This is a genomic window from Paraburkholderia sp. RL17-368-BIF-A, assembly GCF_046054045.1.
GTDB lineage: Bacteria > Pseudomonadota > Gammaproteobacteria > Burkholderiales > Burkholderiaceae > Paraburkholderia > Paraburkholderia graminis.
In genome coordinates, this window is sequence record NZ_JARESN010000003.1 from 288,356 (window position 1) to 346,026 (window position 57,671).

The window sequence follows — 57,671 nt, forward strand, 5'->3', positions numbered from 1 at the left end:
CCCGCGCTGACATCGCCACGGCCGACACGCGCGGCAATCAGCACGCCGCCCAGCGAAGCAATCGCGCCCGACACGACATACGCGGCGATCCGGTAGCGCGCAGTCGGTGCGCCAGCCAGACGCGCCGCCGTCTCGTTGCCGCCGATTGCGTAAATGACGCGGCCCCAGCGCGTGCTTTCCATCAACACGCAAGCCACCACCGTCAACACGGCAAGCACGATCACCGGCAACGGCACGACGTCGAATAGACGCAGACGTCCGAGCGCCAGGAACGCATCGGGGAATACGCCGGTCGTTTCCGTGCCGTCGGGCAGGATCGTACCCGTGGCGAGCGAACGGCCACCTGTGGGTATCAATTGCAAGCCGGCGAGCAGAAATAGCGTGCCGAGCGTGGCAAGCTGATCCGGCACGCGCAGGCGCGTAATCAACAGGCCGTTGAAAAGACCCGCCAGCACGCCGAGGACGAGGCATGCGGCGACTGCCGCGAGCGTATTGCCGTGCCAGACGATCAACACATAGCTTGCCGCCATCTGCGCCGATGCGGCCACGCTGCCCACCGACAGATCGAAACCGCCCGCCGCAAGCGTCACGGTCACGCCGATTCCGAGCAGCGCCACAATCGACACCGACTGCAAAATGCTGAACAGGTTGTCGATATTCAGAAACGCCGGCTGGTTGAGCGCAAAGACGACGATCAGTAGCGCGAGCACGAGGAGCATGCCGGTTCGTTCGAGGTGGCCTCGCAGGCTGCGCAATGCGCCGCTTTTGCGCGCGACCGGGGTTCGTGCGGCGTGCGCGTTTTGATCGACGGCCTCGGATGCAATCGAAGAGCTGGTTTTCATGAGTGAGCGTGGAGAGTGAAGTCGGAATGGGCGGCAGGGTCGAGCGTGGCCCGATCGAAACGGACGACGCGATCGGCGATCTCGAGCGCCTCTTCGAGATCGCTGACGAAAACGAGCGTGGCGCGTTGGCCGGCGTGACGCCGCAACGTATCGACGATATCGGCGCGTGCGCCCGCATCGACGCCCTGAAACGGTTCGTCGAGCAGCAGCAAACGCGCGGGTTGCGCATGCCAGCGCGCGAGCACGACTTTCTGCTGATTGCCGCCTGATAGACGCGTGAGCCGGTCATCCGGACCCGTGCAGCGAATCCCGAAGTTGTCGATTGCGTCGGCCGCCGCGCGCTGTTCGCGGCCGCGCTTGACCACGCCCCGCCTGAACCAGCGCGTGAGAAACGGAAAGCTGAGCGTGCCCGCGATCGACGCGAACGGTACGCTGTCCGGAAATAGCGATGTACGCCAACGGTCTTCGCCCGCGAGGAAGACACCGGCGCGGATTGCGTCGGCAGGTGAGCGCGGACGCCACGGCTTGCCGTCGAGCGTCATCGTGCCGGACGCTGTGCGGATCGCGCCAAAAATGGCCCGTGCAAAACGCGACTTGCCCCCGCCGACCGGCCCGGCGATCGCGACGATTTCGCCTTGCTGCACGTCCAGATCGAAAGGGACGCTGCCGGGCGTCAATTGCAGATCGCGCACGCTGAAGCAGGGCTTCTGAGCGGAAAGAGCAGCTTGAGTGGACACAGCCGCGTTGCGATCGCTGCGCAGTTTGCGGCCGATCATCGTTTCCACTGCGGCGTTGAAATCGATCGGCGCGCGTAAGTCGGAGACGATGCGGCCGTCGCGCACAATCGTCACGCGCTGCGCAATACGACGCAGGTCGCCGAGCCGATGCGATACCAGCAGAATCGCAACACCTTCATCGCGCAAGCGCTCGAGCAACGCAAAGAGACGCTCGGCCTCCGGCTCGGACAGACTGGCCGTGGGTTCATCGAGAATCAGCAGCGCCGGTCGCGTAGCCAAAGCACGCGCCAGCGTCACGAGCTGCTGCGCGGCGAGCGACAGCGACGCCAAGGGCGCAGCCAGATCGGCGTCCAGCCCTACCCGCGCGGCCAACGGCGCCGCGTCGCGAATGCGCGCTGCCGGCGGCGCGCGCCACGGCGAGGCCGGATCGCACAGGCGGTCGAGCAACAGGTTGTCCGCTATGGAAAGCGCCGGCACCACCGCATCCGCAATGGACTGGTGGACGGTGGCAATGCCGAGCTGTTTCGCGTGATGCGGCGACGCGGGCTGGAACGGCTCGCCACGCAAGCTCAGATTGCCGCCGTCGGGGCGATAAACCCCACTCAAGATTTTGACCAGTGTGGATTTGCCCGCGCCGTTGGCGCCCATCAGCGCGACGACTTCACCGGCGCTGATCGAGAAGTCGACGGAATCGAGCGCCAGCGTGGGGCCGAAGCGTTTGGAAACGGCGGCGACGGTCAGAATGGGAACGGCCATCGAAGAGCGCGCAGCGTGACTGCGCTCGTAGCGAATGACCGACCATCGTAGCTAGCGGATATCAGCCGGCCAACGAAGCGTTGCTCATATCGATAGTGTGACCGCTTTCTCTTCCCTGGCCCGATATCGGCCCGGAGACAGAACCGCAAGCAACGGGCGACTAGCCTCCACCCAAATGCCAAACGCGCATAACCTTCGATGAATCGCTTATTGGAGCAACGCGCGCTCTTCTTTCTATACTCGATTCCGGTCAGCACTCACCAACGACGAGTGCCAAAACTCACACGCGGATATCGAACCATGAGCCTACGTCCTTTGCATGACCGCCTGATCGTCAAGCGTCTCGACCAGGAAACCAAAACCGCTTCGGGCATCGTGATCCCTGAAAGCGCTGCCGAAAAACCCGATCAGGGCGAAGTTATCGCCATTGGTCCGGGCAAGCGCGATAGCGACGGCAAGCGCGTCGAACCTGACCTCAAGGTCGGCGAGCGCGTGCTGTTCGGCAAATATGCGGGACAGTCGGTCAAAGTCGACGGCAACGAACTGCTCGTGCTGCGCGAAGAAGATGTTGTGGCAGTGGTCACTCAATAACGAACGGAGCGTCAAATCATGGCAGCAAAAGAAATCATCTTCAGCGACGTCGCCCGCTCGAAACTCGTCGAAGGCGTCAACATTCTGGCCAATGCGGTCAAGGTCACGCTCGGTCCGAAGGGCCGCAATGTTGTGCTCGAACGCAGCTTCGGTTCGCCCATCGTGACCAAGGACGGCGTCTCGGTCGCCAAGGAAATCGAATTGCCGGACCGCGTGCAGAACATCGGCGCGCAGCTCGTGAAGGAAGTCGCCTCGCGCACCAGCGACGCCGCCGGCGACGGCACCACTACCGCGACCGTGCTCGCGCAAGCCATCGTCCGTGAAGGACAGAAGTATGTAGCGGCGGGCCTCAATCCGCTGGACCTGAAGCGCGGCATCGACAAGGCCGTGATCGCCGCGATCGACGAGCTCAAGAAGATCAGCAGGCCGACCACGACCAGCAAGGAAATCGCTCAGGTCGCGACGATCTCGGCCAACGGCGAAGAGTCGATCGGCCAGCGGATTGCCGAAGCGATCGACCGTGTCGGCAAGGAAGGCGTGATCACAGTGGAAGACGGCAAGTCGCTCGACGATGAGCTCGACGTGGTGGAAGGTCTGCAATTCGATCGTGGCTACCTGTCGCCGTATTTCATCAACGATCAGGACAAACAGGTTGCCGTGCTCGATAACCCGTTCGTGCTGCTGCACGACAAGAAGGTATCGAACATTCGCGATCTGCTGCCGGTTCTCGAACAGGTCGCGAAAGCCGGCCGCCCGCTTCTGATCATCGCGGAAGATGTCGAAGGCGAAGCGCTGGCTACACTCGTGGTCAACAACATTCGCGGCATTCTGAAGACGGTTGCTGTGAAGGCGCCGGGCTTCGGCGATCGCCGCAAGGCGCTGCTCGAAGACATCGCGATTCTGACCGGCGGCCAGGTGATCGCCGAAGAAACGGGACTGTCGCTCGAAAAAGCGACGCTCGCGGAACTCGGTCAGGCCAAGCGGATCGAGGTCGGCAAGGAAAACACCACCGTCATCGACGGCGCGGGCGACAGCAAGAACATCGAAGCGCGCGTGAAGCAGATTCGCACGCAGATCGAGGAAGCCAGTTCGGACTACGACCGCGAGAAACTGCAGGAACGGGTCGCGAAACTGGCGGGCGGCGTGGCGGTCATCAAGGTGGGCGGCGCGACCGAGATCGAGGTCAAGGAAAAGAAAGACCGTGTCGACGACGCGCTGCATGCAACGCGTGCCGCTGTCGAGGAAGGCATCGTGCCGGGCGGCGGCGTCGCGCTGATTCGCGTGAAGCAGGCTATCAGTGCGCTCAAGGGCGTGAATGCCGATCAGGATGCGGGCATCAAGATCGTGCTGCGCGCGCTAGAAGAACCGCTGCGGCAGATCGTGACGAATGCCGGCGAAGAGGCCAGCGTGGTCGTCGCGAAAGTGGCGGAAGGCACGGGCAATTTCGGCTACAACGCACAGACCGGCGAGTATGGCGACCTGGTGGAATCGGGCGTGCTCGATCCGACCAAGGTGACGCGCACGGCGTTGCAAAACGCGGCATCGGTCGCGGGTCTGCTGCTCACCACCGACGCGACCGTCCATGAAGCGCCGAAAGATGCGCCGGCAGCGGGACAGCCGGGCGGTCCCGGCGCGGGCGGGCCGGGACTCGATTTCTAAGTACCCGTACCGTCTGCCGCGAGGCATCGCGCGCTTGCACTGCGCGCGGTTAAACGCAAGGGACACGGACCGGTATTCGCTTTGTCGCGAGCCGGCCCGTGTCTGTGCTGCTATCGCCTGCTCTCCGCTCACGGCCCGTAGCCGATGCGCAAACTCATCGCATCAACGCACCGCCACGCCGTGTTGTTCATCGCGCACCGTACCGCTTTCGGTTTCCGTTTCCGTTTCTGTTGCCGCATCGATGCGCGTGGCGTGAACCGCCCGTTCCCGCAACAACACCCGAGACGCGATCCACTGCAGCGCGGAGCACAAAACCAGATACACGATCCCGACGAATACGAAAATCTGCGCGGGATAAATCATCAGACGGCTGTTGACCTGATTGGCGAGAAACGTGAATTCTGGCACGCCGACGATATACGCGAGCGACGTGTCCTTGACGAGCGACACCCACTGATTCACGAATGACGGCAGCATGATGCGCACAGCCTGCGGCAGCACCACATGACGCAATGCCTGCCAACGCGTGAGCCCGAGCGACAGCGCCGCCTGCTGCTGGCCCGCGCCGACCGACACGATCCCCGCATGCACCGCATGCGACAGATACGCGCCGCCGATCAGCGACAGCGCGCAGACCACCGCGACGAGACCCGGCACGTCGATATGCAGCAGCATCGGCATCAGGAAGAAGGTCCAGAAGATCAGCATCAGCACCGGAATTGCGCGGAAAAACGCGACGATTCCGAGCAGCACCACGTATGCGCCGCCGCGTGTCAGCGCGAGCGCCACGCCGCCCGCCAACCCCACGACGGCGGACAGCAACGCCGACACCACCGAGAGCACGACCGTCAGCGCCGCGCCGCCCAGCGGCCCGTTGGGAAACGCGCCGAGCAGCAGATAGCGCAGCGTCGGCAGCCACTCGAGCGCGGTCATGCTCGCCCCCGTTGCAGCGCGCGTACGCCCGTGTGCTGCCAGATCACGAGAGCCGTTTCGATTAGCGCGATGGTGCCGACATACAGCACGGTTGCCGTGCCGAACGCCTGAAAAGTCCGGAAGCTTTCCGTGTCGACCTGGCGGGACGCATAAGACAACTCGGCGACGCCGATCGCCATCGTCAGCGACGAGTTCTTCACGATATTCATGTATTGCCCCGCGAGCGGCGGCGTGGCGATCCGCACCGCTTGCGGCAGAACCACGTGCCGCAACGTCGCGTAACGCGTCATGCCCAATGCCGCGCTCGCCTGATATTGCGCGATGCCCACGCCGCGGATTCCGGCGCGAAACTCCTCGGCGATAAAGGCCGTGCTGTAGCACGTCAGCCCGAGCCAGCCGGCGAACAGTTCGAAGCTCGGCCAGTGCAGCGCAAACGGCCCGGCGCTCAGGACATGCGGCGTGTTCAGCCACGTCATCCACGCGGAAGGCAGCAGCGTGGCCGCGCCGAAGTACCAGAACAGCAATTGGACCAGCAACGGAGAATTGCGAAACACGAGTACGTAGAGCTTCGCCGCCGTGGCGACCGCACGATGTTGCGCGATGCGGGCCATTGCCAGCCCGAATCCAAGCAGCGTCGCGCACACGCTCACGCACGCCGACAGGATCAGCGTGATCAGAAAGCCGTGCGCGAGCCAGCCGAGATAGCGTGGCTCCAGCCAGAAGTTCATCAAATGCATTTGGAGAAAACGCAGTCCTGTATCAGCAAGAAGGCCCGGTCACGCGTTTCGTGACCGGGCCATGTCGAGACGGCTGTCAAGCGACGGGCGTTCAGCTCTTCTGCGGATCGCCGATCCTGAACAGACGCGGCAGCGGCGCGGCGCTCTTCGGGCCGAACCAGGTATCGTAGATCGTGCCGGCCGTGCCCTTGGCTTCGAGATCCTTCAGCGTGTCGTTGACGACATTCAGCAGGCGCGTCTCGCCCTTCGGCACGCCCACGCCTTCGTAGTCGTTGGAGATCGTGAACGGCGGGATCTCGTAGTTCGCCTTGTCCGGCACCTTCGCCAGCAACGCGACGAGCTTCGGTCCGTCCTGCGTGATCGCCTGCACGTTGCCCGTGCGAAGCGCGGCGAAGGCGAACGGCGTGTCGTCGTAAGCGATGATCGTCGCGCTCGGGAATTGCGCGCGCACCTGCTGCTCATTGGTCGTGCCTTTGTCGGCGCCGATCCGCAAACCGTTCAACTGCTGCGGCGAAGTAAGCGTGCCCTTCTTCGCGATGAATTGCGTGCCCGACGCAAAATACGGCGTGCTGAAATCGACTTCCTTCTTGCGGTCGTCGGTAATCGTGAAGTTGGCGAACACGAGATCCACCTTGCCCGACTTCAGGAACGCGATGCGGTTCGCCGGATTGGTCGGCTGGATCTCGAGCTTGACGCCGAGGCGCGTGGCGAGCGCTCGCGCATAATCGACGTCGAGCCCGACGATCTGATTGCTCTTCGGATCGACGAAGCCGAACGGCGGATTGCTGTCGAACGCGGCCACGCGCAATACGCCCGCCTTCTTGATGTCGTCAAGGCGATCCGCGTGCGCGGCAGCGGACATGACAAACAGACTTCCGGCGATCACTGCGCCAAGCACTCTGAGATTCATAGCGGTGGTTTCCTGTTGTTTTGATGGGCCGCGCGCGAGGTCGAATAGCGCGTGCCTTAGCGTGAGAAGTGGACTCTAGCAACGCTCGCGGACAGCACAAACCAAGCAATTTTCAGGTGCTAAGCAGCGTTTCTGATAATGGGTGGGGCGCGGCGGGGTCCCTGGTTCGCGCCCGTCGAGTACCAGCACGCGGTCGGACAGACGCATCACGAGATCGAGCTTGTGCTCGATCAGCAAAATGGTGAGTCCGTCGCGTTTCTTCGCTCGACGCGCTTCGCCATGCCGGACTCGACGATACGCAGACTCTCGATCTGAGCCACGCGATCGCGATCTTCGCGTGGGCAAACCGGCTGATGCTGAGTTTGGGGGAGCCGGTGTTTCCCGCGTAGAAAGGCTAGACTTCGCGCGTGTAAGGGCGCAAATCAACAAGTACAGCTTCCTTGCACGTTAGCCGGATATCAAGGCCAATGTTTGGTGTGAGGTCAAGCTGAATCAAGCCTTCCGGCGTTTCAGCAAGCGTCATTTCCGTAATCGTTGCTTCTTCTACCATACCGTTCACGTCGATATCCGACGCTCGAATATCCAGAAAGTCTAGTGTGGCGATGTAATCGGGTTTCCCTGGGACGGGCGGCGCACCATACCGGTTGTGAAGCACTTCCAGCCGAAGGTCTAGCATCTCGCGCGTGCGATTCCCCGGCAAAGGAAGACCGCTGACGCCTTCGTGCGTTCGCCGGATTCTCTGCAAACAGAATGAGCGTATAGCTGAATCGTGGAAAGACGAATATCCACCAAGAACCAATTCAAGCCGTTCACCATCCCTGGCAAGATGCCAACCCCATGTCCTGTTTGCCTTGCTCATGACAGTCCTCTATTCGGCGCGCGCCTAGTCAAAGTTGATTGGTGACATTGGAAGATGACTATTGTCCCGCACGCCGTCTGAAAAATTATGTCCGTGCGGGTCGCCGTGGCTTCCATGATATTGAGCCGAAAGATTGCCGTCTGAATCGAAATAATCGACGTCCTGTCCGTTGGGGTTGATTGCAAAGCCCCCAGGCTCGTTCCCTGTCATACGGACGCCCCGCGCCGCGACTTCTTCCTCATCGCCGTCCAGGATATCGGGCTGATAATCGAACGGCTGCGCATCGCCCAGCGGCGCAGCGGTTTCCGTGAGATCGCTCGCGGCGTCGGCCAGTGACGAAGGGGCCGCGTTCGCATTGCGGGCTGGACCCGCATTAATCCGGTCCACCATGTCGTTATAGCGGTCAATATAAGCCGTCGCCGCATCGTAGGACATTCCGCAATCGTTCATTAACGAACTGCGGAAGCTGGGGAGCCCCTGGGGCGCGGGCGGCGGATTGCCACCCAAGCCGCCTGTGCGCGATTGCTCGGCAATGAGAACAACACTCTCGCCGCGGATCATGGACTGCAATGTCTCTATGACCTCGAGGTCAGCGCCATTCTTTGCCAGCCGCTCGTGCCAATAGAAATTCGTCCCGAGAAAAGCGCGGACCCGCCCAACAAGAGCGGCATCCTTAGCCCATATATCGGCGTATGCACGTTGGGAGAACTTCTTGCCTTCTTCAACCGCCTGTTTTTGCTCTGTAGAGAGAAAGATGCGCCCGCTCGCGTAGGCATCCTTACTGTACATCACCCAGCGTTGAAACGAATCTGTCTTCAGTTCGGTTCCACCCATCGCCAGCCTCGTCGCTTATGACGGCGTAACGCTAGCAGATTGCCGGAGACCTATGTTTTTGGGATATTCGCCGATTTTTTTGCGGAGGGATCGGTCTGTCGGCACGCGCGCATCGGCGACAAACCCGACCGTCGCGGGTCGGCCTTCATGCCGGCGTCGACAGACAGATAGCCGTTTGCGTGACTAACTAAATGCTCGGGTCATCCAAAGGGTGCTCGTGGGCGACGGCTCGGCCATTGCCGACAACCTAGCCGACCGACGTCACATATCCGCCATCGGGCGCGTCGTGCGGAAGGGACCAGCCGAAATAAACCTCTGCCTCGACGATCTTGCCGCCGCGGACGGTCAGCCGCTCCGTATTGCGGAATCGTCGACTGCCAAGAGTCGTTGCTTCGTAAACGACGAAGACCTGTTCGCCATGAACAACGACATCGACGAACTGAAAGTCGGTAATCGTCTCGCTGTTGGGCCAACAACGCGTGAAGTAAGTGCTGCGATCCAGGCGGTTATCCAGAGGGCTGGTGAAATGGAAGTCTTCGCCGATCAGAGCCTCGATGGCGGCGCGGTCCTTATGTACATAGGCGAGATAGCTCGCACGGGCGATGTCGGCAGGATCTTGCTGCATATACGTCGTCTCCATTGAATGTTTCAGGAAAGCGCCTCAACGGCCTGTTCCCGCAGGTGGACCTGCGGAAAACTCAGGTGCATCGCAGGCTCCTGGCCATTGTCGACCCGACCGGCGCCGCCTTCTTTGCCCCTCATGCGTCCACGATCACTTCAAACCCGCCGTAGATCAGCCGCTTGCCGTCGAACGGCATCGGATTCGTGTCAGGCTGCAGCCGTGGGTCGGCCATCACCGCTTTCATGCCGTCGTCTCGTGCCTGACGCGAAGGCCAGACGACCCAGGAGAACACCACCGCCTCGTCATGCTGCCGTTTGACCGCCATCGGAAAAGACGTCAGCTTCCCTTCCGGTACGTCGTCTCCCCAGCACTCGACCACCTTCAATGCGCCGTGCTCCTTGAAGACGGCCGCTGCCGATTCGGCATGCTTCCTGTACGTTTCGCGATTGGCCGTGGGCACCGCGGCGACAAACCCATCTATGTAAGTCATGAACGATCTCCGGTTTGCATGAGTCATGAATAAGGGCGCAAAAGCGACATCGGGACCGCATTGCCGCAATCTTGCCGCCCTATACACACGACGAACCACGCTTGAGGAAATCGACAAAGCTCACGATAAATTTCGTCCGCGGGCGCGCGCACTGGAAGATCAGGACTGACTCGAGCCGCCAGCGACAGGCACCTGAATCCTCGCAACGGAAGCCCGCGAAATAATCAGACTAACAGCGGAAAGTGCGAGGAAGCCCAACGAGGTGCAGATGACACCCGCAAAACCGAACACCGGATAGACATGCCCCGCCACTGCCGAACCAAAGCCGATTCCGCAAAACACGAACGACGCAGTCAACGCTAATGCAGTCCCGCGCCGGTCCGGCACCATCTCGACGATCCGGCGCTGCTGGGAAGGCCACAGCAGGTCCGTGGCGAATGCCCAGCCAGCAAGCGCAACGAAGAACCATTGCAGATGGGGTGGCGTCATCCAAAGCAACGCGAGGTCGACGGCGAGCAGCGCGAGCCCAGCGGTCAACATCGCTTCCGCGCTATAGCGCCTCGCGGCACGCGTCACGAAAAGGTTGCCTGCGACGCCGGCAACGCCCAGCACGACAAGCGCGGCCGATACAGCGCTGGAACCGGCATGGAACGTGTCGCGAACAATCGGCGCAATAAACGAGTACGTCGAATAGACGCCTGCCGCGATGAAAAACACGACGAGAAACGCGCTGAGGGTCTCGGTACGGCTTAGCAGCGATGTAACGGTTCTGAACTCGACATGCTCGCCCTCGCTGGAATCGGGCACGACCGCCACGATAAGCGCCGCTGTTGCCGCGCCCGCGCACGCAATCGCAACGAATAACGCCCGCGCCCCCCACACGTGAGCGACCCATGCCGAAAGCGGCATCCCGACGAGACCCGCGATACTCAGTCCGAGCAGAACGATGGCGATCGCGCTGCCCTGATGCCTGGGTTCAACGAGGCTCGATCCCAATGCGCCAAGCACAGGACCAATAAATCCCGCGCCCAATCCCATCAGCACGCGCGACAGAACGAGGACGGAGTAGTTTGGTGCGGCCGCGAACAGCAATGCGGCGGCACTGAAGAGCGAGAGCCCGATGAGCACCTGGCGACGCCGTCGCAAATGTCCGAAGCCGACTTGCAGAAAAGGCGCGGCAAACGCGAAGGTCACGCCAAAAAAAGATATCAGGTAGACGCTTTGCGCGTCGGCAAGACCCCATTCACGCGAAATCGCATTGAGACTGCCGACGACCGATAACGCGCCTGTCGCTTGCACGAAGTACGCAAAACTGAGCGCGCGAAGCGCACGCGTGGTTTTCGCAGGGATAGCTGGGGTCATGAGCGAGTACTGGAGTTGAGCGATTCCGGCGCCGGACGGCGGACGGCGGACAAGCGGCCGGACCGCGCAAGCGGCGCCGAGCGCCGCTTTGTCGCGATCGCCGTTCCGGTACGTCAGGCTACTGGAATGGGGTTATCTTTCAACGAGAGGTTGAACTGGTCGACGAACGCGTACTCGTTAGGTCCGACGTTGTCGCGCAGCGGCTGAGCAGCGCTGACCACCACTTCCTGCGTCGCGGTAGCGAGCTTGTCCAAGGTCTCCGCGATGAACGCATCGAGCGGCATTGCACGCGGATCGCCACTCCTGTGGACGAGATCCGTGTCGACCCACGGCGGCGCGATTTCGAGCACGCGCACGCTGGTGTCGCGCAGCATGAATCGCTGCGACATGGTGTACGAGTGGACTGCTGCCTTGGTTGCGGAATACAGCGCGGTAGCAGCCAACGGTACATAGGCCAGCACGGAACTGTTGTTGATGATCGTCGACTCCGGCTGCTGCTTGAGATGTTCGACAAGCGCCGCACTCATCCGCACTGGACCGAGCAGGTTCGTATTGATCAGATGCACCGCCTGCGCATCGTCGAGCGCACTGCCCGCGTTGTCGAACGGCATGATGCCCGCGTTGTTGATCAAGACGTTCAGCGTGGGATAGCGCCCGATCAATTGCCTTGCCACCTGTTGAATCTGCGCGCCGTCTGCAATGTCGAGTTCGATGACATCGATGCCCGGGTTCCCCTTTGCGACCTCGTCGAGTAACGCTTTGCGCCGCCCGGCGATGATCACCTTGTTGCCGCGTTGATGGAACGCTTCGGCGAGCGCGCGTCCGATACCCGACGTGCCGCCCGTAATGAATATCGTGTTGCCTGAAAGTTTCATGATCACCGCTTCCTTAATGTAGATGTGTATCGGCAACCAATGTCAGTGAGTGGTCGTGTAGCGCGGTGCCGGAACGTTGGTCGACAACAGCGGCGACATTGCACGCCTCGCGCTTTCGTATTCTTCCCATTTGGCCACGTCGTGCAGCGAAGGAATCGTCACGAGTTCGCCCCGCTCGAACCCGACCAGCGCCGCATCGACCATGTTTTCCGCGGACATCACGATCGACTTGTCCAGGTTTTCGAGGGGTAGCCCTCCCGTTTGCCAGAAATCGGTAGCCGTTGCGCCCGGCAAGACGGCCTGGATCCGAATTCCTTTGCCGGCAAGCTCGTGGTGCAGCGACTGGCTGAATGCGAGCACGAAGGCCTTGCTTCCACCGTAGACACCATTGAGCGCTTCCGGCGCAATCGCGACGATCGACGAAATATTGATGACAGCGCCTTTGCCGCGCGACACAAAGCCGGGCACGGCGGCGTAGGTAAGACGCATCACGCTCGTCACGTTGAGATCGATCATGCGCGACATCGCATCGACGTCACTGTCCTCGAGAGGCGTATGCGTACCGACGCCCGCGTTATTGACCAGCAGGGTGATCGTCGCATCCTGTTTCAGCTTTGTTTCGACGATCGAAAGGCCAGCCCGAGTCCCGAGGTCGGCGTCGAGAATCTCGACACTGCGTTGAGTTTGCGTCGTGATACGGCTGGCTAGCGCGGCGAGGCGCTCACGGTTGCGGGCAACGAGTATGAGTTCGTAACCGCGTCGCGCGAGGCGCTCGGCATACACCGCACCCATACCGGACGATGCGCCCGTAATCAGTGCTGTGCCCAAATGTGCTTGCGTCATCATGTCACTCCGGTTGAAGACAGTTGTGCCGGAGTGAATTGTGGTGCCGAAGGCCACCAACTCAAATGACGTTAAAGGTCATGTTTTAGGACATTCCAGATAGAAGGGATGACCGACTGGCAGCCCGTCGAATTTCTAGCGGCACTAAAGCCGTCTCTTTCTATTCGTCGATCGGGTGATCGTCGCCGGTCACATTCCGCGACTCTCTTCTCAACGACTGCGGAGTCATTTGATAGGCTCGCGTGAACACTTCCCGGAGATGACGCCTGTCACGAAATCCTGTTTCGCGCGCAATTGTTTCAAGTGAATGACGGCCACGTTCAATCAGGTTTCTCGCCTCTTCCAGACGCAGACGTTCGATTGCCTTCGCGGGAGATATGCCGGTCTCGGAAAGAAAAATGCGCGTAAATTGCCGGCTGCTCAGATGCGCCGCCTTCGCTAGATCGTCCACGCGCAAGGGTTTGGACAAATTGAGGCGTGCATGTTCGAGCGCCTTCTGGACCCGGTCCGACTTTGGCGCGAGCGCCAGCATTTCAGAGTGCTGCGACTGCCCGCCCGAGCGCCGATGCGTCATGACCATCGCACGCGCCACCCTGGTCGCGAAGTCCGCACCCATGTCCTTTTCCACCAGGCCAAGCGCCAGGTCCATCGCCGCCGTCAAACCCGCTGACGTCCATATCGGGCCATCGACGATAAAGATGCGGTCGGCTTCGACCTGAACGAGCGGCCAGCGCGCCTGCAAAGCGTCTGCGAACGCCCAATGCGTGGTCGCGCGTTTACCGTTTAGAAGCCCGGCTTCAGCGAGAACGAACGCACCCGTACAGAGGCCCGCGGTGCGCCGTGAGCGCGCGGCCGCCTCGCTGATGAATCGGAGTTCTTCGGCGGTTGTGGTGCGGCCGGTTGGGTTGGCGACGCCGCTGATCATCCAGGTGTCTGCCGTCGCATTCGAATCGGCCGGCCTGGTCATGACAGAGACGCCGAGCGACGAGCGGATTTCTCCGCCCTGCAGCGAGTAATTCGTCACATGATAAATAGGCTCGCGCGCAACGACGTTGGCGATTTCAAATACGGTCTGGGTCCCAATGGCCATGACCTGGAAGTCGTCCGTCAAGAAGTAGCCAATCCGATGCATTAATACGCCAGCCGTGGTGTCCGAAAACGTGAGTATAAATGTCGTTGTAAAAAACTGTCTGCGGCATGGATGATAAGCATCCTATCCGCCAAAACCGTGCCGCTCGTCCGGCATAACAGCGCGCTGTGTCGATGTCTGTGTCGATGTAATAGCCGGCTCAATCAGGCGCGTGGAACTTCCCATCGCGCACGCAACCGCAGGAACGCAAATGAGCAGCTCCACATGGTTAGCGCCAGCTACCGACCGTCATGAACAGAAGTATCCGCAACTGACCGAGGCCGAATTAGCACGACTGCGTCAATACGGCGTTGTTCGTTCGTGGACATCGGAACGGATCTTCGAAGTCGGCGCGCCAGGGTTCGGGATGTGCGTGGTATTGCGCGGGATGATTCGCGTGACCAGCCGCGACGCGTTCGGGCGTCATGCCGTCGTTAGCGAAAACGGTCCGGGACACTTCGTTGCGGAAGTCGGACAGCTATCCGGCGGTCGATGCATAGTGGACGGCGATGCGGTCGGCGATGTATCGGCCATTCACATCCTCCCCGACAGACTGCGGGCGCTCCTGATCGCCGAAGCGGAGCTGGGTGAGCGCATTATGCGGGCGCTTATTCTCAGGCGGGTTGCGCTTATTGAGCGAGGCAATGGGATCGTTATAGTCAGTCAACCGCATAACGCCCGCCTCCACGCATTGCAAAGTTTTCTGCGACGTAACAATGTTCCTCATGCGGTCATCGGCGCGTCGTCAGAAGACGACGACACAGCCCGTTACGTAGCGAAGTGGGTACGCGATGACTCCGACTACCCGCTCGTGCTGCATCCAGACGGGACCATCTTGCGAGCACCCGATGAGGCCGAGCTTGCCAACGCGCTGGGCTGGCTCCCTGATTTCGATCCGGAGCATGTCTACGACGTCGCAATCGTCGGAGCGGGTCCGGCGGGTTTGGCGACAGCCGTCTATGCCGCGTCCGAGGGGCTGAGAGTCATCGTACTCGATCATAGTGCGCCAGGCGGACAGGCCGGTGCCAGCGCCCGCATTGAAAACTTCTTCGGATTCCCAACAGGCATCTCCGGCCATGCGCTCACCGCCCGCGCGTACGTACAGGCACAGAAATTCGGAGCCGACGTAGCCATTCCCGCTCAGGCGGAAAGCCTCGATTGCGGCATAACGCCGTTCGCGCTGCGCTTGTCCTCCGCCGTGACCATCCGGTCCCGAACGATCGTTATCGCTTCGGGCGCGGCTTATCGCAGACCCGACATTCAGGGCCTGGAACGCTTCGAGGGACGAGGAACATACTATTGGGCTTCGCCGGTCGAGGCGAAGCTTTGCGCGGGACAAGACGTATTGCTGGTCGGCGGCGGAAACTCCGCGGGACAGGCCGCCGTGTACCTCGCGTCGCGCGCGCGGCGAGTTCGCATGCTGGTACGTGGACAAAGCCTGAAGGCCAGTATGTCGCAATATCTCATCGACCGTATCGCTGCTCTGGACAATGTCGATGTGACGTACGGCACTCAGATCACCGCGCTGAGAGGCACCAGGACGCTCGAGGAAGTAGAGCTTTTGAGCGGGACGCAACGGTCGGTTGTATCCGCGGAACACGTGTTCCTGTTTACCGGTGCATCTCCCAACACGTCGTGGCTTGACGGATGCGGCGTCGCCGTCGACAAAAACGGCTTCGTGCTTACGGGCGAAGGCGCCGGACCTGGGTCGCAAGAGCATGAAACAAGCGTGCGCGGCGTGTTCTGTGCGGGGGACGTCCGCTCGACTTCGACCAAACGTGTTGCCGCGGCGGTGGGAGACGGTGCTGCCGTCGTCGCGCAGATTCATCGTCAACTGGAGCGGACGGTCGCTCAGGCATAAGCGCCGTCGTGATGGATTGGCGTGCAGCACACAGCACGATGCTAGTGCTGATTTTCAAGGTACCGCCGATGTCGGGCGATGATAGTTGACGGGCAAAAAGGAACTCCGCGATGACAACGATCGAGCACTTCGAATATGTATTTCTTGGCGGCGGCAAGGGTGGCAAGACACTGGCGATGGAACTCGCGCAGGCGGGCCGCAAGGTTGCCGTGATCGAACGAGGCATGATCGGCGGATCGTGCATCAACGTGGCATGCATACCGACCAAGACGCTGATCCAGACCGCGCGCACCGAATACATACTGCATCGACAGGATGGCAAGGCCGCGGACATGGCCAAGGTGTCGCAGCGCGTGAAAGCCGTGGTCGACGGTATGGTGGAAATCAATCGCAACGCGTTGCGTGACTCCGGCCTCGAACTCGTGCTGGGCACGGGCCGCTTTGTCGGACCGCGCCGGCTCGAAGTGAAAACCAATGACGGCGGTCTGCGAATGATCGAAGGCGAACATGCTTTTATCAACACGGGCACGACGGCGGCGATTCCCGACGTGCCAGGATTGAAGGCCGCCGAGCCGCTGACGCACGTCGAAGCGCTGGTGCTGACGACGTTACCCGAAAGCCTGATCGTTCTCGGCGGTGGATATATCGGGCTCGAAATGGCGCAGGCATTCCGTAGACTGGGCAGCAAGGTCACGCTGATACAGGACGCGCCGCGCGTGGCGATGCGTGAAGACGAGGACGTCACCGAGGCGATCGAGGCGGCGCTGAAAGAGGAAGGCATCGATATCAGAACCGGCGCGAGACCCGCCAGCGTGACGGGCAAGTCGGGAGAGTTGGTGACAGTGGTACTGCAGAATGGCAGCACGGTGAGCGGGAGTCATCTTCTGGTCGCGGCGGGCCGCACCCCTGGCACGTCCGGTATCGGCCTCGACGCCGCCGGGGTCGAAGTCGACGCGCGCGGCTTCATCAGAACGGACGAACGTCTCGCGACGACAGCAGAGCGCACATGGGCCATCGGCGAGGTCGCAGGCACACCGATGTTCACGCACGCATCGTTCGACGATTACCGCGTGTTGCGCTCGCAACTCGCTGGGGAAAATGCGAAAACCACGCGCGACAGAATCATTCCGTATGCGCTCTTTATCGAGCCGGAACTCGGTCGTATCGGTCTCAGCGAAGCCGACGCGAAGGCGCGCGGCATCGCGGTACGTGTTGCAAAGCTGCCGATGGCGGCGGTGCCGCGGGCGCGGACGAACGGCGCGACGAAGGGCTTCATGAAAATGCTGATCGACGCGGACTCAGACGCTATCCTTGGCTTTGCGATGCTGGGCACCAATGCCGGCGAGGTAGTGACCGCGGTGCAGATGGCGATGCTCGGCGGATTACCTTATACGGCCGTGCGCGATGCAATCATTGCGCATCCGCTGATCTCCGAGGGCCTCAATATCCTGCTTGCGAAGGTGCCGCAGCGTGCGCCCTAATGAGGAGCCGCGATAGAGACGTCCAGCGATGAACCTCCTTGCTTGTCTGCGATTACCCAGGCCGGTCCAACCGGCGGCATGCAGCCCGCGCACGGCGTGCGCGAAACCATGTCGAACGACACTGCTTTTGTCCGGGGAGTTTGCAAGAATCGCGTGACGTTGGCGGCCCGCTCTCTCACCCAGCGAAACGCGGCTCCGGCAAACCGCGCACACCCAGCCCCGTCACCGCGAACAACCCGCCCTTCTCGCGTTCTTTCTGCGGAATGCCCCACATCGGGCGGCCCATCGTCGTCACGTAGAGCGTGTCGAGATTCGGGCCGCCGAACATCACGCTCGTCAGATTGCGCACGGGGAATTCGACGACGCGGTCGAGCTTGCCGTCCGGCGCGAAGCGCAGGATGCGCCCGCCGAACACCAGCGCGGACCAGACGTAGCCTTCCTCATCGACGGTTGCGCCGTCGAAAGTGCCAGCCATGTCGCGCGCCGATGCGAACAGGCGGCGGTTGCCGGCGGCGCCGGTTTCGATGTCGTAGTCGTACGCGTACATCTCCCTGCTATACGTGTCCGTGAAGTACAGCGTGCGATTGTCGGGGCTCCAGCAAGGTCCGTTCGAACAGCTGATGCCCGAGTCCAGCCGCGCCAGCGTGCCGTCGATATCCAGGCGGTACAGACCGCCGCTGCGCGTTGAGCGCTGGCCGCGATCCGCGTCGTAGCGGTCGAAATCGTAGGACATCGTGCCCGCGATGAAGCGGCCGCGCCGGTCCACCTTGCCGTCGTTGAAGCGGGTCTCGGGATCGTCGCTTTCCGGATCGGCGATGAACTGCACCGTCTGCGCATCGAAGTCGTAAAAATGCAGGCCGTTGGCAAGCGCCACGACCGCGCCGCCCTGCTCGCGCAGCGCCATCGAACCGATATGACGCGGCACGAAAAAGCGCTTTACCTCGCTGCCGTCCGCGCGGCAGCTATAGATTTCCGCGGCTGTACTGTCGATCCAGTACAGCCGTTCCTCCTTGACATCCCATAGCGGGCCTTCACCAAGATGATTGTTCGCATCCACGAGCAAGCGTACTTCAGGCATCGTCGTCTCCTTGTTGGCACGATGTTGGCGCTTCGGTTCACTCCTTGTCCTTGAGCGCGCGCCGATGAGCGAGCAGCGCCATCAGACGCCGATCCCGCCAGCGGCTGCGCTCCTCGATACGCTCGCGCGGCAGCGCGGCACGCCGCTCGGCATCGAGGCGGTCCAGCGTGGCGGCGGCCCAGTCAAAAGGCACGCGCGTTTCGGCGATGCTGCGGTATGTGCCGCCGTAGCGCTGTGCATAGTCGGCCACGCCGCCCGGCGCGTTCAGATCGATCGTCTCGAACGGACCCATGAAGGACCAGCGCATCGCGAGACCGTCACGCATCACCGTGTCCAGATCGGCGGCGCTCGCATAGCCCTGCTCGTAGAGGCTCAACGCCTCGTCGAGCACCGCGCCTTGCAGGCGGTTAAGCAGAAAACCCGAGATTTCGCGATTCACCGTGACCGGCTTCTGTCCAGCCAGCTCATAGAAAACGCGAGCACGTTCGAGCGTGTCCTGCGATGTCCAGGGCGCCCCGCACAACTCGACGAGCGGCACGAGCGACGGCGGGTTCACCGGATGCGCGACGAGACAGCGCGCGCGGCCTTCCAACGCTTCGGTGAACGTGGATGCAGGCAGACCGGAGGTCGAACTGGCAAGCAGCGCGTCGGGCTTCGTCAGACGGTCTAGCTGCGCAAAGAGCGTGCGCTTCACGTCGACGATTTCGGCAATGTTCTCCTGCACGAGATCCGCCTCTGCGACCGCTTCGGCAAGGGTCTCGCATGTTGTGATGCGCGCGACGAGCGCATCCACCGGCTCGTCGATCAGATCGAACGACGCGAGGTCCTCCACGCTTTCGCGAATGGCCGGGACAGCGTCCCTCAGCATGTCTTGCGAGGCGTCGTGCAACTTCACGTCGAAGCCGCTGCGCGCGAACACAATCGCCCACGCGCGCCCGATGCGCCCCGAACCGATTACCGCTGTCGTCTTCGTCTGCATGAATGTGTCCCGATGTTATGCGCGCCGGTCGCGCAGCGTGATGACGGCCGCCAGCACGACGAGCCCATTGATGATGTCGCGCACGGCGGGCGGCACGGTCGTGCCCGCGAGCAGCGTGCCGAGAGCGGTCAGCAGCAGCGCGCCGCCGAACACGCCGAGATAATGCCCGCGCCCGCCGGTGATCAGCGCGCCGCCCACGACGACCACCGCGATGGACGGCAGCAGATACGGATCGCCCATACCGAGGAACGCCTGTGAGCTGAAGCCCGCGAGCAGCAAACCGACGAGCGCCGAGCACAATCCCGAGAGGCAGTACACGGCGATCAGCGTGGTGCCGACACGCACACCGGAGAGCTTCGCCGCGACCTGGGAATTGCCGACCGCATACACGCGCCGCCCGAACGGCGTGCGATGCAGCAGCAACAGCGCAAGCGCGAGAAACACCGGCACGCTCCATGCGGCGAACGACAAGGGCCCGAGTTTGCCGTTGGTGAATTCGCTGATCGCGGACGGCGACCAGCCTTGCGGCGAGCCATTGCAGTAGATCAGCGTGAGACCTTGCAGCAGGCCGTTGGCGGCAAGCGTCACGACGATTGGCGGAAGGCCCAGCATCACGACGCCCACGCCGTTGAATGCGCCGACGAGCAGGCCGACGCCGAGCACGGCCGGGACCGCCCACGCCGCCGCGGCGTTCGCGCCGTGCGTGAGGCCCGTGAGAAGAACGCCGGCCAGCGTGATGAGCCAGGGCATCGAGAGATCAAGTCCGCCGGTCAGGATCACGGCGCCCTGTCCGAGGCCGAGAATCGCGAGGAACAATGTCAGCGTCAGCAGGCTGCTGTAGAAGTTCGCGCTGGTCAGCACCGCTGGGCCATACACGAAGCCGGTGATCACCACTACCGCGAAAAACAGCAGGTACGCCGGCACGACATACTTGACCCACTCGCGGTTGCGCTCGATCCAGTCCGCAATCGCGCGGCCCTTCAGCTCCGTGTTGGCGATCGGCTGAAAACCGCTCACTTCGAAGGACACGCGCCGCGCGTGAGCGTCGTTCTTCACTCGCGTGCCGGTTCGCATCGCCCTCAGCCATTGCGCCGCGTGACGCGCGCATTCATGCGCGGCCGACTGCTTGCCGATCGACGAACCGAGTACCGCGAGAATCAGGATCACCGCTTCCGCGATGGTCGTGAAGAACGCCGACACGTTCAGCACCAGCAGGATATTCACGGTGACCATCAGCGTCATGGCGGCGAACACCGTGCCGACGCAGCCGCCCCGCCCGCCGCCGAGCAGCGTTCCGCCGAGCACCACGGCGGTAAACATCGACAGCAGCAGCGGACGGCCGACGAGCGGATCGGCAGAGCCCGTCTGCGCCGACACGTACAGGCCCGCCGCCGCGTAGAACATGCCTGCGAGCGCGTAGGTCATGATGCGATAGCGCGTGACGGGCATGCCGTTGGCGTACGCGCTGTCCGCGTCGCTGCCGAGCGCGTACAGACCGACGCCGAAGCGCGTGCGCCGGATAAACGCCCAGATCAGCAGCGCGGCGATCAGCACGCCGGCCGACATCGGCAGTTTCCCGTCAATCAGATCGGATGTGATGAACGCGCCGAACTCGTCGCCGACGCTGCCGCCGGGCTTGTTCTGGATCAGCAGCGTCACGCCCTGAACCATGAACATGGTCGCGAGCGTGACCACGATGGATTGCAGGCGGAACCACGCGATCAGCGCGCCATTGATCAACCCGATGCCGCCGCCTGTCGCGAGAATCAGCGCCGCACCCGCCCATTGTTGAAGCGGCGTGCCATGCACGAAGCGCACCGCGAGCACGTTGGCGAGCGACACGACTGCCGACGCGGACAGATCGAAGCCGCCCGACAGCACGACGATGGTCTGTCCGAGCGCGGCGAGCGCGAGCGTCGTCGCGCTCGAAATGACGGAGCCGATGTCGTACGCGCCCACCGGCGTGGCCGACAGCGCGCCCCACGCAACGAGCATCGCGACGAGCGCGCCGATCGCGATGATCAGTCCGCGATGATGATCGACTCGCGCGGCCCAGGCAGCGCCCGCGCCTCGACGCACGATCCCGCTGTCGGGCGACGCAATAGCTATTTTCATGGCCAACCTCTCAGCTGGAAAGCATGTTGCGCATCACGGCTTCTTCCGTGAGCGCATCGCCGGACAATTCTCCGACGTTGCGGCCGCGATACATCACCGACACGCGGTCGCACACATTGACGAGTTCGGGAACATCGGTCGAATAGAACAGCACGGCGCCGCCTGCCGCGGCGAACGCGCGCATCAGCACGAAAATCTGATGCTTGGTGCCCACGTCGATGCCGCGCGTCGGATCGAACATGAGCCAGACGCGGCTTTGCGTGAGCATCCACTTGGCCATTGCGATCTTTTGCTGGTTGCCGCCCGAGAACGACAGGCACGGCTTGTAGAGCGCGCGCGGATTCACTTCCATCTGCGCAAGCGACCTCGCGATCGCGGCCTGCTCGCGCTTGCGGTCGATCAGTCCAAAGCGCGCATAACGTCCGATCACCGGCAGCGACACGTTCTCTCCGCCGGGCAGACGCAGAAACAGCCCTTCGGTCTTGCGGTCTTCAGGCAGAAAACTGGTCGACACACCGGCCTTCAGCGAATCGGCGGTCGAGGTCAGCGTGACCGGCTTGCCGTCGATACGGATTTCGCCGTCGTCGATATAGGTCGCGCCGAACAGCGCCTCGAACAGTTCGCGCTGGCCCATACCCTGCAACGCCGCGATGCCGTGCACTTCGCCGGCGACAAGCGTCAGGTCGAAGTCGCTCACCATGCCGTCCACGCGGATGCGGCGCGCCTGCATGGCGGGCGGCCGGGTTTGGCCCTGCGCCAGCGCCGGCGGCGCGACCTTCGGCGGATATTTCGCTTCCATGGAGCGGCCGATGACGAGGCGGATTACCTCGTCGTCCGAAATGTCGGGCGTGTCGAACGAGCCGACATCGCGGCCATTGCGATACACGGTGAGGCTGTCGCAGAACTCGCGCACTTCCTGCATGCGGTGCGAGATGAACACGAACGTGACGCCCTTTGCCTTTAACGCGTCGATCCGGCGCGAGAGCCACGCCACGTCCGCGCCCGACAGCGACGAAGTCGGCTCGTCGAGCAGCAGTACTTGCGGGCCACGCAGGATCGCCTTCGCAATCTCGATCTTTTGCCGCACCGGCAAGGACAGATCGCGAACATACGCACCGGGGCGCACGTCCGGCAGATCGAGCTCTTCGAGCCACTGCGCCGCCATGCGCTGCGCCTCGCGCATTCTGATGCGGCCGAAGAGCCCGGTTGGCTCGTACGACAGAAGCAGGTTCTGCGCGACCGTGAGATCGCGCACCAGCGTCATCTCCTGAAACGCCGTCTGCACGCCGGCGCGATGCGCGTCCTGCGGGCCGCGCATCGTCAGGTCGCGGCCCATCACGCGGATGGTGCCCGCGTCGGGCTGCATCAACCCGGACAGCAGCTTGACGGTGGTGGACTTGCCTGCGCCGTTCTCGCCGAGCAACGCGTGCACGGCACCGCGCTTGACGCGAAACGACGCGCCGTCGAGCGCGACCGTCGCGCCGAAGCGCTTGGTCACGTTCGACAGGTCGATGGCGAGAGATGCGTCGCTCATGACAAGGTCCTCAGTCCTGGTTGCCCGTGAGCGCCGCGTTGAAGCCGACCTCTCTGGTTTCCTCGGAATAGATGTCCGCGAACCAGCCCGGCGGCACCTTGTCCGGCATGAAGGCCGTGCACCCCGCCTTCAGTTCGTCGATGCTGCCGGTCTTGCACAGCCTGGACTGCGGCGTTTCGACGAGCGGCAGCTTGAGCGTGATGCGCTGCGGGAAGTCCTTGCCGTCCAGCTTCTGCACGGCCATCTTGAGCGCCATTGCACCCGAATACGGCGGCGCGCCATACGAAATCGAACGGTAGCCGATCGAGCGATAGGCGCCCTGCCCTTTCACCTCGCCAGGCGGCAGCATCTGCACGCGATGACCGTTCGACGACTCACCCGCGCAGGGCTTGATCTTGTCGTCGGCGATGCCGGCATCGAGCTGCATCGACGCGGCGGTGAAGCAGCCGACCTGCATCCACAGCCCGTCGATCTTGTCCCAGCTATTGGTCGCGAGAATCTTCGACAGCTCGGTCTTGGCCGTGGCCTGACTCCACATGCCCGTGCCTTCCGCCACGACCTTGATGCCCGGATACTTCGCGAACACGGCCTTGGCGGCTTCGGTGCGGGCGCGATCCACCGACGTGCCCGGAACGCCGTTGATCAGCACGATGTTGCCCTTGCCGTTTAGCGTCTTCGCGAGCCATTCCGCCGTGACGGTGCCGGCCTGGTGCTGGTCGATCGTCACGTTGTGGGCGCACGGTTCGGTCACTTCGCCGTCGTAGGCCGCGACGACCACGCCCTTCGAGCAGGCGTTCTTGATTGCGCGGTTCAGCGCCGTGGGCGAGATCGGATAGATGATGATCGCCTTCGCGCCCGCCTGCACCATCGAGTTGATCTGCTGGATCTGCTTCTGCGCGTCGGTGCCCGCGACCTGCACCTCGAGATCGACCTTGTCCTTCAGCGCGGGCGTGTTCGCCATCGCCTTGACCATGTTCGCGGCCTCGGTCTGCCAGTCGTTGCCGACATAGCTCATCGACAGGAACACCTTGTACTTGCCCGCCGCATGCGCCTCGCCGGAGACAGCGAGCGCCGCAGCGAAGCCGATACCCATACCGATACCGAGCGCCGTCAGTCCCGCACGACGAATAGATTGCGTCCATGCTTTCATGTCATCCTCCAATGTTCGTTTTTGTGTCGAACTACGCTTCAGCCAGAAACCGGTACATGCGGCAAGCGCGCACTGGCCGGCAATGCGATACCCGCGCTGCCCGGCACGACGTTGGGATCGTGGCCGGGGATCACGTAATCGGCGATCTGGCGAATGCGCGTGAGCGAGCCCATTTCCGCAAGCGTCTCGTGCACGATGCCCACCGGCACCAGATCGACGATGTTTTCCATGCAGTTCGCGCAATCCCCCGCGATCAGCACCACGCCGTCTTCCGTATCCACCGCAACCGATTGATGGCCGGGCGTATGTCCTGGTGTCGGCACGACGCGCACGCCCGGCACGATATCGGCGACGCCATGCACGAACTGCCAGCGGAAATACGCGAGCGGCTCGCGGCCGATCAGAAACTCCTGGTAGTACGTGGCCTGCGTCGGCAGAGGCTGGCCCGCGTATTCCCACTCTTTCGCCTGCACGATAAAGCGCGCGTTTTTGAACAGCGTATTGCCGCCCGAATGGTCGTAATGCAGATGCGTGTTGATGACAATGTCGACCTCGTCCGCGCTCCAGCCGACGTATTGTTTGAGTGCGCGTTCCAGCTTCTCTTCCGGCGCCTGGTCGCAAGGACACACGAAGTCCGACACCCACCCCGGATCGTGAATGCCCGTATCCACCACGATCTTTTTCTGCGCGCCGACAATCGCCGTCGACCACACCGGCACCTTGATCGACTGCCCGAAATAGCGGCCGTACACCTGTGACGAGCGATCGACGGTGAGCCAGCCCGTCGGCATCGCGACTACTTTCAATCTGGCGTTCACGCTGCGCTCTCCGCTATCAGAAGTTGGTGTTGGCCGCGCCCTTGAGTTGAAGCATCTCGCGCGCTTCGGCGGGCGTCGCGATATCGAGCGACAGGCCTTCGATCACCTGGCGTATCTTGCGTACCTGTGCCGCGCTCGATTCCGCGAGCTTGCCCGGCTCGATCCACAACGAATCTTCAAGGCCGACGCGTGCGTTCGAGCCTTGCGCCACGCCGATCGAAGCGAGCGGAATCTGATTGCGTCCCGCGCCGAGAATCGACCACACGTAGTCCTTGCCGAACAGGCGATCCGCCGTGCGGCGCATATGCGCGAGGTCTTCCGGATGCGCGCCGATGCCGCCGAGCAGACCGAATACGCTTTGCACGAAGAACGGCGGCTTCGCGAGCCCACGGTCGACAAAATGCGCGAGGTTGTACAGATGCGAGATGTCGTAGCACTCGAACTCGAAACGCGTGCCGTTCGCCCCGCAAGACGTCAGGATGTATTCGATATCCGCGAACGTGTTCTTGAACACCAGATCGCGGCTGTTCTCCAGATGCTTGCGTTCCCAGTCGTACTTGAGTTCCTTGAAGCGCTCGAGCATCGGATACAGGCCGAAGTTCATCGAGCCCATGTTGAGCGACGCCACTTCCGGCTGAAAATGATGGGCGGGCTTCAGGCGTTCCGCGACCGTCATATGCGGGCTGCCGCCCGTGGTGAGGTTGATGACTGCATCGCATTCGGCCTTGATGCGCGGCAAGAACTCCTGGAACACGGCGGGGTCCTGGGTCGGATGACCGTCGTCCGGATCGCGCGCATGCAGATGGATGATCGCCGCGCCTTCTTTCGCCGCGGCAAGCGCGGCATCGCCGATCTGTTGAGGAGTGACCGGCAGATACGGCGACATCGACGGTGTATGGATCGCGCCCGTCGGCGCGCACGTGATGATGACCTTGCGTTTCGTTGCCATGTGAGCCTCGTGCGGTTAGAGGAATTCGACGTTGCCGCAGACGGATATCGCTTGTCCCGAGATGCCGCTGCCGGCGGGCGAACACAGAAAGAGCGCGGTGGCGGCCACTTCTTCCGGCGTGGTCATACGGCGCAGCGAGATTTTGGCGAGATACTGCTTCTCCATCTCTTCGTAGGAAAGTTTGAGCTGCTTCGCGCGCGCCGCAATCACCCGCTCGATGCGCGGGCCTTTCACAATGCCGGGCTGTATCGCGTTGACACGGATATTCGAAGGCCCGAGTTCGATGGCAAGGCTCTTGGTCATGCCGACCACCGCCCATTTGGTCGCGGCATAAGGCGTGCGGAACGCATAACCAAGACGCCCGGCCACCGACGACAGCGCGATGATGGTGCCGCCGTCGCGCGCCTGCCTGAGAAGCGGCACCGCGCGGCGCGCGAAATAAAACTGCGCGTTGAGATTCACGTCGACCGTGTTGTTCCATTCCTGCTCGTCGAGCTCGTCGACGCCGCCGGTCGGCCCGGCAATGCCTGCGTTGTTGACCAGCACGTCGAGACCGCCGAGCTTCGCCTGCACATCGACGAAAACGCGCTCCACGGCCGCGCGATCCGCCACGTCGGCGAGCGTCGCCGTGATGCGGTTCAGTTCCACACTTTCCTGGGCTTTTTGAAGCGCGTCGATCGCCTGCTGGCTCGCATCGCAAACATGCACGCGAGCACCTGCTTCGATGAACGCCTGGGCCATCACGAGGCCGATGCCCGATGCGCCGCCCGTGATAAGCACGCGCAAGCCCGCGTGCGGCTTCAGCATCTGAAGAACCGTCATTGTCTGTCTCCGTTGTCCGTGTTTTTACAACTCAGGCGCGTGCCTGTTCGCCGGGGTCTTCGCCGTCCTGTATCGCGCTTTGCAAGCGCTCCTTCAGATCGGCGGCGGCTTCGCCGATGTCCTGCTCGATGCCCGCGCGCGCGCCCTCGCCGTCGCTGCGCCACAGGGCCTCGACGATATGGCGGTGTGCATCCATCGACCTGCGCATGTGCGGAATGTCGGGGGCCACGAGATTCAGAAACGGGCCGATGCGCATCCACAGGTTCTGAATCGTGGACAGCGTGATATCGCTCGCTCCGTGCGCATAGATCGCGATGTGAAATTCGAAGTTGCTGCGCAGATAGGCCGGCACATCGCCCGCTTCGACGTGCGCGTTCATGGTGTCGAATACCTGTTGCAACACAGCGAGATCTTCGCGGCTCATGCGAGTCGCAGCCCGCTTTGCGACGGCGCCTTCGAGCGCGATACGCACGTCGCGCAGTTCTTCGAGGAGTTCGACTGTCATGGGAGGGACGATGAGCGCGCGGCCCGGTCCGTCGATCAGCGCGCCCTCGGCTTGCAGGCGTGTGAGCGCCGCACGCACCGGCATGGTGGACGAGCCGACCGCGTCCGCCACGCTGCGCAGGCTCAGCAATTGTCCTGGCGCGAAGCGTCCGGTCATGATCGCTTCCTTGAGTTGCGCATAGACGCGACCGGCCATCGTTTCACGCGCCACGAGCTGAAGCTCGGGCAGGTCTGAACTCGTGCGTGGCGCCACTAATGCCTCCGTGGATTCGCTGCGATGTGAGATTCCGGCGCAAGTGTGACCTGTGATCACACTTGCGTTGAAAGAAGTTTGGCCTTTGCTCGAGCCCGAGTCAACCGTGGATTGCTAGGGGAAAACGCGGAAGGCTTTCCATCGCGTTGGGCCCCAAACAGGCTTCAACCGATGCGGCGGCCGCAGTACAAAAACGCTCGGCTTAAATGAAACAGCCTGAACGCTCATGATCTCGAGTCGAGACGTCGCTGGTGCCGCGCTTACGTTTTGCCGATGCCGTCGAAGAAGAGATCAATCAGGTGGGTGACGCGGGATCTGGTTGTGCCGCCTTGCTCGACGGCGAGAGCGATCGCCGTCACGACACACACGAGATCGCCGATGGAGACGTCCTTTCGAACCGCCCCCGCCTTCTGGGCCCGCTCGAGCAGCCGGCGTCCTTCTTCACTGCCGGCGCGGCAGCCAGGCGTCCCTTCCTGTAATACCGTTCCGAGCAACGCAGCGAGCCCGCGATAGTGGTTCGCGTGGTTCACGAGCTCCTTGACGAAGGCGCGTAGGGACGCGATCGGTTCGAGCTTGTCATCGCGTGCGCGGCTTGCTTTGGCAAGCGACAGCAGGCGCTCATCACTCGCCGCGGCAAGCAGCGCGTCGCGCGTCGGGAAACGACGGTAGAGCGTGCCGATACCAACGTTGGCGCGCCTCGCGATATCGTCAAGCGAAACCTCAGCGCCGCGTTCGAGAAACAGCGCTTCCGCCGCTTCGAGAATGCGTTCCCGGTTGCGGGCTGCATCGGCGCGCAGCGGTGCTTCGTCGGTCGTCGAACACTTTCTGTTCATCGTTGCCTTGATTTCTGTTGATAAGTGGATGATGCCTCCATATACTAAGTGGAGCAATACTCCACTTAACGAGGAACGCATATGGCAAAGCGATTCGGGAACAAGGTCGTGGCAATCACCGGCGGCAGCGAGGGCATCGGCCTTGCGAGCGCCAGGCTTTTCGCGGAAGAAGGCGCGCGGGTCTACATCATGGGGCGCAGGCAAGCTCGACTGGACGAGGCGATACAGGAAATCGGCAACGGTGCGGTGGGCGTTCGGGGGGACGCGAGCAACCTCGGCGACCTTGATCGACTGTATGAGCGCATCCAGCGCGACCACGGCAGGCTCGACGTGGTTTTCGCAAATGCAGGCGTTGCCGAAGTGGAGCCGCGTCCGCTGGGCACCATCGACGAGGAGGGTTTCGACAGGCTTTTCGGCCTCAACGTGCGCGGCATGCTCTTCACTGTGCAGAAGGCCTTGCCGCTACTTTCGTCGGGTAGCGTTGTCGTCCTCAATGGCTCGGTGGCTGGCAGCAAAGGCTTTCCTGGCCAGTCGCTCTACAACGCAAGCAAGGCGGCTGTGCGGTCGTTTGCGCGAAGCTGGACGACCGACCTGAAAGAGCGAGGCATTCGCGTGAACGTGGTCTCGCCGGGCGGGACCGAGACAAGCCCGATGCGAAGCTACCTCGATGCGCGGCCCGGAGTCGAAGATATGCTGAACCAGCTCGTGCCGCTGGGGCGTCTGGGCCAGCCGGATGAAGTCGCGCGCGCCGTGCTCTTTCTGGCGTCGAGCGAGAGCAGCTATATCGCGGGCGTTGAACTGTTCGTGGACGGCGGGTCCATTGCCGTTTGAGCCCTCGATGTCGCTGTCGCGCCGCTTATCGCGAAAGATCTCCAACTTACGCCCGCGGAACTGGGCATCGTGTTCTTCGTCGGGTATTCGCTGTTCTGCTTCGTCGGCGGCTATGCGGCCGACAGGTTCGGCGCGAAGCGCGTGCTCGTTGCGGGCATGTCGCTGGCGACCTTCTATCGTATCTCGTCCGCTCGTATATCGGCTTGAAGCGCTTCGGCCTGTTCTATGGGATCGCGTTTTCGGGCTACGCCTTTGGCGCAGCGTCTGGACCGGTCGCGGTCGGAAGGTATTTCGACTTGCGGCACAACTATGGACTACCGCTGCAAGTCGCCCCGCTTCTGCCGCTTGCGGCCGGCGTTCTGCTGCTGTCGCTTGGCAGTTGTGTGAATGCGGGAGCCCTGCATACCGCAGGGCGTTGATACCTGCCGCTACAAACCTGACGGCTCGGACCGGCTGCAACGCCGTCGGAAAATGACCGTTGGCAGTTAGCTGCGTTCAGTTGACGCTATTCGAAATCGAAATGCATGCGGCATTCGAATAGCGTTCAACGGGGGCCGCCGCGTCAGGCAATCCATCCACCGTCGACTGTCAGGCTTTCGCCGGTCGTGTAGCCTGCTTCGGGGCTGGCGAGATATGCGACGGCCGCCGCGATTTCTGCGGGTTTGCCGAAACGGCCGACGCTCGCGAGCTTTACCATCGTCGCGTGATCTTCCGTGCCGGGCTGCGGAGCAAGTTCTGTATCGATCGGGCCGGGCTGGACAGCATTCACGGTCACGCCGTATTTGCCGAGTTCACGCGACAGCCCGCGCGTGAAGCCTCTGAGAGCGAACTTCGACGCGATGTAGAGCGTCACGCCAGGCAGTGGCGCGGCTTCGCCAAAGGCCGAGCCTACGTTAATGATGCGCCCCCAGCCAGCCGCGACCATGCGCGCCGCCGCGTCTTTTGCCAGTTCGATCGGCGCACGAACATTCAAGTTGAAGTGCGTGTCGTACGAGCTCTCCGAAGAATCGAGAAATGGTCCGTACTCGACTGTGCCCGCGTTGTTGACAAGGATGTCGAGCCGCCCCTCGAAACGGCCGCCGAACGCGCCGTTCAGCGAGTCGACGAGGCTTCTGACGCCTTCCGGTTTCGACAGGTCCGCGCCCACGGCTTCAGCCTCGCCGCCGGCATCGCGAATCTCGTTGACGACTGCTTGGGCGCGCTCCGCACTCGACGCATAGTGAACGATGACGGATGCACCATCGCGCGCAAGACGTGCCGCAATGGCTGCACCGATTCCGCGCGAAGCGCCGGTAACGAGGGCGAGTTTGCCTTTCAGAGCTTGAGTCATGGTTTTCCTCAACGGGTAGGTTTTGAATCGGTTCTCCGGCTTGAACTGCAGGAGAGACCGCTGCATCAGAGCCAATCTGTGATGCATTGGTTGATGCGTATCCTCCGCTCAGGCGGCGTCGTACGGTAGTCGTGGCCGAGGAATAGCTCCTATTCCTGCGGCAAGGGAACAGGTCGGGGCGAATCGAACCGGGCTGCACTGCGGCTAGGCAATCGGGTCGTCGCTGGATTTGTGCTCACTGAGAATGTGCTCGACGAACGCGACGAACGCGCGCGCTTTCGCTGTCGTCATACGCCCGGCCGGAAAAACTGCCCACAGGTCGATGGTGGGCAAGGTCCAGTCAGTCAGGACGGCCTGCACCGTGCCGTCCGCGAGTTCAGGCGCGAACATCCATTCCGATGCGACAGCAAGGCCCATGTGAGCGAGCACTGCCGTGCGCATGCCTTCAGCCGCGTTCACGCTGATTCGGCCGGACAGGGTCACGGTTGAATCAGATCCATCATCGCGGCTGAACAACCATGATTCACCGCCGCCTCGCACGGAATAGACGACCGCCTGATGCCGGCCGAGGTCGACAGGTGTTTGCGGAACTCCGGCTTCCGCGAAATATGACGGCGTGCCGACTACGAATCTCCGCCCGCTCGCGATGCGACGCGCAGTCATGGACGAGTCGTCCAGCGTGCCCATACGCAAAGCGACATCGACGCCCTCTTCCAGTAAATCGACAGACCGGTCGTCAAGCACGATGTCGATGCTCAGATTGGGGTGTTGATAAAGGAAAGACTTTAGCGCCGGCAAAACGTGCAGCCGGGCGAAGGTGACGGCCGCGCCTATGCGCAGTTGCCCCGACAGACCATCGGAAGACTCGCGCACTGCCTGTTCGGCTTGATCTGCCTCATGGATGGCCCTGAGCGCGTGCTCATAGAACCGCTGCCCGGCCGCCGTCGGCGCCAAGCCACGAGTCGATCGTAATAGCAAACGGGCGCCCAGACGTTCCTCCAGTTGGGCGACCGCCTTTGAGACAGCTGGCTGACCTAGCTTCAACCGACGGGCGGCGGCAGAGAATGAACCCGCATCGACAACCGTCACAAAGGTTTCCATCGTCACCATGCGGTCCATGCGCATCCTCCTGGCAAGTTTGTCGGCGAAAATGCGCAGTGTAGCGAAACGGCGAGCGGCTCAGGAGGACATGTCAGTACCGTTTCCGATACCGACAGTTCCATCAGGTAATCAGGTATAGCCCAGACCGTGCAGCCCCATGCCGGACAATGGTGTGAGGACGCAATTTCGCAGGCGCCCCCGACGGGCTGCCGCCTATCGCGCTGTCACGAGATCAAAGGCACGTAATGGAGCGGTCCGATCGTCGAGGCGAACTTTTCGGGGACATCAGTTCGGCCATTGCCGGAACTCAGGTGACGATGTCCGTGAGGCAGTTGTAGATCGGGCCCCTGCCGTTCGCGTATCAATTGGCCCAATGCAGGGTCCGGATGTCAGCGAACGCGTGCTTTCGGTCCCGAAGCGGTCGTCGGGCCCGTCCTTACTCGAAGGGCGCTTTCAAGCTATAACGGCCATTCTGACGGTCATTTTGGTCGGCGGGTCATCGGGGTCGTTGCAGCCGTTCGAGTGTCGGCCACTGTTAGCGACCTCGACTCTTATGTCAGCCTTTCCCCGTTGTCGCCGCGGCGCTCACACGCACCCGCAGCGAGAGGCCGCCGTGGCGATCGATATCAATGGTCGGGCGATGCAAGAAGACCGATCCGCCCGACCTGGTCGAAGGGGATGTCTGCGCATTCCGCCTCGGTTCTCCTTTTCGCTACGCACCGGAGGGTCCCAGGGTGATCGGAATCACTGAGCCTGGAAATCCACAAGCCGACGCCAATACTCATCCTGTCGCCCCTCGGGACTTCCTTCCTGCTGCCACAGAACGTAGGCGCGCTCCCGAAGATGCTGGTCGAGAGCGCGATGCCAGTATTCTTCCGCACGCCCTTCAGGGCGCCCGTCTTTCTCCCAGAGCAGATAGGCGCGTTCCCGAACAGCCTGCTCCAGGCCCGATTTCGTTTCCGAGTCCCTCAAGAAGTCATCGCCGTAGGGAGCCATCTGACCGCCCCGGCTCGTGTGCATCCTGGCCGTCAGGGTACCGAGTTCAGCGTCCGGCACAAGCCGGCTGTGCGCTGCTGCTTCCAGCGCCTTGGCCAGGTATTCGGAGTCGTCGGCGTTGCCCGACTCGCCCAGCGTAATCGGGTATGTGTGCAGCACAGTGCCGCTGCGGTCTATTACGTCAACCAGTCGCTCGATCATGATCGTCTTCCAGGTGTTTTCGTTGGGATGGAGGGGCCAGCCCACTGCTGGCCCCGGACCTGCACCGCTTGGGACGCCAATAGCGGCCCGCACAACTTGAACGCGTATCATGCCTGGCGGTAGGCCCGCACAAGGCCATTGGGACGAACCTCCGTCAGCGCGCTGCATTCAAACGCTATGACAAATTGCACACGGACCGGGGAAGTTTCTGAAGAACAGCCTTTTCAGCTTCTCGTCGCAGGTAACAGGAAGTGCGCAATTTTCGTGCTGGACCCGGACGGTTTCATCAGAACGTGGAATGCCGGCGCCAACGCTTCACGGGCGATGCTGCCAGTGAAATCATCGGCCTGCACTTTTCGTTTTTTTGGGAGCATGACCGCGCTACCAACCGCTGAGCAGCCGGTCAATACGAACGGTATCGACTGGCGCTCTCAGTCCGAGCGAATTTTTCTATGCGGACCTGCATAACGTTTCGGAAAACTGAACTCCAGGGATGCAGGTAAATAAAGACGTCGATGCCAGCCAAAGGGTATACAGTGGGTAGACCGGTCGTCCATGAGCGACCTCCAGCTTAGGAGCCCCATCATGCGATCGCAATTCAAGCCCGCTTCTGCTGCAATTGGCAGGGAGAGCGAGTACGCCGCCGAATGCAGGACGCGTGCTCATATACTCGACGCAGCGGATGCTCTGAGAGCAGAGAAAAGACGCGCCAGTTACGCCACGATCGACTCCAACGCCACTAAGTGGCGCTACTCGGCCGTGTACGAGAAAGACTGATCGCGGTGCTTAAATTTCCCAATCCCAGCCGTAGCTACGATGCCGCCCGACATTGCGTGTGTTTCTGGGGGTACGACGATTCGCGCGAGATCACCTTCATGATCGACGACGCAATGCTCAGAAATCTGCAACCTGGCGTTGGGTCCGACGAGCGTTCGCTGCTTGGTGCCTTTGACGAGTTTCGTGAAAAGGTTCTCGAAATCGCAAACAGGCAGTATGTCGGCGGCCCGCAGAACCGGTATTCGATTTCATGATCTACAGCCCTGTCACGAGAATGTTTCCTGATCTGTGAACACCGGCTTCGTGCAGGAAGCGCGCATGGTTTCGACGCCATAGTTCGCCAACCTCCCGCCTGGAATAAGACCCGTACCAAGATATGCGCCGGCCGGAACTGCAGCGCCCGGGCATGTGCCGGCTCGCCCCCTCTCCGATTTATTTCTGACGCACAGCGGTTCATCCCGGCGACCGTCGGGCGGTGGCCTTGCCTGATATCAATGCGCGCTCGACTTCATTGAATACGTTAAGCAGTCGGGTTACGCGCCTGGTGCCGTCAGGAAGCAGACTCTGCTGCTGCGATAGCGACGAAACTCGACGCTGCCAGTACGCTAGCGCCAGGGGATTTCCGTGCACAAGTAACGGAATGATCCGTTCGAGATGCGCCAGATCTCCTTCGAATTGGTAGCGCGACATCAGGATCCTTGCAAAGGTAATTCGGTGTCGCGGATCAGCTCTTTATGGGCCGCGCGCTCTGCGCGCTCCCGTACCAGCGTGTGAGGCGTCCCGAACGTCTCACACGAGCCATTGATGGCTTTACGCGCATGGCTTCAAGTCGAAATCAAGGTCGCATAAAGCCGCCTCCAGCACCCAGCAATTTCCTTGCGTGCCGGATCCACTGCTTCGGCCCTCTGTATTGAGTGCCGTCGACAACCCGCTTTTCATCTTCGGGGCCCACGGGCATACCATCATCCGTCGCATTCGCCGCGGCCTCTCTCTGTTTCCTGCTTTCTGCCAGTTCTTCGGCATTTACCTGGTCATCGATCATGATGCACTCCTGCTATGGAAAAAACTGGTTCGCCATCAGGTGGTCGGCGTCGCCCCGATAGCGGGACGACGCGACCCATCGCAAGGTCGGGTTTTGAATGCTGACGCGGTCGTGGCGCGCGATGGAAGCCGTCCGCGAACACCCACCGTAAAACCGGCATCTAGGACAATTGCCCTTCGTCCCGGTTTCCAAGTTCGTGCACGGCAGCCAGCGTAAAGAACATGGAGCGCGTCGAGTGTCGCCCTTTTGCTGCAGCATCCACTCGCTGCAGCAGACTCTCGGGCAGACTGAATTGAACGCTCACAGCTTTCGAGGTAACCCGCGTCAGGTTGATCTCGACGAACATCCAGATCCCTTGCCCATCGTCCATGTCGAGCGATTGCAATTCGGATGTACTGCAGGTTGGAGCGGGTATGAGTTGCTCGCTGCGGTCATACATCAGTTCGACAACCTCTTGCGCGTTGCGTCTCAGCTTATCGAACGAATGGCCGCTCGCAACTGCTCGGGGAAGATCGGGAAAACTGGCGCGAAAGCCGGCAGTTCCGTCACGGTGCACATAAAGCGGATATTGCATGACCTGCTCCACTCAGCTGCGTGCTGACTCGCATGCGGTACGTCATAGCGTACGAACGACGGGAACTGCCTGGGTCCTTTGGCATACGGATCACGATGCAGAAGGAATGCGTGGTGAGAGTACGTACATAGCTCGTACTCTCTGTATTCGATAGTGGAGATGGTCATGATCGCGCGCTCCTTAAGCGATACTGACCGTCATGAACCGATACCTGTCCGGATGCGAAAAAGGGCCGTCAGGTACATCTGGATCTTCACCATGCGCTCATGGCCGTCGAAAAGCAAACTAAATCGTGACAGTGTGAAAGGAAAGCGTGCGTCGCGCCTGCATCGCCGGGACGGCCTGCTCATGCAGGTCCAGAAAGCCCGATTATCAATGACGGACAATCGGCTAGCATGCTTCGAAGCGCTGCCATTTGAATGATTCGCTCAACACGTGCACTACCATGCCATCAACCGGCATTGAGTCAACCGAGCCGCACCACGCGGCAGGATACGCCTGCTGCAATTTCCCAACGGCATACAAGGCCGCCCAGACTTCGTGGGTCATCTGTGCTTTTCGCCGCAGCACTTCGCCGGCGTACAGGCGTTTAACATCGCATCCATACCGCACGAGCCCGCCGCTCGCCACGTAAGTCTCACGCATCGTCAGACGGCGCACCGATTGCCCAGTCTCATGGCACTCGTCGCCGGCGGTTTGCTCCCAATGCTGATTACGCGAAAACCACAGTACAGGCGTCCCGGTGGGCTCGGCCCCGATGCCGCCGGGGATGAGCATCCCGCTTGCGCTGATCTGCCGGAACTTTTGTCCCGTGGTGTAGTGCCATGCCAACATCGTTTGCTCCGGTCGGATTTGCCTGTCATTACCACTATTCGTCTCCTGTTTTCCTTTCGGAGCACGATGCGTGCTTCGTCACGCGACGTACGCGCCCGAGTTCACGTCTTCCCTTACGCGGAGACAAAGCGAAATCAGGAGCTTGTGCGAGCCGGCATCGAGCGGTACGCGCACCCGTCCATCACCACATTCGAGACTCGCGCCGTCGAGCACCGCGCGCGTCACATCGAGCTCGTCAGCGGCTTCGACGTGAATCTCATACCGCGTCGAATCCATCGTCACCGTTGCTTCAAACCCCGGCCACGTGTCCGGAATACACGGATCGATCACAAGAAAACCGCCCTCGCGACAAATCCCGAGAATGCCCTCGACACCCGCCCGGTACATCCATCCAGCGGACCCCGTGTACCAGGTCCAGCCACCGCGCCCGGCGTGCGGCGGCACGGAATACACATCGGCGGCGACGACATAGGGCTCGACCTTGTAGCGGTCGACTTCTGTCGGCGTACGCGCATGATTGACGGGGTTAAGCAGTGAAAACAGCGCGGCGGCCTTGTTGCCCTCGCGCATTTTGGTGAACGCGAGGATCGCCCACATCGCTGCGTGGCTATACTGCCCGCCGTTTTCACGCAGCCCCGGCGGATAGCCCTTGATATAGCCTGGATCGTGCGACGTTTTATCGAATGGCGGCGTGAACAGCAAAGCAAGCCCGTCGTCCGGACGGATCAGGTGCTTTTCCAGCGAGGTCATCGCCAGCGCCGCGCGGGCGGGATCTGCCGCGCCGGACAGCACCGCCCACGACTGCGCGATCGAATCGATCTGGCACTCGTCACTGTCTTTTGAGCCAAGCCACGTGCCGTCGTCGAACGTCGCCCGGCGATACCATTCGCCGTCCCATGCTTCACGCTCCAGCGCCTCGCGCACCGAGGCCGCATGCGCACGCCAGCGCGCAGCGTGCGCAACGGAAGCCGCATCGCGCGATTCAGCCAGCGGGGCAAACAATTCGATCGTCCGCAATAAGAGCCAGCCAAGCCAAACGCTTTCTCCCTTGCCGTGCGCACCGACGCGGTTCATGCCGTCGTTCCAGTCACCCGTGCCGATCAGAGGCAAACCGTGCTCGCCGGTCAGTTCCATACATTGATCCAGGCCCCGCGCACAATGCTCGAACAGCGACGCTGATTCATCCGCGACCATCGGCTGGAAGAACGCATCGTGCTCGCCAGGTCGCAGTGGCGGTCCATCGAGAAACGGCACGATCTCGTCGAGAATCGCGACGTCACCCGCGCAGCCAATGTAAGTCGCCGTCGCGAACGCGAGCCACACGCGGTCATCGGAAATCCGCGTGCGCACGCCTTGCCCCGACTGAGGCAACCACCAGTGCTGGAAATCGCCTTCGATGAACTGCCGCGCCGCAGTGCGCAACAAATGTCGCCGGGCCTCGTCCGGCTGCGCCAGCGTCAACGCCATGCCGTCCTGCAACTGATCGCGAAAGCCATACGCGCCGCTCGCCTGATAGAACGCCGAGCGTGCCCAGACACGACATGCGAGCGTCTGATACAGCAGCCAGCCGTTTAGCATCAGATCCATCGCGCGGTCGGGGGTCTTCACCTGGACGGTGCCGAGCACGTTCTGCCACTGGGTCGTCACCTCGGCGAGGACGGCGTCGAGGTCGGCCTTGCGATAACGCTCGATCAATGCGCGTGCGTCTTCAACGCACGCGCATTGCCCCACGAACGACACGACTTCGACGGTCTCACCCACGCCCAGCTCAATCACGCGCTGCAACGCCGCGCATGGATCGAGGCCCGCGCCGGTTGCGCCAGACAGCGGCGCGTTGCCGGTCAGCGCGGCGGGTGCCGCAGTCCGTCCGTTGCGTCCGAGAAATTCGGTGCGGTCTGCCGTCCACGAGGTCTGCCGGCCGCTCAGGTCGGCGAACGCGACTCGCCCGGCGAACCCCATGCTCCACGGATTGCGCGCCAGCATCGCGCCGGTCGTGGAGTCGATTTCCGTCACGATGAAGGGTCCCGATGCGCCGCGCGATGTGCCAAGCACCCATTCCATCCACGCCGTCACGGACAGACGGCGCGGCATGCCGGACAGATTGCGCAACGTCAGCCTCGAAATCTTCAGCGGGTCGGCGAGCGGCACGTATTGCAGCAAGTCAAGCGCGATGCCATTCGCCTCGTGTTCGAAGCGGCTATAGCCATGCCCGTGACGCGCCACATACGTCCCGCCGTCGCGGATTGGCAACGCGGTGGCGCCCCATACATCGCCAGTGACTTCGTCGCGCACATAGATGGCTTCGCCGGCCGGGTCTTCGACGGGGTCGTTCGACCACGGCGTGAGTTGATTCTCGCGGCTGTTTTCGGCCCAGGTGTAGCCGCTGCCTTCCGCCGCGACCTGAAAGCCGAAGCCGGAGTTGGCGATCACGTTGATCCACGGCGCGGGCGTGGTCGCGCCCGCCACGAGGACGCTCACGTATTCCCGGCCGTCTTTATCGAAGCCGCCCAGACCGTTGAAGAACTCGAGCCTCGACGCAACCGGCGAAAGCGCGCGAGGCGGATGAGGCGCCGCGGGCCATGGCGACGACATCGGCGGCTTCTGCCGGCGTAGCGCCAATGGCTGTCCCGGCGACTGCGGCAAGCGCGCGAGCTGGTCGGCGATCGAACCGCGGCGCGCAATCAACGCGACACGCGCGACCGATTGCAGCAGCGCCCGCGCCTCCACGCTCATCAAATCGGCGCGCAGCGTAAAGACCGCTCCTTGCGCGAGCTCTTCGCCGATACGCGGCCGCAATTGGCTGCTGCGCACGGCTGTCTCGATCGCACCCTGCAACTCCTGGATATAAGACGAAGCCCGTTCGTTGACGATGACGAGATCGACGTCCAGCCGCTTCATCCGCCAGTACTCGTGGGCCCTCAATAGTTGGCGGACTTGCGCGATGTCCTCGACGTCGTCGATGCGCAGCAGCACGATCGGCAGGTCGCCCGAGATCGCGTGCGGCCAGACTCCGGACTGAGGACCTGCTCCTCGAACGATCGTGTCCGACGGCGCCCTGAAACGCGCATCGGCGTAAATAACCGGCGCGGCGAGGCGTTGAAAATCCGCAGCCTCGTCGGCTTCGACATCGAGATGACGCAACTGCACCTGAGCCTGCGTCCAGGCTAGCGTTTTGGCGCGGTCGAACGCGTTGCGGTCATGGTGTTTGTCGACCAGATCGAGCAACAGCGCTCGCGACTCGGCCACTACTGTCCAGAACGTCACGCGCGCGACCTTGCCCGGCGGCACCAGCACGCGATATCTGAGCGCAAGGACCGGATCGAGTACGGTCCCGGCAGTATTGCTCAGCGGCTGATCGTCGAAGATCGCTGCCGCCGTGCCGGCGTTGCGCCCGCGTCCCAGAAAGCGCGCGCGATCCGATTCGTATTGCGGCTCGGCAACGATCTCGCCGTCGACAACCGCGAAATGCGCAGCCCACAGTTGTCTTTCGTCGTGCGAACGCAGACGGCGCGTGGCCACCAGCGCGCCGAACTCCGCAAGGTGCTCGGTCTGGACAAACATCCGTGAGAAGGCGGGATGCGCGTTGTCGGCAGCCGGCGTCGCGAGCACGATTTCCGCATAGGATGTCAGTTCGATCTCGCGCGCGCGGCGTCCACTGTTGGCCAACGAGACGCGGCGCACTTCACCGTCTGCTTCACCGGAAACCAGTACGTCCATCGTCGTTGTCAACGAGCCGTCGCGGCGGATGAATTCAGCATGGTCCTCGCCGAACACAACCTCTTCGTAATCGGCAGCGCTATCAGCCGGCTTTGCGCCCGCCGACCACACGTGGCCGCTCTGCGTGTCGCGCAGGAAGATGAAAGAACCCCAATCGTCGCGGGTTGCGTCTTCGCGCCAGCGCGTCACGGCGAGATCGCGCCAACGGCTGTAGCCGGCGCCGGTCGCAGTCAGCATGACGGCGTAGCGTCCATTCGACAGCAGGTGTGTCACGGGCGCCGCGCCGGCAACGGCCGACGCTGTGAGGCGCCGTACGGTCGGCGGCACGACGCCGGCGACCGTTGCTGACGTTTTCACTTCTTCGGCACGGGGATGCGCGACGGCGACATTGCGCGGCATACGCTCCTGCAGCAACAGTTCGCTGGCCTGGATCATGGGTTCGCGATGAAAACGTGCCCGCATCTGCGCGTCGAGCAACGTGTTCGCGATCGACACGATCGTCATGCCCTGATGATGGGCCATGAAATTGCGCACGATCGCAACATCCTCGTTCTCAGGTAGCCGCGAGCGGGTGAAATCGAGTGCTTCGTAGAAACCATAGCGCCCCAGCGCGCCGAGCGCGGCGAGTCGTGCGTAGTTCTCTCGCGCGGCTAGTGGGTCGACCATCGCGGCTAGCCCCGTTGCATACGGTGCGATCACCCGGTTCTCCGAAAGCCCTCGCTTGAGGCCAAGGCCGGGCACGCCGAAATTCGAATACTGGTAGGTAAATTCGATGTCGCGTGCGTTGTACGCCGATTCCGAAATGCCCCACGGGATGCCAAGCGAACGCCCATACGCGGCTTGCCGTTCCACCACCAGGCGGCTTGTCTGCTCAAGCAGGCTGCCGACCGGTGCACGCATCACCAGCGAGGGCATCAGGTATTCGAACATCGACCCCGACCACGAGATCAGCGCCGAGCCGTCACCGACCGGCGTTGCAGCGCGACCGAGGCGGAACCAGTGGCGCGTCGTCACGTCGCCTTTCGCGATGGCGAACAGGCTTGCGAGACGCGCTTCGGACGCCAGCAGGTCATAGCAGTTCACGTCCAGGCTGTTGTCGGATTGGGAATAGCCGATCGACAGCAGCTTGCGTTCCGGATCGAGCAGGAATGCGAAGTTCATCTCGAGCGCCATCGCCCGCGACGTATCGGCGAGCGACTTCAGGCGTGCCTGCAGAAACTCTGGTGCCGCGATGAGTTGTTGCCGGTCGCGGGCATGTTCGACCAGGCTTTTATTCAACGCATCGATCCAGAACATCAGGTCGGCAGAACTATCGCCGCCGCCGGCGGGCACGAGTTCACGCGCTGCCTTCGCGGCCTTTTCGGTCAGCCGCGTGAGCGATGGCGACAGCGCTTCGAACGCCTGCGGACCGTGCAACTGCTTGCTGATCTCTTCGAGGATCGCAACCAGTTGCCTGCCATGTTCACCGCCTGCGGCGGGCAGCGTGTCGATGGCTTCACGCGCGAGTCGCAGGTTATCCATCAATCCGGACCGCGCGGCCGGCGCGAGCAATTCATGCGGCCACTCTTCGCACGCGTTGGCGAGAACGATCAGATGACCGGCCAGATTGCCGCTATCGACCGACGAAACATACGCCGGTGCCAGCACCTGGAGATCGAGCGTCCCGTACCAGTTATAGAAATGCCCCTTGAAACGCGTGAGCTTGTGCATCGAAGCGAACGCCGCTTCGAGCCGTTCGACGGTCTCCGTCGTCCCCGCCCAGCCAAAATCCCGCGCAGCAACCGCCGACAGCAGATAGAGCCCGAGGTTGGTCGGCGAGGTGCGGTGCGCGACGACCGGCTTCGGATCTTCCTGGAAATTATCGGGCGGCAGCATGTTCTCTGCGGGCGTAACGAAGGTCTCGAAGAAACGCCACGTGCGTCGCGCGATCAGGCGAAGGCTGCGTGCGTCCGCGTCCGCCATCGCGAAACGCCGCGCGACGGTCGGCGACCGGCTCGACCACAGCGCGAGCGCCGGCGCGGCGAGCCATAACAGCGCAAACGGCAGCACGAGCGGCCAGTGCGAGGGTGCAAACGCGATCGCACCAGCCGGCAGCACAAGGCCGAGCGCGACACCGCCTTTCATCTGCCGATAAAAGCCGCGCAAGTCGAGTCGGGGGCTGCCCTTCGACTGGGCGGCGGTGGTCCATTCGAGCAGCCGGCGATGCGTCACGAACAGCCGTATCAGCGTGCGGATAATCGCATCGCCCATGCGCCACGCCTGGTCAGCGAGGAACGCGGTCGACAGAACTGTTTGCAAGGTTGCGAGCCGCACATCGGCGGCCAGCACGTCCAGATGATTGCGCAGATGGATGCCGCTGCGGCGCGGCAGGATCGCGAACAGCGTCGGCAGGAATGCGGGAATCGCGAGCGCGCTCAGCACCAGCAGCGAGCTTGCCATTCCGGCGTCGATCGGCATCAGCCAGCATAGGCCGAGCGCGGCGACCATGAAGGGAGCGAGCAGCGAGCGGCGCAAATTGTCGAGCATCTTGAAGCGGCCGATCGACGGCATCGCGTGTCGGTCCCGGCCGCGATAGCCGACGATCCACGGCAGCAATTGCCAGTCGCCACGCGTCCAGCGATGCTGGCGCTTGCCGATCACGTCGTAACGCGACGGCACTTCCTCGACCACCTCGACATCCGACGCGAGTCCGGCGCGCGCAAAAATCCCTTCGAACAGATCGTGACTGAGCAGCGCGTTTTCGGGCACGCGTCCACGCAAAGCCGCCTCAAACGCATCGACGTCGTAAATGCCCTTGCCGGTATACGACCCTTCGCCGAACAGGTCCTGATAGACATCGGACACCGCCGCCGCGTACGGGTCCATCCCGCCGGGGCCGGAGAAGACGCGCTGATGCAGTGACCCTTCCTGCCCGACGGGCAGCGATGGCGTGACACGCGGTTGCAGGATCGCGTATCCGTTGACGACGCGTTGATCGGCGTCGCTAAACGTCGGCCGGTTCAGCGGATGCGCCATCTTGCCGATCAGCCGCAGCGCGGCGTCGCGTGGCAGACGCGTATCGGCGTCGAGTGTGATGACGTAGCGCACCTCGGGCGGCACCTGCGGTGCACGGCCGGCGATCGACACAAAGGTCGTATCCGTCGCACCGCGCAGCAGGCGGTTGAGTTCGTGCAGCTTGCCGCGCTTGCGTTCCCAGCCCATCCATTTGTTCTCGCTCGCATTGAACACGCGGCGGCGATGTAGCAGCAGGAAACGGCTGCCGCCGGGGCCTGGCTCGTAACGGCGGTTCAGCTCGTCGATCGCGTCGGCGGCCACGGCGAGCAGGTGTGCGTCGTCCGGCAGCACTTCCTGATCCGCATCGAGCCCGTCCGCGAGCAACGCGAAGGACAGGTCGCCACCGGCTCCCGCGAGGTGATGCACTTCGAGGCGTTCGGCCTGCTCGCGCAGATCGGCTTCGCTCGTCAGAAGCGTCGGCACGGCAACCAGTGTGCGCAATGACGACGGCACGCCGGCAGTCAGTTCGAGAGCGGGCAACGTGATTGCGCCGAAACTCCATGTCACCGCGCGATTGATTAGCGCGGTCGTGACCTCGGTGACAGGCAGGAATGCGCATACGGCAAACAGCGCGAGTACCCAGGCTTCGGTACCGGGCGGCGCTAGTGTGGATAGTGCCCACAACGCGAGCGCGAGTAACGCCAGGGCGAGCGTCAGGATTGTGGCGACATAGCCGTGGATGCCGAGGCGGACGTTGAGGCGCGTGATCCGCAGACGCGCAGGCGCCCGGAATCCGATCGCCCGCTCCAGTGCTCGCCGGCCCTCGGCGATCAGGTGATAGCCGGGGTCGCCGGCGCGTTGCGCATGTGCGCCATCGCCTGCTTCCAGCGCCGCCACCCGGGCCGATTCCAGCGCTAGTCCGGCGACTTCGAGTTCGGTGAAAGAAGAGCCGCGCGCCAGTTGCTCGATCGCGCTGCGATACAGATTGCGCGTCGGGAAATCCATCGTCGGAAAGCCGCTGTCCGCGCGCAACCGCGCGTCGACAAGACTCACGCTCTCGAACAGTTCGGTCCAGTCGATGTCGGAAATCAGCCGCATGCTGGTGATCACATTGCGCACGGTGACGTTCGACGCGCCCTGCCGCTGCTGTGCGTGTTGCACGACTTCATCGACAGAGACGCCCTGAAGCTTGAGCCGCTCTTCCAGCCAGCCAAGTGCCGGCGTGATGCGCGGATCCTGGTCACGCAGCCGTTTTGCGAGCTGTGCGGCGAACAGCTCCGACAACAGGCCTGAGGAGCGCGTGGAAATGTCCGCTTCGAGCGCCGAACGGGCACTCCCCGATTCGAGCAGACGGTCGGTGAGTGCATCGGCGTCAGCGCGTGCGCTGCGGCCAGCAGTAATCTGGTCAGTCAGGCGTCGCAGGTTCTCGATCAGCACGATGCGCAACGTGATCGCCACGGCCCACAATTCGCCGATTGTCAGCGGCTGAATCCGTTGATACGCGCTGATGAAACGCCGCAGGATCTGCGGGTCGACGTGGCTGTCGGTATGCGCAACGAACGCCCACGCAATACCGAACACGCGCGGATACCCGGCGAACGGACCTGCGGCAAGCTTGGGCAACTGACGGTAGTAGCCGGGCGGCAAGTCGTCACGAATCTCGCGGATCTGCTCCTCGACGAGGTGATAGTTGTCGAGCAGCCATTCCGCGGCGGGCACCACGCCCCGGCCGCGCTCCAGTTCTTCGGCGCTCGCGCGGTAGGCCGCGAGCAGGACCGCGGCATTATCGTTCAGTCTCGTGTGCAGCGATAAAACGGCAGGCGGTGTCTTCGTGACCGGTTGCGCGGCAGCGAGGCTTTCCGCATGTTGCTCGAGCCGTTCGACGCCGAACAGCTCTTCGCGCACCGGCGCGGTGTCGGTCCACGGCGCCGACGGCGAACGATGTCTCGCGACATACCGGAGGATCGTTTTCACAGGCGCACTTCCTGCGGCGCCGATGAGTTCGGCCGGGTGGACCGGTCGCGGTGGCGTGTCATGTTAGCGGCGCGCACAGCGCTTGCCGTCGGGTTTGCCATCGTAATAGCGACCGACGGCTCATCGAGTTGGAACATGATCGGATCTTCCTTCGGCGAGGCCACACCCCACCTTCGCCTGCATGCACGCCTGCGGGATGTGGCTTGATTCACGGTGTGGGCGGACACGCGAGGAACCGTCAGGACAACCAAGCAGCTATGCGGCTTCTGCGGAAGCGGTCGGCAATGACTCGCCCCCGCGCAAAACGGTAGCTGCCGTCGAGGGGCACACTAAATTTGGCAGATAAGCTTCGATGTGACCGGTGCCGCAATCGGCGACGGGCGGGAGCACGTATGCACAGCCCCGTCGACGCAGCTTGCGGCTGAACATACGGAAACGATGGAGCAGAAAGGACACGGATCCGTGTCCCAGGCGCCTGCTATTTCTTCCTGGCCGGTGCGCTGCCTGCGGTGGTCTTCGAGGCAAGCGCTGGGGACACGCCTACCGCAGGAGACACTACCTTTTTGGGTTGTTTGGGCTTTTTAACTTCGCGATTACCGCGCATCGTGCTCTTCGCCAATATGGTTCCCCGGTTTTGCCCGTCGCGAAAGCAACGGCCATGTCGCCCAGTGTGAACGCATCTGGTGACGCTGTCGCGATTTATATTTTTTCGAGTACCGTGTAGATGCGTTCCCGACGAGTCGGCCAACTCGACGATCGCCGGATCGTCTGGATTTACCGGCGCATGCCATGCATGCACGATGCCATCGGAGCAAACGCCCTGTCCGAACGTAGCGATAGGGTGGACCGACTAAGGGGACTCGCGACGATATCGCCGCGCTCTGTCTCGTTGCCCGTCGGTAGCTACTTTGCACCGCTACTCAGTTTTGTGTGTTTTCCTCGCAATCTTCCCAGTACCTCAGCGGGTCGTGGTGTTGTGGATAGCGTGAGCTGAGCCACGCCGACAGCCTGGCCCAATCTGGATGGTTGGTACCGGTTCGAGCCGACCATGTTGACGACCTCTCGAGAATTTGACCGGTCCCGCGATCACGGACAAGCAAGCTGCCCAGTCCGCTCGATCTGTTCGCCTGCGACTCAACAACGTACCGTGGAAGAATCCTGAGTTCCGCATCCGTGGCCCACCCGTATAAGGCACGGACCACGCCGGACGGATCTCGCAACTCTATGGGGCCGGTCTCGGGGCGAACGGCGGTCCACCCTTCCGGAAACTCCGCGACAACCTCGTTTTTGCCCTCCCTCACCCACTTCACGCGCCAGGCCCGCGCCATCGCCTCGCGCAGGCGCGAGACCGACTCGTAGCCGGTCGGCAACTCGATCGACATCGGAAGAGTAATGAGGCTGTCTTTCCAGAGTTTGGTTTCGTCGTCGACGCGCTCGACCACGTCGAACACCCCTGCTTCGAATGGGTTCTCCGGCCGGCTCGATCCTGTCGTCTTACTGACGGGCAGCCCCTCGAAAAGGCGCTCAGCATCATGGCGGGTGAGTTTTGTCTTTCCTTTCTTCATTGGTTCCTCTACAGCAAAGTTGCTCGGTAACGGAAAGCCCTGATGACCGAAGTCTGGCACCGCTTCCTCTCACGCGCGTTTGAAGGTGCTCACCATCCAATTCTGCGCCATTACACGTTTTCCCGCTTGCGCGGCGGCGCTCGCACGGCTTGTGCCCCCGCCCCTTTCGCCGGATGTCGGATGCATCGTAGCTATGGGGATTGATGATCCGGCAACCCCTGTTCTATCTGTACGGGAATTGTGGCGCAATCGATGAAAGGAGGCTCCGCACCCTGGTCGCTTTCGGGACGGAACGCAGCATGGAGCGGGACCCTATGTTCGCGTTTCGCATCCTGGTCGATATTGCGCTGAAAGCGCTGTCGGCGGCGATCAACGATCCGACGACGGCCGTGCTTGCCATCGACCAGTTTGCACCGACTATTGCGCGTGGTGGGCAAACGGTCTCCGCACATCGAAGAGATGGTGGATAAGTCGGGGCAGGTGCGCATGATCTTGCGGACGCCCAATTGGGAAGACTTCGTGCATATCAGTTTTCGCGAGATACGACAGTACGGCGCGGGCAGCGTTTAGATCGCGCGACGTCTGTCCGCGGCCATTGAGAATCTCGTTCAGAGCCTTCCGGAACATCGTCATGACGCGTTGCGCGTCGAATTGGCACTGCTCGATCGCGCGACCGTCAGCCTTGCACCAGGGACCGGCCGAGAACCAGTAGCTCGTTGAACTGGGTCACCAGTTCAAAACACAAAGCAAACATCACGGCATAGAAAGGCCCGGGGAATCTTTGCATCCATCCGAGGATCGGAGCTGAAAAGCGGGTCCTAATGGGGTCCCGAGTCATGCTCCAGGTGATGATCACCCCAATCGCCGCCCCCGCGAGTATGTCGGTCGGATAGTGCCAGCCGAGATAAACGCGCGGCAGTAATATGACGATCGCGGTGTATAAAAGTGCGAGCACGCCGACGCCGCGTCGAACCAGGAAAATTCCCATCGCAACCGAAATCCACAACATCGCGTGGTCACTCGGAAACGAACTCCACGCGGGCAGTACGGCCGGGTCGAGGCCACCTGACGGAAAATTGAAGTGCAGGTCGGGATTGAACATGGGCCGCATCCGGAATGGCAAATATCGAGCGATAAGCCTGAACACCGCGAGTGCGAGAAGACCGCTCGCGATCGTCGCGACAACCATTTCACGCTCCCATTCGCCCCGCTGGCTGGGTTTGAACCATATCCACCACAATACGGGTACGAGCACCAGGCCTTTGAATGTGTAGAGGTCCGCGATGACTCTTATCGGGTGGTTCAATACACCGCAAGTCATCGCCGTGTGCGTCAGAAAAGCCTGGATTGCCGTATCGAAAGGGTTCATCTTTGCATCTTCTCCCGATCTTCTAGTTATGGAACTGCGCAGCCAAACGTTGGATCGGAGCGATGACGAGTTCATCGATATCCGACCTCTCCAGCGTGTCGTCACAGCACGTGCTTCACACTCGCAAACGTTAGCCGTCAACGCCGCAAGCCTCCTTGAGAAAGCGCGTGGCGGTCGCAGGGAGTTGCGGCAGCGCCTTACCGTTTGAGCATGGGTACATGCTCTCGACACCACGTCCGTCTGGATCCGCCGAACCTCGCATGGGATCGTTCGCCTTTGGCTTCCAGGTCGCGCAGCCGGGCGACCACAGATGTATGGCCGATACCGTCCTTTAGGCGATTCTTCGGCCGGCAACGTTGTTGAATACATCCGTCGCTCTATTCTCCTCCGCGATATTCGCAGGATCGGTGTGGCATCGAACCTTCTCCGGCCGTTGGCGCTTGTTTGCCGCGCGGTAGACCAGATCATAGGAGTCGGGCGAAAAGCATGGTTGGCGGGGCGTTGCGCCTAGCCGGGCTTCAGCATGGAACATGCGGTGGTTTGGTAAAGGTTCTGTCGGCCACTTCACCGGCTGCTCTCCCATCTTGGCCCGGATAAAGTCCGACGAGCGACGGCTCAGTTCGGAATCAGCAGCCATTTTCCGTGCTCCCGCGTGTCCGACTCGCGGGTTACATCTGCGCGTGCAACCCGGCGCGACACTCTCTGACGCCGGAGGAAATGGAAGATCGGTTCACATTCGAATGCCTCGCGCCGGAATGCACGATAACAATGCCTACGGCCTGAACCGCGTCAATTGCCGTCGGGCACAGGGCGGCTTTGCCGTGAGATTGAGACGATCGAGCGTCCGCACATCCAACGGCGCGAAAGACTCTTCATGGCCGATCTCTGCATGATGCTGTCGGCTCAGTACGACCCGTCAAGGGCTTGTAAGGGCCAACGCCTCTTAACGAAGGGATCCCGATCTCAGGAATCAATCTCTTCTTGAACGAGGCGCGAGAGTAGTGACGCTATCTGCACTACCGGCAGCACGAATTTCGGGTGGCCGCCCGCGATAGCACTGGCGGGCATCTCGGCCGCCCGTGCGTCCAAAGGATCCTGAACAATACCAACGCCTCCGGCCGCGGTGATTGCACTAAGCCCATTCGAGCCGTCGTGAGCGCGGCCGCTCAGCACGACCCCGATCGCGCCAATGCCAAAAACTTGGGCGACCGACTCAAACAGCTTGTCGATAGACGGACGTACAAATTGCACCTTGGGACCGCAGTCAGATCCCAGGTGGCATGGGTCGCGGACGATCATGTGGCAATCGGGTGGCGCAATGAAGATGCACCCGTTCTCAAGTGTATCGCCGTCCTCGGCGTACCTGACTGGCAGAGAAGTAGAGCGGCTGACGATCGCGGCAAGCAGGCGGGGGCTGGACGGTGCCGTATGCAATACAATCAACAGGGCCGCTGGGAAATCTTGTGCCAAACCCGACACGAGAGTAGATAGTGCATCGAGTCCACCAGTAGACGCGCCAATAGCCACGATATTACGGTTTGCCATCCCACTCCCTCATTGAGATTGCCCCGACGTTTGAATCGATCCCCTAATTACGCGACTTGGTTGAGCAAACCGTTTAAAACCGCGAGCGCTCCATCATCGGGCTAGATGGGTAGTCAGGTCGACCAAAAGAGTTAGAGCTTGGCCTTTCTGCGCATTGGCCATCAGACTCCCGTCCTCCAGATGTCGGTATATCTCCAATTCATCCGCTTTTCCTCATGGTATGAACGGGCGTGCGCATTTTTTGTTCCAGAAAGCGGCGTCGCGATTATCACCAGTTAGAGGCTCGCCCGGTGTTCACGCCGCCGCACAATGCATGTCGAGGTCGGCCTCGACAATACTCGCGGTTTTGCGCCAGGCCATCTGATGCGCTTGCCTATCAACACGTTGAAGATCGATAAAGCACTCGCGTGGGCGCCTGGCAATGAACCCAATGCGGTAGCATCATACGGGCAGTGATTACGCTGGCGCATGCTGCAGGCATGGCCACCGTTGCCGAAGGCGTCGAAACAGAGCAGCAGCGGGGACGGTCGCCAGGGAGGGCTGCGATGTAGTCCAAGGCTATCTCATCAGTCGCCCGCTTCCTGCTGCCGAGTTCCGCGCGTTCTTTCGCGGATGGCACTGACCAGGCCTCCGGCGCATCGATCCGCGCTGACCAACACGTCATGTAACGTTGCGCCGGTCCCGCGATAGGGGCTCCAGCTGGCCACTCGTTGCCATTCAGCAGATACGTAAGGCAAGCACAGTGTCCTGCCGGTCGATCAACGCCCAAGCGGCTTTCTGGATCAGGATCGGCATGCTGCGCGAATGAGTCCGACGCTGCGCTTCAATGAAATAGCTACCCGCGAACTGAAAGCCGCAGGTGTCGTGGCGCAAGCCGTCAAAGCGTCGTTGGCAATTGCGGACGCAGGGGCGGCTATCGAGGAATTGGAAGGTGACGAAACAGCGCTCGTATCCAGCCTTAACAAAGTTCGTGACGATGCGGCTAAAGCACGCTGTTTCTTTGCAAACGGCGAGTATCCGGACGCCGATATCGGTGCCGCCATCAAGCGATATAGTACGCCTCCCAAGGCTGCCGGCGCCGCGGCCGCCAGCGCTTCCAGCAGTGGTTAGATGGTGTCTATAACAGGCGTCAGGCGACCAAGGGGTCGCTTTTTTCAGCCCAAACCCAGCAATCTACTGGCGGCTTCATCCATCAGCAGAAGAGCTATCGTAATAGGACCCCGCTTCTAGCTCGCGATTCTGCCGGGCCTTCCATTCATCGATGCCCTTGCGTAGGCCCGTCATGTTATCCGCAAGCCTTTCACGTTCCACGCTGAGAAATTGGGTGAAGCCCCTCATGTCGTTCTCAAGTGCCCTGAACCTCTTCTGTTTCTTGATGTTGTTGTGCACTGTTCGTTCTACCGCTCCCCGTTGTCAAAGTCATTAACGAACTTCTCCGCAATGAAATCCATCACGAGACGCACGGCCGCCTGCCGTCGCATGTCAACGTGGGCGATCAGATAAATATCACGCGACAGTTTTTCTGCGTCCACAGGCAGCGCGATTACGCGTTCATCGTCTGCCGCAAAAAAGTGGGGAAACGCAGCAATGCCCAGACCTTCGCGCGCCGCGGCAAGCTGGCTCACCAGATCGTTGCTCCTGAACCCGATGCGGCGGCCACCCGCGAAGTCAAGCAGCCATACCTGCTCCGGTACGTGATCGAGTGCCGCATGGTACGCAATGAACTGCCACTCGCCGGATGGCCGGCTGATGTAGCCCTGCGCCGCATACAGCCCGTAACTCACGCTTCCGATCCTGCGAGAAACATAGCTTGGTTCGGTAGGTTGGGTCAGGCGAACGGCAATATCCGCCTCCTGACGACTGAGCGAGATCATCGGCTGAGTGCCCAGAAGCGTCAGTTCGATTTCGGGATGCCGTGAAGCAAGTTCGGCAAAACGAGGCGCGAGGAAGACGCTCGCGAAAGCAGGCGGAGCACTGACAACGACTCTCGCCCGCGCTCCCGTGTTACGGCTTCGCACCGCCATTTCCAATGCATGAGCCTGCGTCTGCATGCCCTCGGCGACGCGCGCAACGTCGAGGCCTGCCTCGGTTAACCGCCAACGTCTCGCAAGGCGGTCCACCAACGTTTCTCCCAACGCGTGCTCGAGCGCTGCAATACGCCGCGCAACTGTGGCGTGATCCACCTGCAGCTTGCGCGCCGCACCAGACAGAGTGCCCGCCTCCGCCAGGGCGATGAAATGTCTCATGTCATTCCAGTCGAACATTGGTGCAAATTCTCACAAGCGATGTGAATGCTTTCCGGGTTTCCGACTTCCGGTACCAGTGCTATTTTGCATGATGCTTGACATCTTATCGTGATGCCGGCGCCGCGTGCATACGCCGCATCTCGCGGCATCCATTAATAGCCATAGAAGTTAACGATTCCCGAGGAGCCAGGTTGATCAGGATTCTTCCCTTATGCCTCGGCACGTTTGCGCTTGGCATCGACGCGTACATCATGGCGGGCTTGCTGCCCGGCATCGCCAACACCTTCGCGGTCTCCGCCTCCGTGGCAGGCCAAACAGTCACAATGTTCACCGCGTGTTATGCCGTTGCAGCGCCGGTGTTTGGCGCACTGACGGGGGGCAAGCCCGTGCGGCGCGTGCTAGGCGCAGCGCTGATCCTTTTCACGCTCGCGAACACGCTTAGCGCACTCGCAACGAGCTTCCCCGTCCTGCTCCTGTCGCGCGCAGCAGCCGGAGTCGGCGCAGGCCTATATGGTCCCAGCGCCTTCAGTGCTGCTGCAAGCATGGTTTCTCAGGAACGACGAGGCCGCGCACTCGGTCTCGTCGTGGGCGGCCTCGCACTGGGCACCGCCGTCGGCGTACCGTGCGGTCTCATCGTCGCTCACGGTTTCGGCTGGAGAAGCGCGATGTGGCTGATAGTGGCGCTAGGTGGAATCGCATTCACGGGCGTCGTTTCGCGCATGCCTGAAATCGCCGCCTCGACACCACCTTCGCTTCGCCAACGCGTTGCAGTACTGGTCGACCCTCGTGTCGCTGCAACCATTGCTGTTTCATTCGTCACATCTGCCGCATCAATCGGGCTCTACACCTTCGTGGCACCGCTGCTGCGCGCGAGCGGCGGCATCACTGATCCGTTACCTTATCTGTGGGCCTGGAGTGTAGGCGGGGTTCTCGGCATCTACTTCTGCGGCGCGCTGATCGACGCCACAGGCCACCCGGAATGGGTGATGTCGGTCGTGCAGATTCTGATGGTCACAGTTTTCGGAACCCTGGGACCAGCGCTGCCCTATCCCGCAGCGGCTCTCGCCCTGTTTGGTGTGTGGGGCGCCGCGGCGTGGTCCTCGCAGGCGCCACAACAATACAGATTGCTGACTTTGCATCCGGACAAAGCAAGCGTCGTCGTCGCATTACAGAGCTCCGCGCACTATCTCGGCAGTGCTGCCGGCGCTGCGCTGGGCGGGCTCGCCCTTGCCGCGGGCATCCGCCTTACGCAGTTGCCGATGTTATCTACGGCACTGGTCGTCATCGCCCTGTCAGGGCAACTCGGCATTGCCCTCTGGGCAAAGTCGGACTCGATCCGCTCTCGCCCAGGCGAGGCATGATCCCATCAAACAGGAAGTCCTCAATGAAAGCCATTCAGTATCGAAAATTCGGAGGCCCCGAAGTCCTCGAGTACGTCGGATTGCCCGACCCCGAGCCGGGAGCGGGCGAAGTGTTGATCGAGACCACTGCTATCGGTGTCAATTTTCCGGATGTTCGGGAGCGCATGGGTGTCTACAACCGGGCAGAGACGCAGGTCGGCGGCGTGACGCTACCTCAGGTCGGCGGGCTGCAAGTGGTCGGCCGTGTGCTGAATGCCGGCACCGAGGCGCACGACCACCTGGTTGGGCGCAAGGTGATGGCCCTGATGTCGAAGGGCGCTTACGCGCAACGCGCAGTGGCTCGCGCTGACATGCTCGTTGAACTCGAAGACGATACCGATGACGTCGTCATGGCGAGCGTGCCGTGTCAGGGCGTGACTGCATTTCTCGCTCTTCAGGTTTGCACAGTGCTGCGCCCGGGCGAAAGCGTGCTGGTTCATGGCGCAGCCGGCGGCGTCGGCAACCTCGCGGTCCAGATTGCGAAAGTACTCGGTGCGGCCACGGTAATCGGGACCGCGAGTTCAGACACCCGCCGAGCCTTTGTATTGAGCCGTGGCGCCGACCATGCGATTGCTTATGACTCGCCGCACTGGCCGGAATCGGTCCTGAGCATCACCAACGGCAAAGGCGTTGACGTGATCCTCGAAACAGTCGGCGGCGACGTCTTCGACGAGAACTTCGCCTGCCTTGGCATGCTTGGCCGATGCGTTGTCATCGGTTCGACGCGCGGCCCCGGCAAACCTCTCGCGCCGCGTCGGTTGATGGCAAAAGCGCAAACGCTGACCGGAGTCTATCTGCCCTCGTTTTTTCAGCGCCCGGATCTCATCCTGCGTGGTCTGCGCTTCCTGAAAGACGGCATTGGACAAGGACTGATTCGACCGCGGGTTGCGGCTACGCTCCCGCTCAGCCGCGCGGCCGATGCGCACGCCATGCTCGAACGCCGGGAAGCCCAGGGCGTCATCGTCCTCGATCCGAGGTACTAATCAATGGCTCTGCTCCAACGCGTTCGCGCAGATCAGTCATGGTCCCGCTCGCTGAACGCTCTCCGCGAGGATCGGAATCCCCAGGATTATTTATGAAAAAAATATACCTCGCCGCGGCCGCGCTCGCCGGTGCGTTGATGTCTGCAGGCGCAACGCAAGGCGCACAAACGGATGTGGCTCCTGTGAATCTTGACTCCGCGCACCCTTTGCCCGATGGATCGCTTGAAGATGTGAAGAGCCGCTTCCGGCAATTGACATTGGCGGCAAACCGTCACGACGCTGCAGCCATAGAGAAGATGTTCTGGGACTCGCCGTCAGCGCTGCTGGTCGCAAAAAGCGTCGATCCCGCAGAGGGAAGTTGGGCCGGCTTTTGGGGATCTGAATCAGTGGCGCACAAGCTTCGGGATATCTACGCTGCCGGCACACTCACACTGTTTCCCGACTGGGCAAAACTAAAGGTGGTGGGTATTTCTTCAACAGTCGCACAGACGTATGCGCCGATGAAAATCGCCGTCAGCTACGGCGGCCAGGATCCATCTCCGCGTCCGTTTATCATGATCATTCAATGGCTGAATCTGGATGGTCAATGGAAAATCGCGTCGGAAATCATCTTGCCAGTGCCGTCGCCCTGACCCGCCGCGATTTAGTCCGAACTCGCGAAATAGCACAACTCACCGCTGATCCAGGTCCTCATTGCCGATCAAGTTGGCCGCCGCCTGTCATAAACATCGCTGCTGCCACGAAGGTCATGGCAGCAGCGCTTTCTTGGCCTCCCGGAGGATGGACGACGACAGTTGCTCGTCGTTCACCATACGCGCCATCGTAAGTGCGCCCATCATGGTTGATAGCATGACAAGCGCCTTCTTCCTTGCCGCAGCGGGTGGCAGTTCGGTGAGACGGCTTGCGATGAGGTTGACAAGGTTCACGACGCCCTCCGTGGCCGCGTCGCGCACCTCGTCGCTGGAGCGTGCCAACTCGCCTGCAAGTGCGACGAAGGGACAGCCGCTGCCAGGATCGTCCCGATGCTCCAGAGAAAGATAGTCGTTGATTGCCGCATTCAGACCTCGGACGTCGGTCGAACGCGACAGCGACGCTTCCATCGATTCGCGCAGCGACCCAGCGGCGAGTTGTAGCGACTCCAGTACTACGTGTTCCTTCGATGTGAAATGTTTGTAGAATCCGCCGTGCGTCAGGCCCGCCTGCGACATAAGATCGGCGACGGCAGTCCCGTCTATGCCGTTTTCCCGAAACCGGCTGGACGCCGCCTCGACGATGCGCTGGCGGGTCTCGGCCGCCTCCTGTCTGGATTTTCTCATGACCTCGATGATCTTTCGTTGATTTAGATTTGATATAACATCCAGCTTGCCGGCGCAAGTCGGAGATGCACTCATTGCGTGGGGAGTGACGCGAATCGTCGCGCCTTTCGGGTCCACCACCGGCGGGGCCATCAGTCGATCAAAGGCGCCTCTGCGTCGACGCGATAGCCACTCGAAGACGGATTACCAAGATCGAGGTTACCCAGAAATAAAGGGCTTTTTTCCAATAGCTCCGCCGCCCACTCCACAAAGACGCGTGCCTTAAGTGCGACCTGCCGGCGGTGCGGAAACACGGCTGCAACCGGCATCGGCCCTGGCTGCCACTGAGACAGCACTTCGACGAGTGCGCCCGAGTTCAGGTATGGCGCAAGTATGAACCGGGGAGCCTGAATTAGCCCCATGCCGTTAGCGCTGCATATTGCACAGCTCTCCGCGTCGCTGATTGAAAGCGCAGCCGGCAAGCCGACCTCGACCGCATCACCGTTGATGTCAAACATGAAGTTCGCGACTCTTCCGGTAGCGTGTGAGAGGCAGTGCACTGCAAGATGTTGCGGAATATCCTCCACGCGTTGAGGTTCGCCGTAACGGACAAGGTAGTCGGGGCTGCCAGCGGTCACTACCTCCAGATCACACAGCCGGCGCTGAATGACGCCTGGGTCTTCAGGCTCCCCCATACGGATTGTACAGTCGAGGTTCTCATCGCTCGAGTGAATGGGCTGATCATCCAGACCGATCATCAGCTCGAGATCGGGGAACCGTTTGTGAAAGTCGTCGATGGCTGGCAAGACGACAATTCTTCCAAGCGCCGTCGCGATCTGCACGGAAAGCCGACCTCGCGGTCCGTTCCGAGCGCTAGCAAGCATCTCTTCGGACTCCCTGATCTCGGCCAGGATACGTATGCAATGCCTGTAGTACTCCGCTCCTTCCGGAGTAAGACTAAGGTGTCGGGTCGTCCGCTGCATCAGACGAACCCGCAGGTGTGCTTCCAGCTTCCTGACCACAACAGACACCGTCGAACGCGGAAGACGGAGCGCGTCCGCCGCACGGGAAAAGCTGTTCAGCTCGACCACCCTGGCGAACACCTGCATTGACTGAAACCGGTCCATATCGTCTCCGAGTCGACGCCGTATCAGACAACCACCCGGCTCACGAAGGAGACAAGGCAACGGCCCAGGCGTCTTACCTGACCGGAACCGCCGGTGGAGAACTATTGGTTGCCACGCGGGCGTCCGGAGAGATGTCCCAGCCGCCGCCTAGCGTACGAAATGCCCCGACCGCGGCGCGCGCCGCGTCCGCGCGTGAGCTGTCCAGATCGTCACGCGCGACGAGGAGTTGACGGTCCGCGTCCAGCACATCTGTGAGGGTTATGGCCCCTGCTCTGTAGGCGCGTTCGGACAAGTCGCGGGCGCGCGTCAGTGATGCCACTTCACCCTGCAACTCCTGCCGTCGAGCCTCTGTCTGGGAAAGCGCTGTGAACGCATTCTCAACATCCTCTGCGGCCTTGAGCACCGCCTGGCGATACAGTGCAAGCGCCTCTGCGTTCGCGCCTCGCGCCTGCTTAACCTCCGCATCCACCTTCCCGAAGTCAAACAGACGCCACCGAAGCGCTCCCGTACCGACCGGCTGAAACGCTGCCGCGGTGAAGAGGTGATTGGTGCTCACGCTGTCAAAGCCAAGCGCGCCAGACAGGGAGATCTTCGGGTAATAGCCCGAGATGGCCGCGCCGATCCGCTCACTTGAAGCGGCCACTCGCCGCTCCGCCGCGATGATGTCAGGTCTACGTCTCAAGACGTCCAGTGGCTGGTCGTTATCGTCAATCTTCGGGATCGCGGGGATGGTGGAGGAGACGGACAGTTCATGCGAGTACGTTCCCGGCTGCGCACCCATCAGCACATCCAGGCGGTTTAGTTGCGCCTCAAGCGACGTGCGCAGGATAGGTACAGTGGACCTTGCCTGTTTTAGCAGCGCCTCGGCCTGGGCAATCTCCCTCTCGTCCGCCGCGCCCGCGCGACGCCGCACCCGGACAAGCTCAAGAAGGCGTCCGTCGGTGTCAATCTGATCCTGCGCCACCGCAAGCCGCGTCTGGAACCCTCTGACCTGCAGGTACGCATCGGCGGCGTCGGCGGCCACCGTAATCCGCGTGCCGAGTTGCTCAGCCTCGGCCGCCTGCACTTCGTCACGCGCCGCAGCGGCGCTGCGGCGCAGTCCGCCGGCCAGATCGATTTCCCAGCTCGCGGTAGCCCCAACGTTGTATTCGCGCTGGTCGCGACTGTAGCCAGGAAACGTTTTCGCGATGGTGCCGACCGGACTTAACAGGCTC

Annotated in this window: 49 protein-coding genes and 4 pseudogenes (2 of these 53 running past the window's edge); 14 read left to right on the forward strand and 39 right to left on the reverse strand. The window is 61.9% G+C overall.

Annotated elements, in window-relative coordinates:
• Window positions 1-842 carry the 5' portion of an ABC transporter permease gene (locus P0D87_RS07250; protein ID WP_053858313.1) on the reverse strand. Its footprint begins 238 nt before the window's first position, so only the first 842 of its 1,080 coding nucleotides appear in the window; its start codon is at window positions 840-842; its stop codon lies beyond the left edge, outside the window.
• Entirely contained in the window at window positions 839-2,335 is a 1,497-nt protein-coding gene (locus P0D87_RS07255) for a sugar ABC transporter ATP-binding protein (RefSeq protein ID WP_053858314.1), read from the reverse strand. The genes P0D87_RS07250 and P0D87_RS07255 overlap by 4 nt, the downstream gene beginning before the upstream one ends.
• 300 nt (window positions 2,336-2,635) lie before the next feature.
• On the opposite strand from P0D87_RS07255, the gene P0D87_RS07260 reads away from it, so the two are divergent.
• Both P0D87_RS07260 and groL read left to right on the forward strand, forming a co-directional pair.
• Window positions 2,636-2,926, forward strand: a complete 291-nt coding sequence (locus P0D87_RS07260) for a co-chaperone GroES (protein WP_006052637.1) — start codon at window positions 2,636-2,638, stop codon at window positions 2,924-2,926.
• Between the two features lie 18 nt (window positions 2,927-2,944).
• Complete coding sequence (gene groL, locus P0D87_RS07265) at window positions 2,945-4,585, forward strand: chaperonin GroEL (RefSeq protein ID WP_006052636.1); 1,641 nt, start codon at window positions 2,945-2,947, stop codon at window positions 4,583-4,585.
• 162 nt (window positions 4,586-4,747) lie between these two features.
• Here the strand turns inward: groL and P0D87_RS07270 are convergent, their stop codons facing one another.
• From P0D87_RS07270 to P0D87_RS07285, 4 genes and pseudogenes are all read right to left on the reverse strand, one after another.
• Window positions 4,748-5,518 carry an amino acid ABC transporter permease gene (locus tag P0D87_RS07270; protein WP_053858315.1) on the reverse strand — a complete coding sequence of 257 codons (771 nt, stop codon included), beginning with the start codon at window positions 5,516-5,518 and terminating at the stop codon, window positions 4,748-4,750.
• On the reverse strand, window positions 5,515-6,255 hold the full coding sequence (locus P0D87_RS07275) for an amino acid ABC transporter permease (protein WP_171799859.1): 741 nt from the start codon (window positions 6,253-6,255) through the stop codon (window positions 5,515-5,517). The genes P0D87_RS07270 and P0D87_RS07275 overlap by 4 nt, the downstream gene beginning before the upstream one ends.
• Before the next feature lie 91 nt (window positions 6,256-6,346).
• The gene (locus P0D87_RS07280) at window positions 6,347-7,165 is read right to left on the reverse strand and encodes an ABC transporter substrate-binding protein (protein WP_053858316.1); all 819 of its coding nucleotides are present in this window, start codon (window positions 7,163-7,165) and stop codon (window positions 6,347-6,349) included.
• Window positions 7,166-7,339: 174 nt separating this feature from the next.
• A pseudogene (locus P0D87_RS07285) lies at window positions 7,340-7,423 on the reverse strand (ABC transporter ATP-binding protein); the annotation flags it as partial.
• 14 nt (window positions 7,424-7,437) lie between these two features.
• On the opposite strand from P0D87_RS07285, the pseudogene P0D87_RS07290 reads away from it, so the two are divergent.
• A pseudogene (locus P0D87_RS07290) lies at window positions 7,438-7,554 on the forward strand (peroxidase-related enzyme); the annotation flags it as partial.
• Window positions 7,555-7,559: 5 nt separating this feature from the next.
• Here P0D87_RS07290 and P0D87_RS07295 read toward each other — a convergent pair.
• The 8 genes from P0D87_RS07295 to P0D87_RS07330 all read right to left on the reverse strand — a co-directional run bounded on the left by P0D87_RS07295 (window position 7,560) and on the right by P0D87_RS07330 (window position 14,182).
• On the reverse strand, window positions 7,560-8,024 hold the full coding sequence (locus tag P0D87_RS07295; RefSeq protein WP_006052632.1) for a type 1 glutamine amidotransferase family protein: 465 nt from the start codon (window positions 8,022-8,024) through the stop codon (window positions 7,560-7,562).
• 24 nt (window positions 8,025-8,048) lie between these two features.
• Window positions 8,049-8,858, reverse strand: coding sequence for a hypothetical protein (locus P0D87_RS07300; RefSeq protein ID WP_053858317.1), 810 nt, complete (start codon window positions 8,856-8,858; stop codon window positions 8,049-8,051).
• Window positions 8,859-9,105: 247 nt separating this feature from the next.
• Complete coding sequence (locus tag P0D87_RS07305) at window positions 9,106-9,483, reverse strand: nuclear transport factor 2 family protein (RefSeq protein ID WP_053859055.1); 378 nt, start codon at window positions 9,481-9,483, stop codon at window positions 9,106-9,108.
• Window positions 9,484-9,616: 133 nt separating this feature from the next.
• Entirely contained in the window at window positions 9,617-9,970 is a 354-nt protein-coding gene (locus P0D87_RS07310) for a DUF1428 domain-containing protein (RefSeq protein ID WP_006052629.1), read from the reverse strand.
• A 159-nt stretch (window positions 9,971-10,129) separates the two neighbouring features.
• Window positions 10,130-11,332 (reverse strand): MFS transporter, encoded by a 1,203-nt coding sequence (locus P0D87_RS07315; protein ID WP_053858318.1) that lies wholly within the window; start codon window positions 11,330-11,332, stop codon window positions 10,130-10,132.
• A gap of 113 nt (window positions 11,333-11,445) precedes the next feature.
• On the reverse strand, window positions 11,446-12,207 hold the full coding sequence (locus P0D87_RS07320; RefSeq protein ID WP_053858319.1) for an SDR family oxidoreductase: 762 nt from the start codon (window positions 12,205-12,207) through the stop codon (window positions 11,446-11,448).
• Window positions 12,208-12,249: 42 nt separating this feature from the next.
• Window positions 12,250-13,050, reverse strand: coding sequence for an SDR family NAD(P)-dependent oxidoreductase (locus P0D87_RS07325; protein ID WP_053858320.1), 801 nt, complete (start codon window positions 13,048-13,050; stop codon window positions 12,250-12,252).
• A gap of 160 nt (window positions 13,051-13,210) precedes the next feature.
• The gene (locus P0D87_RS07330) at window positions 13,211-14,182 is read right to left on the reverse strand and encodes a GlxA family transcriptional regulator (protein WP_006051461.1); all 972 of its coding nucleotides are present in this window, start codon (window positions 14,180-14,182) and stop codon (window positions 13,211-13,213) included.
• 208 nt (window positions 14,183-14,390) lie between these two features.
• On the opposite strand from P0D87_RS07330, the gene P0D87_RS07335 reads away from it, so the two are divergent.
• Together P0D87_RS07335 and P0D87_RS07340 are read left to right on the forward strand one after the other, a co-directional pair.
• On the forward strand, window positions 14,391-16,040 hold the full coding sequence (locus P0D87_RS07335) for an FAD-dependent oxidoreductase (protein WP_053858321.1): 1,650 nt from the start codon (window positions 14,391-14,393) through the stop codon (window positions 16,038-16,040).
• Window positions 16,041-16,150: 110 nt separating this feature from the next.
• Window positions 16,151-17,521, forward strand: a complete 1,371-nt coding sequence (locus tag P0D87_RS07340; protein ID WP_053858322.1) for an FAD-dependent oxidoreductase — start codon at window positions 16,151-16,153, stop codon at window positions 17,519-17,521.
• Between the two features lie 175 nt (window positions 17,522-17,696).
• Here P0D87_RS07340 and P0D87_RS07345 read toward each other — a convergent pair whose 3' ends face one another.
• From P0D87_RS07345 to P0D87_RS07390, 10 genes are all read right to left on the reverse strand, one after another.
• Window positions 17,697-18,599, reverse strand: coding sequence for an SMP-30/gluconolactonase/LRE family protein (locus P0D87_RS07345; protein WP_006051458.1), 903 nt, complete (start codon window positions 18,597-18,599; stop codon window positions 17,697-17,699).
• A gap of 37 nt (window positions 18,600-18,636) precedes the next feature.
• The gene (locus tag P0D87_RS07350) at window positions 18,637-19,578 is read right to left on the reverse strand and encodes a 3-hydroxyacyl-CoA dehydrogenase (protein WP_053858323.1); all 942 of its coding nucleotides are present in this window, start codon (window positions 19,576-19,578) and stop codon (window positions 18,637-18,639) included.
• Window positions 19,579-19,593: 15 nt separating this feature from the next.
• On the reverse strand, window positions 19,594-21,693 hold the full coding sequence (locus P0D87_RS07355; RefSeq protein WP_029970763.1) for an ABC transporter permease: 2,100 nt from the start codon (window positions 21,691-21,693) through the stop codon (window positions 19,594-19,596).
• A gap of 10 nt (window positions 21,694-21,703) precedes the next feature.
• Complete coding sequence (locus P0D87_RS07360; RefSeq protein WP_053858324.1) at window positions 21,704-23,227, reverse strand: sugar ABC transporter ATP-binding protein; 1,524 nt, start codon at window positions 23,225-23,227, stop codon at window positions 21,704-21,706.
• A gap of 10 nt (window positions 23,228-23,237) precedes the next feature.
• Window positions 23,238-24,377, reverse strand: a complete 1,140-nt coding sequence (locus tag P0D87_RS07365; protein ID WP_029970761.1) for a sugar ABC transporter substrate-binding protein — start codon at window positions 24,375-24,377, stop codon at window positions 23,238-23,240.
• A 38-nt stretch (window positions 24,378-24,415) separates the two neighbouring features.
• On the reverse strand, window positions 24,416-25,195 hold the full coding sequence (locus P0D87_RS07370; RefSeq protein WP_006051453.1) for an N-acyl homoserine lactonase family protein: 780 nt from the start codon (window positions 25,193-25,195) through the stop codon (window positions 24,416-24,418).
• A 16-nt stretch (window positions 25,196-25,211) separates the two neighbouring features.
• Window positions 25,212-26,144, reverse strand: a complete 933-nt coding sequence (kce, locus tag P0D87_RS07375; RefSeq protein WP_006051452.1) for a 3,5-dioxohexanoate:acetyl-CoA acetone transferase — start codon at window positions 26,142-26,144, stop codon at window positions 25,212-25,214.
• 15 nt (window positions 26,145-26,159) lie between these two features.
• Window positions 26,160-26,966, reverse strand: coding sequence for an SDR family oxidoreductase (locus P0D87_RS07380; RefSeq protein WP_053858325.1), 807 nt, complete (start codon window positions 26,964-26,966; stop codon window positions 26,160-26,162).
• 31 nt (window positions 26,967-26,997) lie between these two features.
• Window positions 26,998-27,723 (reverse strand): GntR family transcriptional regulator, encoded by a 726-nt coding sequence (locus P0D87_RS07385; RefSeq protein WP_006051450.1) that lies wholly within the window; start codon window positions 27,721-27,723, stop codon window positions 26,998-27,000.
• A 260-nt stretch (window positions 27,724-27,983) separates the two neighbouring features.
• Window positions 27,984-28,613 carry a TetR/AcrR family transcriptional regulator gene (locus P0D87_RS07390; RefSeq protein WP_232292347.1) on the reverse strand — a complete coding sequence of 210 codons (630 nt, stop codon included), beginning with the start codon at window positions 28,611-28,613 and terminating at the stop codon, window positions 27,984-27,986.
• 24 nt (window positions 28,614-28,637) lie between these two features.
• On the opposite strand from P0D87_RS07390, the gene P0D87_RS07395 reads away from it, so the two are divergent.
• Window positions 28,638-29,387, forward strand: a complete 750-nt coding sequence (locus tag P0D87_RS07395; protein ID WP_053858326.1) for an SDR family oxidoreductase — start codon at window positions 28,638-28,640, stop codon at window positions 29,385-29,387.
• Between the two features lie 24 nt (window positions 29,388-29,411).
• Window positions 29,412-29,594, forward strand: a pseudogene (locus tag P0D87_RS07400) (MFS transporter); the annotation flags it as partial.
• A 355-nt stretch (window positions 29,595-29,949) separates the two neighbouring features.
• Here P0D87_RS07400 and P0D87_RS07405 read toward each other — a convergent pair.
• The 3 genes from P0D87_RS07405 to P0D87_RS07415 all read right to left on the reverse strand — a co-directional run bounded on the left by P0D87_RS07405 (window position 29,950) and on the right by P0D87_RS07415 (window position 33,015).
• Window positions 29,950-30,717, reverse strand: coding sequence for an SDR family NAD(P)-dependent oxidoreductase (locus tag P0D87_RS07405; RefSeq protein WP_053858327.1), 768 nt, complete (start codon window positions 30,715-30,717; stop codon window positions 29,950-29,952).
• A 204-nt stretch (window positions 30,718-30,921) separates the two neighbouring features.
• Entirely contained in the window at window positions 30,922-31,836 is a 915-nt protein-coding gene (locus P0D87_RS07410; protein ID WP_053858328.1) for a LysR family transcriptional regulator, read from the reverse strand.
• Window positions 31,837-32,562: 726 nt separating this feature from the next.
• Window positions 32,563-33,015, reverse strand: a complete 453-nt coding sequence (locus P0D87_RS07415) for a DUF2934 domain-containing protein (RefSeq protein WP_029970754.1) — start codon at window positions 33,013-33,015, stop codon at window positions 32,563-32,565.
• A 773-nt stretch (window positions 33,016-33,788) separates the two neighbouring features.
• On the opposite strand from P0D87_RS07415, the gene P0D87_RS07420 reads away from it, so the two are divergent.
• A complete protein-coding gene (locus P0D87_RS07420; RefSeq protein WP_035570457.1) occupies window positions 33,789-34,046 on the forward strand; it encodes a DUF1488 family protein in 258 nt (85 codons plus the stop codon).
• A gap of 581 nt (window positions 34,047-34,627) precedes the next feature.
• Here the strand turns inward: P0D87_RS07420 and P0D87_RS07425 are convergent.
• The 5 genes from P0D87_RS07425 to P0D87_RS07445 form a co-directional block, all read right to left on the reverse strand.
• Window positions 34,628-34,834, reverse strand: a complete 207-nt coding sequence (locus P0D87_RS07425; protein WP_029970752.1) for a hypothetical protein — start codon at window positions 34,832-34,834, stop codon at window positions 34,628-34,630.
• Between the two features lie 160 nt (window positions 34,835-34,994).
• Window positions 34,995-35,408 (reverse strand): type II toxin-antitoxin system HicB family antitoxin, encoded by a 414-nt coding sequence (locus P0D87_RS07430; RefSeq protein ID WP_053858329.1) that lies wholly within the window; start codon window positions 35,406-35,408, stop codon window positions 34,995-34,997.
• A gap of 390 nt (window positions 35,409-35,798) precedes the next feature.
• Window positions 35,799-36,242, reverse strand: coding sequence for a hypothetical protein (locus P0D87_RS07435; protein ID WP_029970750.1), 444 nt, complete (start codon window positions 36,240-36,242; stop codon window positions 35,799-35,801).
• 78 nt (window positions 36,243-36,320) lie between these two features.
• A complete protein-coding gene (locus P0D87_RS07440; protein ID WP_053858330.1) occupies window positions 36,321-44,927 on the reverse strand; it encodes a glycoside hydrolase family 94 protein in 8,607 nt (2,868 codons plus the stop codon).
• Between the two features lie 920 nt (window positions 44,928-45,847).
• Window positions 45,848-46,492: a hypothetical protein gene (locus tag P0D87_RS07445; RefSeq protein WP_053858331.1), complete on the reverse strand. Its 645-nt coding sequence runs from the start codon at window positions 46,490-46,492 to the stop codon at window positions 45,848-45,850.
• 203 nt (window positions 46,493-46,695) lie between these two features.
• On the opposite strand from P0D87_RS07445, the gene P0D87_RS07450 reads away from it, so the two are divergent.
• Entirely contained in the window at window positions 46,696-46,962 is a 267-nt protein-coding gene (locus P0D87_RS07450) for a DUF2254 family protein (protein ID WP_321175728.1), read from the forward strand.
• Window positions 46,952-47,062: a DUF2254 domain-containing protein gene (locus P0D87_RS07455; protein ID WP_006051418.1), complete on the forward strand. Its 111-nt coding sequence runs from the start codon at window positions 46,952-46,954 to the stop codon at window positions 47,060-47,062. Before P0D87_RS07450 ends, P0D87_RS07455 begins: the two co-directional genes overlap by 11 nt.
• A gap of 106 nt (window positions 47,063-47,168) precedes the next feature.
• On the opposite strand, the gene P0D87_RS07460 is transcribed toward P0D87_RS07455, so the two are convergent.
• The 3 genes from P0D87_RS07460 to P0D87_RS07470 all read right to left on the reverse strand — a co-directional run bounded on the left by P0D87_RS07460 (window position 47,169) and on the right by P0D87_RS07470 (window position 49,406).
• Window positions 47,169-47,861: a phosphatase PAP2 family protein gene (locus P0D87_RS07460; RefSeq protein ID WP_053858332.1), complete on the reverse strand. Its 693-nt coding sequence runs from the start codon at window positions 47,859-47,861 to the stop codon at window positions 47,169-47,171.
• A gap of 331 nt (window positions 47,862-48,192) precedes the next feature.
• Window positions 48,193-48,498 (reverse strand): hypothetical protein, encoded by a 306-nt coding sequence (locus P0D87_RS07465; protein ID WP_149029181.1) that lies wholly within the window; start codon window positions 48,496-48,498, stop codon window positions 48,193-48,195.
• A gap of 326 nt (window positions 48,499-48,824) precedes the next feature.
• Window positions 48,825-49,406, reverse strand: coding sequence for a chemotaxis protein CheB (locus P0D87_RS07470; RefSeq protein ID WP_053858333.1), 582 nt, complete (start codon window positions 49,404-49,406; stop codon window positions 48,825-48,827).
• 715 nt (window positions 49,407-50,121) lie between these two features.
• Here P0D87_RS07470 and P0D87_RS07475 point away from each other — a divergent pair.
• Window positions 50,122-50,297: pseudogene (locus P0D87_RS07475) on the forward strand (TA system antitoxin ParD family protein); the annotation flags it as partial.
• Window positions 50,298-50,803: 506 nt separating this feature from the next.
• On the opposite strand, the gene P0D87_RS07480 reads toward P0D87_RS07475, so the two are convergent.
• Window positions 50,804-51,670 (reverse strand): LysR family transcriptional regulator, encoded by an 867-nt coding sequence (locus tag P0D87_RS07480; protein ID WP_053858335.1) that lies wholly within the window; start codon window positions 51,668-51,670, stop codon window positions 50,804-50,806.
• 173 nt (window positions 51,671-51,843) lie between these two features.
• Here P0D87_RS07480 and P0D87_RS07485 point away from each other — a divergent pair, with 173 nt between their 5' ends.
• The 3 genes from P0D87_RS07485 to P0D87_RS07495 all read left to right on the forward strand — a co-directional run bounded on the left by P0D87_RS07485 (window position 51,844) and on the right by P0D87_RS07495 (window position 54,667).
• Window positions 51,844-53,013: an MFS transporter gene (locus P0D87_RS07485; protein ID WP_053858336.1), complete on the forward strand. Its 1,170-nt coding sequence runs from the start codon at window positions 51,844-51,846 to the stop codon at window positions 53,011-53,013.
• A gap of 23 nt (window positions 53,014-53,036) precedes the next feature.
• A complete protein-coding gene (locus P0D87_RS07490) occupies window positions 53,037-54,035 on the forward strand; it encodes a quinone oxidoreductase family protein (RefSeq protein ID WP_053858337.1) in 999 nt (332 codons plus the stop codon).
• Window positions 54,036-54,127: 92 nt separating this feature from the next.
• Window positions 54,128-54,667, forward strand: a complete 540-nt coding sequence (locus P0D87_RS07495; RefSeq protein WP_053858338.1) for a hypothetical protein — start codon at window positions 54,128-54,130, stop codon at window positions 54,665-54,667.
• Window positions 54,668-54,781: 114 nt separating this feature from the next.
• Here P0D87_RS07495 and P0D87_RS07500 read toward each other — a convergent pair whose 3' ends face one another.
• From P0D87_RS07500 to P0D87_RS07510, 3 genes are all read right to left on the reverse strand, one after another.
• Entirely contained in the window at window positions 54,782-55,483 is a 702-nt protein-coding gene (locus P0D87_RS07500; protein ID WP_321175729.1) for a TetR/AcrR family transcriptional regulator, read from the reverse strand.
• On the reverse strand, window positions 55,483-56,457 hold the full coding sequence (locus P0D87_RS07505) for a LysR family transcriptional regulator (RefSeq protein WP_053858339.1): 975 nt from the start codon (window positions 56,455-56,457) through the stop codon (window positions 55,483-55,485). The genes P0D87_RS07500 and P0D87_RS07505 overlap by 1 nt, the downstream gene beginning before the upstream one ends.
• Before the next feature lie 73 nt (window positions 56,458-56,530).
• Window positions 56,531-57,671, reverse strand: the 3' portion of a protein-coding gene (locus tag P0D87_RS07510; protein ID WP_053858340.1) for an efflux transporter outer membrane subunit. The gene runs 362 nt beyond the window's last position; 1,141 of the gene's 1,503 nt are visible here — the last part of the coding sequence; the start codon falls outside the window, past its right edge — the gene reads right to left on this strand; it ends in the stop codon at window positions 56,531-56,533.

Excerpts from the sequence above, each read along its gene's own strand:
- P0D87_RS07255 (WP_053858314.1), bottom strand. The coding sequence starts at position 2,335 with ATGGCCGTTCCCATTCTGACCGTCGCCGCCGTTTCCAAACGCTTCGGC.
- P0D87_RS07260 (WP_006052637.1), top strand. The coding sequence starts at position 2,636 with ATGAGCCTACGTCCTTTGCATGACCGCCTGATCGTCAAGCGTCTCGAC.
- groL (WP_006052636.1), top strand. The coding sequence starts at position 2,945 with ATGGCAGCAAAAGAAATCATCTTCAGCGACGTCGCCCGCTCGAAACTC.
- P0D87_RS07270 (WP_053858315.1), bottom strand. The coding sequence starts at position 5,518 with ATGACCGCGCTCGAGTGGCTGCCGACGCTGCGCTATCTGCTGCTCGGC.
- P0D87_RS07275 (WP_171799859.1), bottom strand. The coding sequence starts at position 6,255 with ATGCATTTGATGAACTTCTGGCTGGAGCCACGCTATCTCGGCTGGCTC.
- P0D87_RS07280 (WP_053858316.1), bottom strand. The coding sequence starts at position 7,165 with ATGAATCTCAGAGTGCTTGGCGCAGTGATCGCCGGAAGTCTGTTTGTC.
- P0D87_RS07295 (WP_006052632.1), bottom strand. The coding sequence starts at position 8,024 with ATGAGCAAGGCAAACAGGACATGGGGTTGGCATCTTGCCAGGGATGGT.
- P0D87_RS07300 (WP_053858317.1), bottom strand. The coding sequence starts at position 8,858 with ATGGGTGGAACCGAACTGAAGACAGATTCGTTTCAACGCTGGGTGATG.
- P0D87_RS07305 (WP_053859055.1), bottom strand. The coding sequence starts at position 9,483 with ATGCAGCAAGATCCTGCCGACATCGCCCGTGCGAGCTATCTCGCCTAT.
- P0D87_RS07310 (WP_006052629.1), bottom strand. The coding sequence starts at position 9,970 with ATGACTTACATAGATGGGTTTGTCGCCGCGGTGCCCACGGCCAATCGC.
- P0D87_RS07315 (WP_053858318.1), bottom strand. The coding sequence starts at position 11,332 with ATGACCCCAGCTATCCCTGCGAAAACCACGCGTGCGCTTCGCGCGCTC.
- P0D87_RS07320 (WP_053858319.1), bottom strand. The coding sequence starts at position 12,207 with ATGAAACTTTCAGGCAACACGATATTCATTACGGGCGGCACGTCGGGT.
- P0D87_RS07325 (WP_053858320.1), bottom strand. The coding sequence starts at position 13,050 with ATGACGCAAGCACATTTGGGCACAGCACTGATTACGGGCGCATCGTCC.
- P0D87_RS07330 (WP_006051461.1), bottom strand. The coding sequence starts at position 14,182 with ATGCATCGGATTGGCTACTTCTTGACGGACGACTTCCAGGTCATGGCC.
- P0D87_RS07335 (WP_053858321.1), top strand. The coding sequence starts at position 14,391 with ATGAGCAGCTCCACATGGTTAGCGCCAGCTACCGACCGTCATGAACAG.
- P0D87_RS07340 (WP_053858322.1), top strand. The coding sequence starts at position 16,151 with ATGACAACGATCGAGCACTTCGAATATGTATTTCTTGGCGGCGGCAAG.
- P0D87_RS07345 (WP_006051458.1), bottom strand. The coding sequence starts at position 18,599 with ATGCCTGAAGTACGCTTGCTCGTGGATGCGAACAATCATCTTGGTGAA.
- P0D87_RS07350 (WP_053858323.1), bottom strand. The coding sequence starts at position 19,578 with ATGCAGACGAAGACGACAGCGGTAATCGGTTCGGGGCGCATCGGGCGC.
- P0D87_RS07355 (WP_029970763.1), bottom strand. The coding sequence starts at position 21,693 with ATGAAAATAGCTATTGCGTCGCCCGACAGCGGGATCGTGCGTCGAGGC.
- P0D87_RS07360 (WP_053858324.1), bottom strand. The coding sequence starts at position 23,227 with ATGAGCGACGCATCTCTCGCCATCGACCTGTCGAACGTGACCAAGCGC.
- P0D87_RS07365 (WP_029970761.1), bottom strand. The coding sequence starts at position 24,377 with ATGAAAGCATGGACGCAATCTATTCGTCGTGCGGGACTGACGGCGCTC.
- kce (WP_006051452.1), bottom strand. The coding sequence starts at position 26,144 with ATGGCAACGAAACGCAAGGTCATCATCACGTGCGCGCCGACGGGCGCG.
- P0D87_RS07380 (WP_053858325.1), bottom strand. The coding sequence starts at position 26,966 with ATGACGGTTCTTCAGATGCTGAAGCCGCACGCGGGCTTGCGCGTGCTT.
- P0D87_RS07395 (WP_053858326.1), top strand. The coding sequence starts at position 28,638 with ATGGCAAAGCGATTCGGGAACAAGGTCGTGGCAATCACCGGCGGCAGC.
- P0D87_RS07405 (WP_053858327.1), bottom strand. The coding sequence starts at position 30,717 with ATGACTCAAGCTCTGAAAGGCAAACTCGCCCTCGTTACCGGCGCTTCG.
- P0D87_RS07410 (WP_053858328.1), bottom strand. The coding sequence starts at position 31,836 with ATGGACCGCATGGTGACGATGGAAACCTTTGTGACGGTTGTCGATGCG.
- P0D87_RS07415 (WP_029970754.1), bottom strand. The coding sequence starts at position 33,015 with ATGATCGAGCGACTGGTTGACGTAATAGACCGCAGCGGCACTGTGCTG.
- P0D87_RS07425 (WP_029970752.1), bottom strand. The coding sequence starts at position 34,834 with ATGATCGATGACCAGGTAAATGCCGAAGAACTGGCAGAAAGCAGGAAA.
- P0D87_RS07430 (WP_053858329.1), bottom strand. The coding sequence starts at position 35,408 with ATGCAATATCCGCTTTATGTGCACCGTGACGGAACTGCCGGCTTTCGC.
- P0D87_RS07435 (WP_029970750.1), bottom strand. The coding sequence starts at position 36,242 with ATGTTGGCATGGCACTACACCACGGGACAAAAGTTCCGGCAGATCAGC.
- P0D87_RS07445 (WP_053858331.1), bottom strand. The coding sequence starts at position 46,492 with ATGAAGAAAGGAAAGACAAAACTCACCCGCCATGATGCTGAGCGCCTT.
- P0D87_RS07450 (WP_321175728.1), top strand. The coding sequence starts at position 46,696 with ATGATCCGGCAACCCCTGTTCTATCTGTACGGGAATTGTGGCGCAATC.
- P0D87_RS07455 (WP_006051418.1), top strand. The coding sequence starts at position 46,952 with ATGGTGGATAAGTCGGGGCAGGTGCGCATGATCTTGCGGACGCCCAAT.
- P0D87_RS07460 (WP_053858332.1), bottom strand. The coding sequence starts at position 47,861 with ATGAACCCTTTCGATACGGCAATCCAGGCTTTTCTGACGCACACGGCG.
- P0D87_RS07465 (WP_149029181.1), bottom strand. The coding sequence starts at position 48,498 with ATGGCTGCTGATTCCGAACTGAGCCGTCGCTCGTCGGACTTTATCCGG.
- P0D87_RS07470 (WP_053858333.1), bottom strand. The coding sequence starts at position 49,406 with ATGGCAAACCGTAATATCGTGGCTATTGGCGCGTCTACTGGTGGACTC.
- P0D87_RS07480 (WP_053858335.1), bottom strand. The coding sequence starts at position 51,670 with ATGTTCGACTGGAATGACATGAGACATTTCATCGCCCTGGCGGAGGCG.
- P0D87_RS07490 (WP_053858337.1), top strand. The coding sequence starts at position 53,037 with ATGAAAGCCATTCAGTATCGAAAATTCGGAGGCCCCGAAGTCCTCGAG.
- P0D87_RS07495 (WP_053858338.1), top strand. The coding sequence starts at position 54,128 with ATGAAAAAAATATACCTCGCCGCGGCCGCGCTCGCCGGTGCGTTGATG.
- P0D87_RS07500 (WP_321175729.1), bottom strand. The coding sequence starts at position 55,483 with ATGGCCCCGCCGGTGGTGGACCCGAAAGGCGCGACGATTCGCGTCACT.
- P0D87_RS07505 (WP_053858339.1), bottom strand. The coding sequence starts at position 56,457 with ATGGACCGGTTTCAGTCAATGCAGGTGTTCGCCAGGGTGGTCGAGCTG.